Below are 57671 nucleotides of genomic sequence, written 5' to 3'. Positions count from 1 at the left end.
CAGGACCACCTCGGCTAGAGTAGATCTGATTAAACTCACCTAAATTAACATCATAACTTGCACCTACATAAATTTGGTTATACTGGAATGCTATGGTCGGTGCAATATATCCGCTGGTACGGTAAGAAGCACCTAAATCGATTCTAAATAATTTTCCTTTGTTTTGATTGACATATAATTTTAATAGACCTCCTAATACGATTTCAGAATAAGGTCCTTGGAATTGTGCAATGGCGTGAGCCTGAACGTCGAATGCATTCGTTAATTGAATATTAGCTTGTGCATTTAATGCAGTTCTCATTGGCAATCTTGGATCACCCAAGTCAATAACTTTGGCAGCTGGCTGTGTTAAGTGGAATAACCCTGCACCCAGATTAACAAATGTTCTGGAAGAATCAGACTGGTATCTGTAATTAGCACCAACTCCTGTTTCTAAGTAAGTCCAACGCTGAGTAGGAAAGTTTTCGCCTGCTCCCAAACCTGGATCGAACTTAAAACCATCCCATTGGTTCTGCCATGTCAGATCATTTTCATTGAATCCTTCACTGGCAACTCCTAACATTAGTCCTGCCGAAAGTACATTACTTGGGTTGATCAGGTAATTATAACTACCACTTAGATTTAAGTCAGTTAGGTTCAATTTCGAATCACCTGCTTGGTCATAATTAAATATTCCACCAATACCATAAAAGTACTTATCCGATTTTTTCGGCAAATATTTCATGTCGTAACTACCTGAAAAGGTAGTATAAGGAACAGGAACAGATCGCCATTGGTCTCGTAATGAACCGATAGCTCTCACATCTCCTTTAAATATTCCAGTTAAAGCAGGATTTATATTCAGGGGGGAATTATAAAATTGCGAATAATGTATATCCTGACTTTTGGCTTCGAAATTTATTAAAATAATTAATAAAGTGACGAAACCTGCTAAATAAATTTGCTGCTTCAAAACAGGTTGATTTAGTTATTAAAAGTTGTACTAATATATAATTTACACACTTTCAACACAATACCTAAAATACTGTATATCAGGTGGTTTAGTTTACAATGTAGTGCAAAAACCATACTAGTTTTTTTACGCCATTGTATTTTCATTCTGCTTCAACAAAGATAGTTTTTTGTTTAAGATTTTCATTTTTTTCTTCCTTAAATCAAAATTTCTTCTTGCTGTTCAAAGGAAGCCCAATTTCTTAAATATTGTCTTATTTTGAAGTGATTTTAGAATTTAGAATATCTTATGTCTTTATAAACAACAAGTATGAAATTGCTAGAAAAATCTCAAATAAGATCTTGGGATCTCGATACTATTGACCATCAAAATATTAGCTCATTCGACTTGATGCTGAGGGCTGCAAGTGTTTTTAGTAATTGGTTCCAATCTTTATTCTTTGATAAAACTCGTACGATACACGTATTCTGTGGTATGGGCAATAATGGCGGGGATGGCTTTTGTATAGCAAGTTTGCTAGCCAAGGCTGGGTATGAGGTCAATGTCTATCTATTTCAATTTAATAACCGTTTTTCTGATGATAATCTATCACGTCAAAAAGAAGTCGAATCTTTTGATAAATTCGAAAAATTCACTCCTTTTCCTTTAGAGCAAAAAGATTTAATTATAGATGCTTTGCTAGGAAGCGGAATTAATGGCCCATTAAAAGGTGAATACTTAAAACTAGTTTCATGGTTGAATGCTTTACCAAATAAGATTATTTCCATTGATATACCTTCAGGAATGGATCCTGACCAACCTACATCAGGATCTTTTGTTCATGCAGATCATGTCTTAAGCTTTGAAATTCCTAAGATTTCCTTTTTTCTAAATGAGAATTCGGATTATATAAAAAATTGGGATTATCGCTCCATTCATCTGAACCCTGGCTTTGTGGAGGATCTAAAGGTCATGAATTACCTCATTGATTACGATTTGGTGAAGTCTATACTTCGGCAGCGGAAGGCTACTGAAAACAAGAAGGATTTTGGGTTTGCTCAATTTTGTGGTGGAAGCCCCGGTATGCTAGGTTCAGTGATCTTGGCGTCGAAGGCTGCCATGAGATGCGGACTAGGAAGGCTAGCTGTTTCTACCCCATCGATTTATCATAGCAGTTTATTTTCATCATGTCCCGAGGCCATGGCACAAGCCGATCTGCCTAAGAATGTAAGTAATTTAGTAGATTTCCAGCTTGTGAATGAGCACGTCGATGCGATTGCAATCGGTCCTGGATTAAGTTCAGCGAAAGAATCAGTAAGGTATATTGATGAGTTTTTAAAAGCGAATAAGAAACCTGCAGTCCTCGATGCTGATGCATTAAATATTATTTCTAGAAATAAATGGCAGCCTAGAATAGGCGCGTATTCTATTATCAGTCCACATAAAGAAGAATTTGAACGATTATTCGGAACATGTGATTCGCATTATTCAAGGATTCAAAAACAAATAGAAAAATCTAAGGAATTAAATATTTTTATCATTCTAAAGGGAGCGCATACAACTATTTCATCACCTGATGGTTCTTGCTATTATAACAATACAGGCAATGTGGGAATGGGAACTGCTGGCTCTGGAGATGTCCTAACAGGAATGTTATTATCATTTCTTGCACAAGGTTACACACCCTTAGAAACATGTATTCTCGCGGTGTATCTTCATGGTTCCGCCGGAGATTCTGCAGCTTTTAAGTATGGGAATATTGCCCTTATTGCTTCTGATATCATTGAATTTATTCCATCCGTAATTAAAAATATAAATGGCAAATAAAAAACTTAGTATTATTAGTGGTGCAGGAATTAGTGTTGCAAGTGGTCTGAAAACATTTAGAGGTGAAGATGGTCTATGGGAAGGCTATGATATTATGAAGGTGGCCTCCATAGAAGGTTGGTATGACGATCCAGCACTTGTCCTTGATTTCTACAATAAAAGGCGAAGCCAGCTTAAATCTGTTGAACCTAATGAAGCTCATAAGCTATGTGCTAAATTAGAAGAAAACTTCGACGTTACTGTCGTTACTCAGAATGTAGATAACTTACATGAACGTGGCGGAAGTACAGATATCATCCATCTTCATGGCGAACTGAATAAAATTAGGTCTTCTAAGAATAAGAAACACACTGTTCATTTCGAAGGGATTCAAAAACTCGGTGATTTATGCCCAGATGGTTCCCAGATGCGTCCAGATATTGTATGGTTTGGTGAAGAGGTGCCTTTGCTTGATAAAGCAGCTGAAATTGTTCAGGTTTCAGAGGTTATTATAATTGTTGGTACGTCGATGCAAGTCTATCCTGCTGCTGGACTAATTTCCTATGCACCAGAACATGCTGAAATATATTATATCGATCCAGATCCACAAATGAATTTTGAATTATCTCGGCTTAAGAATTTGAGAGTTATCCAAAAAACGGCAGTAGAAGGTATGGAAATTGTCTACCAGCATTTGGTTAAATGAGATAAATAATAAAAGGCCATCTCGAATAACGAGACAGCCTTTATTTCATGAGTAATCGTGGTATATAAATTTTAAGAACCACACATCACGCAACCATCTTCCATGGTACATGACTGTCCTTCTAAAAATTGTTCTTCTATAGTTTTCGAAGATTCAGTTGTAAAACTAGCTGCATTTGCTGCATGATCTACTTCTGCTACAACTGGTTCAGCTACAACATTTTCAACTGTTTCCTGACCTTCTTCTTCTTTGATGTAATTTCTCTGATGCTTCGCTCCAAGTGTAAACTTAATTGGGTCTACTGCTGCTTTAGATCTCAGGTAATACATTCCTGTTTTTAATCCTTTTTGCCATGCATAAAAATGCATTGAGGATAATTTTCCAAAGTTTGGATTCTCTACAAATAGATTCAAACTCTGAGATTGACAAATAAAAGCACCTCTATCAGCAGCCATATCAATAATGGTCTTCATACTGATCTCCCATACAGTCTTGTATAAATCTTTCAATTCACTAGGTATGATGTCAATGTTCTGGATAGAACCATTCGCAGCCATTAGCGCTTCTTTCATATCATTATTCCAAAGCCCTAATTTGATTAAGTCTCTCAATAAGTGCTTGTTCACGATGATATACTCACCTGAAAGTGTTCTTCTTGTGTAAATGTTAGAAGTATATGGTTCGAAACATTCGTTATTTCCAAGAATTTGACTTGTAGATGCAGTAGGCATCGGAGCGACTAGCAATGAATTTCTAAGACCTGACTTCTTAATATCTTTTCTAAGTTTAGCCCAGTCCCATCTATCAGATGCGGTTACTCCCCACATATCATGTTGCAATTCACCTTTACTTGCTGGCGAACCTTCATATGATTGGTATGTTCCTTCTTTTGCTGCGATTGCATTAGATTCTGTAAGTGCTGCAAAATAGATGGTTTCAAAAATATCTTTGTTTAATTGCTTAGCTTCTTTACTATCAAAAGGAAATCTCATTTTGATAAAAGCATCCGCTAAACCTTGTACACCTATTCCTATCGGACGGTGTCTCATATTAGAGTTTTCAGCTTCAGGAATAGGATAGTAATTGATATCAATAACCTTATTCAAGTTTCTTGTGACTACTCTTGTAATTTCGTATAGTTTCTCGAAATTGAAAGTTGCATCTTCATTCACATATTTTGGTAATGCTAATGATGCAAGATTACAAACTGCCACTTCATCCTTAGAGGTGTACTCTAGAATCTCTGTACAAAGGTTACTTGATTTTATAGTACCAAGGTTTTTCTGATTTGATTTTCTATTCGCGGCATCTTTATATAAGATATACGGTGTTCCTGTTTCAATTTGAGATTCTAAGATCGCAAACCACAACTCTTGAGCTGGTATCGTTTTTCTAGCTTTTCCTTCTGCTTCATACTGGTGATACAATGCTTCAAACTCACCACTGTGCTTATCAAATAATCCTGGACACTCATTAGGACAGAACAATGACCACTGGCCACCTTCTTTCACTCTTTCCATGAATAAATCTGGAATCCACATTGCGTAAAATAAGTCTCTAGCTCTTAATTCTTCCTTACCATGATTTTTCTTTAGATCAAGAAAATCAAATACATCTGCGTGCCATGGCTCGATATAAACAGCAAATGCTCCTTTTCTCTTTCCACCACCTTGATCTACATATCTTGCTGTATCGTTATAAACTTTTAACATCGGGATAATACCATTAGAAGTTCCTCCAGTTCCTTTAATATATGATCCTTTTGCTCTTACATTGTGAATGCTAAGTCCTATCCCACCTGCTGATTGAGATATTTTAGCACATCTTGATAAAGTTTCGAAAATTCCTTCTATGCTATCATCTGTCGTTGAAAGTAAAAAGCAACTAGACAATTGCGGTTTAGGAGTTCCTGCATTAAATAAAGTAGGAGTTGCGTGGATAAACCATTTTTCAGACATCAAGTTATAAGTCTGAATAGCTGATTCGATATCATCTCCGTGAATACCTACAGCAGCTCTCATTAACAAATGCTGAGGTCTTTCTACAACTTCACCATCCATTCTTAATAAATAAGAACGCTCTAGCGTTTTAAATCCAAAGAAGTCAAAACTGTAATCTCTATCATAAATGATAGCGGAGTTCAATTTCGCTTTATTTTTTCGGATAACTTCGATCGTTTCATCAGAAATCAAGCCTGCTTTATCTTGAGTCTTCGGATCGATGTAATTATAAAGAGCTTCCATCGTATTCGAGAAAGACTTATCTGTTCCTTTGTGAAGGTTAGAAACTGCAATTCTTGCAGCTAGTAATGCATATTCTGGATGCATTGTTGCCATCGTTGCAGCTGTTTCAGCCGCAAGATTATCTAATTTCGCTGTAGTTACACCGTCGTATAATCCTTGGATAACTTTCTTTGCGATTTCTATAGGATCTATGTAATTTTGATCTAATCCATAACACAGCTTTTTTACTCTAGCCGTGATTTTATCGAAGGAAACATCTTCCTTTCTGCCATTTCGTTTTATAACTTGCATAGTTGTTCTACTTAAGTGGAGTGTGGTTTAATTAAATATATAGCTTGCTTTCCAGGTCTCAATCGTATATTAAAGATGCGGACTAGAAGTCCTCATCTAATGTGAATACTTGTTTACTACGGTCTTCTCCTACCCCAGATTTTCTGTAGTCACCAACTCGCTTCTCGAAGAAGTTCGTCTTTCCTTGTAATGAAATCATTTCCATCCATGGGAAAGGATTTTCTGCATTGTAGACTTTAGGATTTCCTAAAGACATTAGTAATCGATCAGCTACAAATTCAATGTACTCACACATTAAGTCTGAATTCATTCCGATAAGCCCTACTGGTAAAGCATCTGATACGAATTCTTTTTCGATATCAACTGCATCAACTATAATTTTTTGTACTGTTTCTTTTGAAAGTTTGTTCTTGATATGGTTGTTGTAAAGTAAACATGCGAAATCACAATGCATTCCTTCATCTCTAGATATCAACTCATTAGAGAATGATAATCCCGGCATTAAACCTCTTTTCTTCAACCAAAAGATAGAACAGAATGAACCTGAGAAGAAAATTCCTTCCACTGCTGCAAATGCAATTAATCGTTCCGCAAAAGATGCGTCCTCGATCCAATTCAATGCCCAGTCAGCTTTCTTTTTTACACAATCTAATGTCTCTATTGCATTAAAAAGGTAGTCCTTTTCAGTAGTATCTTTTATATAAGTATCTATTAATAACGAATAAGTCTCAGAATGGATATTTTCCATCATGATCTGAAATCCATAGAAAAACTTAGCTTCAGTATACTGAACTTCGCTAACCATGTTATCTGCTAAATTTTCATTAACGATTCCATCACTAGCTGCAAAGAATGCAAGTATATGTTTTATGAAATGTTTTTCGTTGTCGTTTAACTTCGTTTCCCAGTCTGTTAAATCTTGGTGAAGGTCAATTTCTTCTGCTGTCCAGAAACTTGCTTCGGATTTTTTGTAATAGTCCCAAATATCGTTGTGCTGTATAGGAAACAGAACAAATCTATTGGGGTTTTCTGTTAAAAGTGGCTCGTTTACGTTACTCATAAGAATTATTTTGCATTTAGTTGGTTCTTAATAAAAGCCTTGAGAAATATTACAAATATCTATATATCAAAAATATTATAATTTGTTTGAAATCACACTATTATAGCTGTTAAATTATTATATATAAATTAACTTAATGTGTATCTCTTTGATTATAAATTTAAAACAACTAGATGAATGTTAGAATTAAACGATATAGCTGTCAATGATAATTCTCAAGTATAGTGCAAATTAACACAAATTGAATGAATAAAAATTCTAATATGTCTGTTTAGTTTTCCACACGATGTTGGTAATATGTGTAACATATTAATATATAGCATTATATAATAATGTATAATTATAATATATGTTAATAACTTTTAATATGTATTAAATACGTGGTGATTAGAATAGCTTCTTTCTGCGGAAAAACCAAATTAGAAGTAGCGCCAAAAAAATGGATGTGAAGACGATAATATAAAATGAATATTCACTGTTATCGAATGGAACTTTAACATTCATTCCGTAAAAACTCGCCACTAAAGTTGGAACCATTAACACAATTGTTGCAATTGTTAATCTCTGGATAAAAACATTTAGATTATTAGATACGATAGATGCATATGCCTCCATCGTACCACTTAAGATATTCGTATGAACATTTGCCATCTCCAGGGCTTGACTATTGTCAATGATCAAGTCTTCAAACAAGTCATCGTGCTGCTCCATTCCCTTGATCTCAAGAAAATCAGTTCGCTTCATTTTCATTTTGAGCAATTCATTCGAACTGAGGGTGTTCACGAAATAAACTAGACTTTTCTCTATCCGTAAGAGTTGCTTTAATTCTTCATTTCTACTACTGTCATAGAGTTCTCGCTCGATTAAATTCCGTTTTAGATTTAGTTTTTTCAGACAACTGAGAAATTCGAATACATTTTGTTCCAAGATCTTAAGAATAAACATCTTCTCATCACTTGAATTAAAGTTCTTCACTCTGTTCTGAATAAAGCGATCGAGCAAGTTATTCTCGAAACCCGTAATGGTAATGAGGTGATCAGCTGTGATGATGATCCCTATCGGGACGGTTATGTAGATTCCTTCACTCTCTTTCGGGTCTTCATTAATATATGGAGTATTTACCACTATTAACTTCACGCCATCCTCTTTTTCATATCGAGAGCGCTCATCAATATCTATTGAATCCGTTAAGAAGTCGAAGGGTATATTGTGTTTTTCGGAGATTTCTATCAGATCATTACGATCGAAGGGCGGTGAAACTGCTATCCAGCAATTTTGTTCTGCCTCGTCCATAGAAATCAACTCTTTCTCTGCAGTTTTGAAGTACCTTATCATACCTGTCAATTTCCATTTTACGTAAGTAATTTTTTCTGTGGCTAATGTACAATTAAATAAATTATTCTTGTAGCTGGTCGATGTAATTATTATAAATCGAAGATGAACCGGACCTAAGATAGCCATCTTTAATGATTTCAGCCATTTGTTCAAAGTTAAATTCTAATAATCGTTTCTTATCGTAAAGTGCCAGTTCGCCACCATAATGATATCCAGCTTTGGTACGCTGTGCATGTAATGCCCTGATAATATAGGCCGATCCAAATTTTTCATACTGCCATACATGAACTAATTCATGGATAAAAACTGGATCTGAAATTCCACGATGAAAGTGTATAGAATGAAAACTCACAAAAGCGATGTGAAATTTCTTAGCGATTGAATTCTGACCATTAACCCGAATATGATCCCAGTGGATACTATCTAGGAAAATAGGTCTTGCTATTTCCATCTCCCTTATAGTCAGTCCTCTTAATTTCCAATTGATAATTTCATGAAGAATCTGAAGTAATTCTGGTATTCCCAGTAAGTCGAAAAACAGTAACAGCCATTCCAGCAAGAAAAATGGCCTTCTATATGTATCTCTTATAAAGAGAAACTGAACGAACCTCCTTAACCGCTCAGGATATGATTTTATAAAATAGATGATAAATCTAGAAATGGATTTAAATTTCTCATTCAAATCTCAATATTTTTACGGGTTCTAACTTAGCAATGATGTAGGTAGGAAGTATAAGGAATATCAAAATAACAATAAAGGCTGCCACATTTAAAAACAAAATCGTCCATAGCTCAATATTAATCGGTGCAACACTCAGGTAATAATTAGTTTCATCCAATTTTATAAATCCAGTCACCTTCTGCAAATAACAGATTCCAAGTCCTAAGATATTACCTATTAATAAACCATACCCAATGATGTACCCTGAATAATACAAGAAGATTTTTCGGATATTCCAGTTAGACATTCCTAACGCTTTAAGCGTTCCGATCATTTTCGAACGCTCGATAATCAGAATCAGAATACTTGTGATCATATTGATTAATGCTACTAAAATCATAAGAATTAGTATGACACTTCCATTGAAATCCTGAAGATCCAACCACTCGAATATATTAGGAAATTTGTCTCTAATCGTTTCTGAGAACAATCGAGTAGGAAGAATCTCCACCGTTATATATTCACTAATCGTCGCTACATTCTCTATATCGTCTAAGATTATTTCATAACCAGCTACTTGGTTTGAATCCCACATTAGTAATTCTTGCACTTTGGATAGGTCTGCAATTACAAATTTCTTATCATATTCTTCAAGCCCTGTGCGATAGGTCCCAACAACTTTAGTCTTTCTTTTTAGTTGCTGATTATTTTTTATAATATTTAAAATGACCTCATCCCCTACTCCAACCTTAAGCCGCTCTGCAATCCTCGTGGAAATTAAGATCTCATTCGGTGCACTAATTTTACTTCCCTCCATAATATAGGGTTCTAGCTGAGCCCAATCATAATCTTCACCAAGTCCTCTTATAATAACACCATCAAATTCTTCATTCGAATTAATAATTGCAGGCACCATGGCAAAAGGATAAATACTCTTAATATTTACATCTATCTCTTGAAAAGAAAACTTACCAGGAATAATTCTGCCCATAAATTCCATTGGCCGTTGATAATGGATTTTCTTCAATGTATCCAAATCCAATAAGAAATCTTGGTTCTTGAGAATAGGTGTTGCCTCTATACTTCTATTAATATTATAGTCCGTAATATGAATATGGCCCCAGAAACCAAAAATTTTATCAGAAATATCTTTTTTGAAACCAGAGATCATGGAGAAGGCGACAATCATCACTGTTAAGGACAAAGCAACCGCTACCACTGCGATCCTTATGATCCACTTCGTAAAACTTTTATTAGAAGAAAACGCAACTTTTGCTGCTATAAAACGGGATGTATTCATTTAGCGTAATATTACACTATTTTTTATATTGAAAATAATACTTTTGCAAACTAATTTTAATACAAGATGAATTTTATAGATGAATTAAGATGGAGAGGCATGTTACACAACATGACTCCAGAAGTAGAAAAGTTACTAAGTGAGCAAAAAGTAGTCGGTTATATTGGATTCGATCCGACGGCACCATCCATGACTATCGGTAATTATGTGCAGATCATGCTGCTCACCCTTTTCCAAAAACATGGTCATACTCCGATCGTGCTGATGGGAGGAGCTACTGGACGTATCGGTGATCCTTCAGGAAAAAGTGAAGAAAGGCAGCTAAAGACTTATGAAGAGCTCGATCGAAATCTTTCTTTCCAAGTTAAGCAAATGGAAAAATTCTTAGATTTTCAAGAAAAAGAAAATCACGCTATTCTACGAAACAACTTGGACTTCTATAAGGAAATGAATGTTTTAGATTTTCTAAGAGATGTCGGAAAGAACCTGACGGTTAACTACATGATGTCAAAGGATTCTGTGAAAAACAGACTAGAACATGGGCTTTCTTTTACAGAGTTTAGTTACCAGTTACTGCAAGCTAATGACTTCTTGTATTTATTTAGAAATGACAATTGTGTTGTTCAAATGGGAGGTTCAGACCAGTGGGGAAATATTACCTCAGGTACTGAATTTATCCGTAGAAACACAACTGATGGAAAAGCACATGCTGTCACAACTCCACTTCTAACAAAAGCTGATGGATCGAAATTCGGAAAATCTACCGAAGGAAATATATGGTTAGATCCAGAATTAACGTCGCCTTATACCTTCTACCAGTTTTGGTTAAATGCTTCTAACGATGATATCGGGAAATACATGAGGTACTTCACATTCAAGTCGAAGGAAGAAGTCGAAGAAATAGAAGCTAAATATGCGGATCAACCTAATGAAATTACTCGTATTCTTGCAGAGGAATTAACGAGGAGAGTTCACAGTGACGAAGATTATGAAGCAGTTCTAAACGTTTCCGAATTACTTTTCAATAAGAAAGTTGGAGAAGAATATGTTCAGAATCTTAATCTAAAATCTCTACAAAGTATTGCGAAAGAAATTCCGTCATACCAAGTATCTCAGCAGGAAATAGATAAAGGCATTACACTCGATGAATTGCTTACTGAAAAAGCAAGTATCTTTTCATCTAAAAGTGAACTTAGACGAGCAGTGAAGGCGAATGCAGTAGCGATTAATAAGAAAAAAGCTGAATCTTTCGATGCTTTAATCACAGGTGAGGACGCATTACATGCTAAGTATATTCTAGGTGAAAATGGAAAGAAAAAGCAATTCATAATCGAAATCGTATAATGAGTCTTCGCAAACTTTATTATTCTTTTCCGCCTAATTTGCGACTAACTATTCGAAAACTTGTTTTTGGAATAACAGACTTATTTCATCAGGAGAAATATGATAATGGCCTACCTGTTCCACCTCGTTCCTTAATATATACCGGAGGCGGAGATTTCAAAGAGACTGGAAATCGATTCGTATCGTATTTTAAGGCGCATGGATTAGAAAAGGAAGATCGTGTCTTGGATATCGGTTCTGGAATCGGAAGGATGGCACTCCCACTTACCATGTTTCTAGATGGCAAATATGTTGGTCTGGACATCATGCACCAAGGAGTAGACTGGTGCAATGAGCATATTTCTGATAAATATCCCAACTTCAGGTTTATTTATCTTGATCTGAAAAATGATCTATATCGAATGACTGGAGAGAATGCGGCAACTTTAAAGTTTCCGCTTCCTGAATCAAATTTTAACTTTTCCTTTCTGATATCCGTTTTCACCCATATGCAACCTGCAGAAGTGGAACAATACCTGAAAGAAATTCATAGATGCTTAACGCCCGGTGGAAAGTGCTTTGCTACCTTCTTCATTTATGAGTCAGAAGAAACATTGGCCAAAAATCATTTCGAACCATTCATCGTTCAAGATGAGGATCATGCACTAATGGATGAAAAAGTAAAGGCCGCAAACGTGGCTTATCATTTCTCATATCTTAAAAAGCTATTCCAAGAAATTGGTTTCGAATTAAAACATTACTCGAAAGGTAAATGGAAGGATGATAAAAGCGAGGAAGATTTTCAAGATTTTGTAGTTTTAGAGAAAATATAGCCTTATGGCCAAGGACGAAGAATTAAGCTACATTCTAAATCATTTAGGAGAAGATAGATCGAAGTATTATAATGCCGTTTCACCACCGATCATCCAGTCGAGCAATTTTGTGTTTAATTCTTTTGCCGAATTTAAAGAAGCCATTACTAACGAAAGTTCGAGCCATATCTACACCAGAGGCAACAATCCAACGGTTGAGATCTTAAGAAAGAAAATTGCTGCGCTAGAGAAAACGGAAGATTGCTTAGCCTTTGCTAGTGGATCTGGCGCCATCGCATCTACCGTGTTAGCATTTTTGTCTCATGGTGATCATATCATTTGTGTAGAAAATCCTTATGGCTGGACGAAAATTCTAGTAACCGTAGTCCTTCCTAGATTCGGCATAACTTATGATTTCGTTGATGGATCGAAAATGTCAGAAATAGAAAATGCTATAAAACCTAATACAAGGATGCTGCTATTAGAAAGTCCAAATACAGCAACATTCGCACTTCAGGATCTAGAAGCTTGTGCCAGATTAGCTAAGAAACACAATATCCTTACGGCGATAGATAATAGTTACTGCTCCCCTATTTATCAGAACCCAGCGGAATTTGGCATCGACTTAATTCTACATTCTGGAACTAAATATATTAATGGACACAGTGATGTGATGTGTGGTTTTGTCTGTGGATCTAAGGAACACATCGATCACATCTTCCATTTTGCGACCATGACTCTAGGTAATATCTTGCCTCCAGCAGAAGCGGCATTGGTCTTAAGAGGCATTCGAACTTTAGATCTTAGGATAAGACGATCTCATGCATCTTCTGAAAAAGTAATTGACTTCTTGAAGGGACATGAAATGGTGGAGAAGGTTTTATATCCATGGGATGATGAATTCCCACAAGCAGCTTTGGCAAGAAAACAAATGTCGGGCGCAGGTGGCTTATTTTCAATTCTTTTAGCAACAACTGATCGTAAGCAAATCGAAACTTTCTGTTATGCAATGAAAGCATTCCTTTTTGCTGTTTCCTGGGGCGGACATGAATCTCTAGTCCTTCCGTTTTGTAGTAAGTTAGATATCGACGAACGACCGAATCCCGGAGTACCCGTTAATTTAGTTCGATTTTACATTGGCTTAGAAGATCCAGATTTCTTGATTTCTGATATTAAACAGGCTCTCGAGGAAATAAAATAGTAGACGCTTACAGCTTAGACTTAATATCTGCCGGAGAATAATTCACTGACTTTAATACTTTTCCATCATTGATCCGATAGACTAAGAATTCACCGTTACTCTGCTTAATTTCTGATTCCATTCCCTTATGCTCGCGGTAATACTCCTGAGTCTTTTCTGCTTCTTCTAAGGTTTTGCAGGTTTTACTCATATTAGAGCGCTGAACTTCAGAAAAAATATCGTCAAACTTTTCTCCAAGACCAAATTCTAAAATAGCACCTGAAAGAACATATTGAATATCAGCTAATGCATCCGCAACTTCTACAAGATCATTATCCTCTATCGCCTCTTTTAATTCATTTAACTCTTCTTGAAGCAAGTTGATTCTTAGCTCACATCGCTTAGGAGCAGGAATAATCGGTTCTTTTTCGATAGGTAGATTAAATGTTTTATGAAATTCTGCTACACTCTGCAACGCCTTAGGTTCTTTCATTTTATTTTAATATTTTTTCATTGAGATGCTAAAAAACAAAATTGTACTTTTAAATCCTATAATATCATTCGATTTATGTCAAAAATAACAAGAAAGAAATTTCTAAAATCAGCAGGTATCCTTGGAACAATGGGGCTTGCGGCAGCATCTTGCGGTAACATCCAAGAATCAAAACACAAAAACTTTCAAGAGAAACCCGACTATGAATGGAAAATGGTTACCACTTGGCCTCCTAATTTTCCAGTTCTAGGAGAAGGATGCAATTTACTAGCTGATTGGATTTATAAAATGTCTGCAGGTCGAATGAAAATTACTACATTCGGAAGCGGTGAATTGGTTCCAGGTCTTGAGTGTTTCGATGCGGTAAGCATGGGGGCTGTAGAAATGGGACATGGTGCAGGATATTATTGGGTAGGTAAATTTGCAGCATCCCAATTTTTCACAACCGTTCCTTTCGGAATGAACACTCAAGAGTTCAATGCTTGGATGTACGGTGGGAATGGAATGAAATTATGGAGAGAAGTCTATGAACAGTACAACTTAGTTCCAATGCCAGCCGGCAATACTGGTTTTCAGATGGGTGGCTGGTTTAATAAAGAAATCAATAGTATTAGTGATCTGCAGGGCTTAAAAATGCGAATCCCAGGACTTGGGGGAAAAGTGCTGGCAAAAGCTGGAGGAACACCAGTCGTTTCCGCTGGGAGTGAGATTTATACCAACTTAGAAAGAGGGGTGATAGATGCGACGGAATGGATCGGCCCCTACCACGATTACCTGATGGGATTTCATGAAATTGCTAAGTATTATTATACACCCGGATGGCATGAGCCACAGGCCTGTCTTGAACTGATCATCAATAAGAAGAAATTCGATGCTTTACCAGAAGACTTGCAAGAAATCATAGAAACTGCTGCAGCAAGATCTAACATATGGATGGTTTCCCAATTCGTAGCGAAGAACAATGAATACCTCCAGAAAATCAAGGCAGAGAGCTCTGTAGAGTTTAAAATCTATCCAGATGAGGTGCTAGCTGCGTTAAAAGGATACACAGCAGAAGCCATAGAAGAAATTATCGCTAATGATGCGGATAGCAAGAAAGTTTATGAAGATCAATTAAAATTCAGAAAAGGCGTCAGTCAATGGTCGCAAATTTCAGAGAAAATGTATTTTGATAAACTGATTTAGCGGTAACAATTTTCGATATTGGAATTTGTATTGGTGATTTTCTAATTGAGAAGATCAACTTTACAATCTTAAATGAAGAAAAGTATGTCATTAGCGCGGCACTGAAGATTTATTTTCAGTTGTATTGAGTCAGAATTGCTTAAAAGCGAAATCCATTAATCCCAATGGCACTGGAAATTCATTTCCAGCATTTGCTTCTATTATCTTATAGAAAATTAAATTAAATAACAAAAAGAAATACCTATTTGGGATCAAGATGAAAACCTTGTGGTTCGTTAATGAAATATTTGTGAAGACACCTAATGAACCTACGAGGCTTCCAGTAAATTGAAAATCAATTTCATTCATTCATATTTAAAGGAAATGTTAATACTTAGTATTAGCATTTCATAGGTTTTTTTGATTTTATACCAACTGGAAGTTGGTTTTCAATTTCTCGAGTATCAGAATTAATTTTGCCCATAATAAAACCTGACTGAGCCTACATTTCCTTAAAACTATGCATCATAAAAAGCAAAGGCACGCAAAGTAAATTTGCGTGCCTTTATTTAATTATTCTAATTTCTAGTAACCAGGATTCTGTGGAAAACTAGCATTTCCACCATCTACCAAATCTATCTGAGATTGTGGTATCGGTCTGTAGTTGTGCTTTTCAGCAATTCCGTCCATTCCTGTAGGATTGTATTTCTTCACACGTTCGACTAGATTACCCCAACGTTTAAGATCTGTCCATCTGTGACCTTCTCCCAATAATTCCCGAGCTCGCTCATCATAAATGAAATCCATTGTAGCATCGGCTGCAGTGATTTCCATTTCTGCTTCATGTCCAGGATAAGCAGCTCTTCTTCTAATAGGATTGATAAAATTAACCGCTTCATCAGCTTTATTTTGCTTAATTAATGCTTCTGCAACAGTTAAGTAAACATCTCCTAATCTAACAACATTGAAATCTCGTCCTCCTTGAACTTCATTGATACTGGCTCTTAAAGGATCTAAGAATTTAGAAAGTACTCCGAATTGCTTTAGCTGATACATACTAGGAGTATAAACTTGATAAGGTCTCTTAGCCCTCTCTTCGAAAGACATTTCATATCCCGGCATAAAAATAGCTGTATCCCCAACTTCAAAAGTTACTTCAGCTTTAGAATCATCTAAAGATGTAGAGAAGGTGCCACTTCTAGTTGCATTAAAAACTTGTCTGAAACTCTTTTCGTAACGAGCATCGTCCACTCTATTTGCAAAAACGGTATTGTAAGTATAGTCAGTAGGTTTTAATCGCTTCCATGGCCTTCCCACTTCTAAAACTCTACTCATTCCTGGTTGTGTATCATATTCCATTAAGTAGTAAAGGTGCCATCTGTTTCCATATCCTCCAGCTGTTAATAAATCATATGAAAACTGTATAGCAAATACCGCTTCACTGTTCTCGTCATTTCCTAACTCGAATAATTCTGAATAATCGCTTACTAATGCTCTGTCATAATTATTAATTACATTTTTACCATATTTTTCAGCTTGTGCAAAGTCATCTGTAGTACCGAAACTTCTAGTTGCACGTGTAATATGAACTTTACACAACATAGCTTCTACGGCCATTTTATTATACCTACCCCAAGGGCTACTAGTTGGCAAATCAGCCAAAGCTTCATTATAATCTTTGATTATCTGAGTATACACTTCTTCCTCCGTAGATCTTGTCACCGCGGTTATAGGACCTCCCGTTTCTTCCAGTCGTAGATCTAATCCGCCATAATGTTGTACCAATACAAAGTAATACTGAGCTCTTAATGCTTTCACTTCTGCAATTCTTGTCTTCAAAGTTTCTGCATCAATACCTTCAATATTAGGCCCTCTACCTATTACCGCGTTACAAGTATTAATTCCACGATAAAATTCTCTCCATAATGTATTAACCCAATTATCTCGACCATCAAGATCAGAAGCATATAGATCATATCTCTTATAACTTCCATCAGCACCATGAGAATAAGTATCTGTTCCCATTTGTGTCATAGTCATTCCCATTTCCTGCGCATAGTATGATCGTAAATAAGAATATGCACCTTTTACTGCATCTTCGAAACCAACGGGAGAATTGATGTAATCGTTACCGATATCGGTAATTACTTCCTCCGTCAATGTATCTTCACATGACTGTGTACCGCACAAGAGTACAAGTAGAATAATCAGTGGCTTAAAGCGACTCATTTTATGAAATAAATTTTGTTTGTTATTTTTCATTATTGTACTTTTTAAAATTGAACATTTAAACCAAAAGTTGCAGTCCATGCAGCTGGTGTAACGTTTCCGTCCAAGCTCGCATCAATATCTGTTTCTGGATCTGATCCCGCATATTTATAAATAAACGATGAGAATATAAACGGTTGTTGGATACTAGAATACAGTCTTAATCTACTAATTCCAGCACGATCTAATGCAGATTGATTAACATTATATCCTAAATTGATATTCCTAACTTTCACAAAAGAACCATCAAAAATATTTAGAGAAGAATTCCATTTTGGAAATTCTTGATTTTGATTCGGCTTAGGAAATTCATTTGTAGGATTGGTTGGAGTCCAGTAATCTACTACAATATTATTATACCTACCAAATAAGGTATTGTTGCTAGTGTGATAATTACTTCTGATTTTCTGACCAATTCTAGCATATACAAATGCAGAAAAATCAAAGTTTTTATACCTTAATCTGTTAGTGATTCCACCTGAAAACTTAGGTACTCCTGATCCTTGAATAACTCTATCATCAGCATTGATGGCACCATCATTATTCTGATCCACAATTCTGATTTCTCCAGGAACACCGCCGTAACTAGCCGCTAAATCAGATTCATTACTTTGCCAGATGCCTTGCTTTTCATAATCAAAAATTACTGAAAGAGGCTCACCGATAAACCACCCATTTCCTATGTCATCTTCCGTTCCACCATAAAGCTCTACGATTTCTTCCTTGTTCGTGAAAAAGGTAAAATCTGTACTCCAGCTAAAATCAGATTTGCTGATGTTAACAGTGCTGATGGTTCCTTCAAAACCTTGATTCCTAGTTTTACCTATGTTTGTGGTTACTTGAGTGAAACCAATCGAGCTTGGAAGATTTCTTGATAGCAAAAGATCTTTTGTGTTTGTCATGTAATACTCTAGTGATCCATAAATTCTCCCTTGAAATAAACTTACATCAAGTCCAACATTAGCTGTGGTCGATGTTTCCCATTTAAGTTCAGGATTTCCGATTGTATTAGGAGCATATCCAAATGCACTTGCATCTCCAAAATTGTAAGCAGTCTGTGTAAGTAAACCTTGAGTTTGATACGGTCTAATGGCTTGATTTCCGATCGAACCGTAGGAAACCCTTAATTTCATCAAGTCGATGGCATCTATACTTTTAATAAAATCCTCTTCAGCCATATTCCAAGCTAATGCGATTCCTGGGAAATATCCCCATTTAGTATTTGCTCCAAAACGCGAAGAACCATCTCCTCTCAGTGTTGCAGTTAATAAATACTTGTCATTAATGCTGTAGTTAATTCTTCCCATGTATGAAAGAATCGTCCATTGTGAAAGATTCGAACCTACTGAATTTATGATCGACGCAGTTCCTAAATTATAGAACTGCTGCGTTTCTGACGCGACACCTGAAACTGAAATTGCACTGGTTTCAAAGTTATCTTTTTGAAGTGATTGTACAGCAGTCAAATTTAATTTGTGAGAACCCAAAAATGATTTGTCATACGATAGAATATTTTCAACAGTATAATTAAACGCCGTGGAGTTCCCAGTAGAGGCTGCGGGTGGTGCTAACCTTCTTGCATTAGTAAAAGTGCCTTGAAAATTATCATATTTCTCAATCCTGAAATCAGGTCCAAAATTGAATCGATATTTCAAATTACTAAGGATGTTCCACTCTGCATATAATCCAGCGAACATTCTATTGCTCCTTCTCTTATTTACAATGGCACCATCCACAATTTCAGAGAAAGGATTAGACCTTAAACCATCTTCGGTAGGTAAGAAAATCAAAGTTGTTCCATCATCCTCATAAGGCTTTCCTAATGGATTTTCTCTATAAGCGCCTCCAAGTGGATTAAATGATTCACCATTTCTCACTGAAAAGTTCATAAAACTTGATAGCCCAATCTTGATGTTTTTAGTAATGTTATGGTCAAGATTTAACCTCAATACATTTCTATTATAATCTTGATTTGGAATAATTCCGTTTTGCTTGTAGTAGTTTAATGACATATAAAATTGTGATTGGTCATTTCCTCCAGCAAAACCTATCTGATGACTCTGCGTATTTCCATTTTTAAGTAAACCACTGACGTAATCTGTGCTTCTTCCTAAGGCAATACTTTCTAATTCTACCGCAGTAAAGATAGCCTCATCTGCAGGAATCGTTCCATCATTCTGTCTATATGCCTCCCTTTTAGTATCTGCAAACTGCTGACCGTCCATAAGCTTGATAATATCATGTGCTTGAGAAACTCCATAGTATGCATCATAAAAAACTTGAGGCTTTCCTTTCGTTCCTCTTTTGGAAGTAATTAGAACCACTCCATTTGCACCTCTTGCACCATAAATCGCAGTTGCAGAAGCATCCTTTAAAACCTCCATAGAAGCAACATCATTAGGGTTGATGTCTCCAGTTCCAGTTGCTAACGGTATTCCGTCTAATACATATAAAGGATCATTAGAAGCATTAAAGGATCGGCGTCCTCGAATGACGACTCTAGGTTGTGTGCCTGGCTTACTACCAGCTTGCATCACATCAACCCCTGCTATTCTTCCTTGAAGAGCTTGTTGAGTGTTTTCGATAGGTAAATCCGTAATGTCTTTGGATTTAATTGTACTAATGGCTCCAGTAGATTGGCTTTTTCTAACCGTACCATATCCCACCACGATAACTTCATCTAGTGCGGCAGCATCTGTTACCATGGTAACATCAATGGTAGTTTGAGTTCCGACCGGAACTTCTTGAGTCACATATCCTAGGTAAGAGTAAACTAATACTGCACTTGTAGGCGCATCTAAAGAATAGACACCTAAAGCATCAGTGGTGGTACCGACATTGGTCCCTTTGATTAAAATTGCGACACCTGGAAGTTCGATTCCATCATCACCTTTCACAGTACCAGTCACTTGAGCGTAAGACTGTAAACTAAAAAAAAGTAGCATAAAAAACGGCAAAATCTTAGGTAGTGAGAGCTGCCAAAGCCGTGTGGGTGATAAACCCGACGAATTTAAAAAGTTTGATTTTTCCATAAGGTATTTTAATTAAAAAAATAATAATTTATAAGCCAACTATAAAATTAGATTTCATTTGTTAATGAAATCTTAATGAAAGATATAACTTATTAACAACATATAATCGATAATACCATTTATTTAACAGATAATAAAATATCATTTGCAATATTACAACTTGCACGCAATTTGCTCTCTACTCTTAGTTTATACACAGTATATTATATCTAAAAAGACTTTGATGTTTGCCAATCATGCGATTTTAAATCTACGTTCGAGCATAAAATCAATGTGATTTGTTATATAATAGAATAATTTTATGGTAAATTGATTATACTTAGAACTTGATTTCAATGGCTTAAAAACTTTTTGTTCTAAATAATCTTTCTTTCCTGTTCAAAAGTAAGTGAGCAAGAGGAGTTTTACCTTAATTTTTGATTCATATATTCACAAATTCGTAATTGCCTGCCAATTATAAGCACAAATTAAAATACCTAATTAAATTATAAAATTTTCTACTAGCAAGAAAAAAAATTAAGAAAAGTCATTTTCAGAACAGCCAAATCAGCGAAATGAAATAAATACTTGCATATTGAAAATTTACTGCACGTGTTCTGAAAATGGAAATATCTCATCCATAATTTTTATCTCATTTCTTTATCATCAACAATAATAACAAGTCCTACAACATTAGAATTCCAGGCCACAACAGTACCACTAAAACTAAAATAATTTGCAAGATCAAAAAAGGTATAACTCCTTTATATATATCCAATGTGCTGACTTCTGATGGTGCTACACTTTTTAGATAAAAGAGCGCAAAACCAAATGGCGGAGTTAGAAAGGATGTTTGTAAATTCAAAGCTATTAAAATCCCGATCCAAATTAAATTCATATCTAATTCGATGAAAACTGGTGTAACTACCGGAACAATAATGAAAATAATTTCAATGAAATCAATGAAGAATCCTGCAATGAAAATAACTAACATCACGATCAGGAGAAATCCAGTTGGCCCAATCGAAGAACCTTGAATCAAATCCACTAAAAAGCGATCGCCTTCGAGTCCTCTGAAAACAAGAGAAAACGTAGTTGCACCGAGTAGAATCATAAAAACCATACTGGTCAGATGAGTGGTTTCTTGGGCTACATCTTTCAGCACATCAAAAGTTAATTTGCGCTGAATCAAAGCTAGAATAATAGCACCTAGGGCACCTACTGCCGCTGCCTCAGTCGGACTTGCGATTCCATAAAAGATAGATCCGAGTACCGCCGTTATTAATAATAGAGGCATTACAAATGCCTTAACCGTTTTGATATAAAAATCTTCTGACTTGTATTTGTCGATCTCTTCTTGTGGAACGGGAGGCGCGATATCAGGTCTCAGTCTGGCTACAACTAGCACATAGATTATGTACGCACCGACTAATATCATTCCTGGAATAATAGCTGCTGCAAATAGTTTACCCACTGATACATTCAAGACACTTCCTAGCAATACCAGGACAACTGAAGGTGGAATAATCTGCCCGAGTGTTCCAGACGACGCAATCACGCCCGTTGCAAGCGAAGGTTTATACTTTCTTTTCAGCATAGTGGGCAGACTAATCAGGCCCATGGTGATAACTGTCGCTCCCACGATTCCCGTAGACGCAGCAAGCAAGGCTCCCACAATGATTACAGAGATCGCTAATCCGCCATTAATCTTACCAAATAGTATGGACATGGATTCCAGCAAATTAGCCGCGAGCCCAGATTTTTCAAGCATGAGCCCCATGAACACGAACAGTGGAACTGCCAGCAGGACATAGTTTTGCATGATGCCCATAATTCGAAATGGTAGCAACATGAAGAAATCCGGAACCGTTAAAGCGCCCACTAGAATCGAAAGTCCTGCCAAGGTAAACGCTACCGGATATCCAGCTAGAATCAAAACAAAAACAAGTACAAACAACAAAATCGCTATCCATTCCATACTTTTCTTTTTAAGCCTTTAATTTTTTCAATACTATCTATGATCGCTTGAAAAAGCAAAAGTGTGAAACCAATAGTAATAATAAATTTGATAATGTATCTAGCTGGAAGTCCATTAGGATCCGGAGATCCTTCTAGGTATGAAAGTGAAACCATTCCATATTTATATGAGGAGTATATTACAACTAGACACCATGGAATAAGAAATAATATATTTCCAAGTATATTGACCCAAGCCTTTTTCTGAACGGAAAAATTCTGGTAGAATAAGTCTACTCTAACGTGCTTATCGTTCTTAAACGTGTAGGATGCGCCTATTAAAAATATAGCAGCGAAAATATGCCACTCTAATTCTATAATCCACTTCTCGGTGCTGTTAAAGAAATACCTCAGCAGTACATCTACACAAATCAGCACGACGAGAACGATATTCAAAAGCGATATCCAGGAGCCAATTTTATTTATCATTTCATTTCAAATATAATAATCTATCCTAAATTGTGTTAAGTTGCGTTAAATATTTCAAATTATAGAATTTTTGAAATAGCTTAATTCGTTTATAATAAAAAGTTAAATATGAAAAATGGAATTTTAATAGTGTTGGCTATTCTTTCGTTTGCAAAAATAGGAAGTGCCCAACTCTTCATCGACGGAAAAGAATTAAGACAAGAAACTACACAATACATAGAGATAGAATTTTTCAGTGTTGTAGGTTCTGCAGATGTTAAAATGTTTATCGACTATGGTCAAAATGTTGGATTCATGGATAGAAAGAACAGGATCGTATCTGACAAAAAAGGTAAGGCTCTAATCTTTAATTCACCAGTCCACGGATTGAATTGGTTATATGAAAACGGCTATGAAGTCCTGAACGTCTATAATCCTAAATCTGGTGGCACCACCGTTAATACGGATTTAATTTATCTGATTCAAAAAAGGAAGATGTAATAATCTCCTTCAGAAAATAATTGTTAGAAGGCTTTTACTTTTTATAAGTAAAGGCCTTTTTTAATGCTCATAAGTTAATATTGACCGATACAAGGACAGCAAACTTACTACCTCTAAAACTACACTCTTAGCCCTCAACCTACCCTTCTCTTAGATGTAATCAATTAATCCCCAATCTTACCTCCGCTCTAAAATTGACATAAAAAAAAGGCTGCCTATTTCTAGCCAGCCTTCCTTATTTCTTCGATTATATTATTATCTAGGAATCAAATTAAACTCAACTCTTCTGTTTAATGTTTTTCCTCTTAATGTATTATTATCTGCGATAGGTCTAGATTCTCCAAATCCAGCAAAATTCATTCTCGAAGAAGATACTCCTTGAGTGATTAAGTAATCATAACAAGATTTAGCTCTTCTTTCAGAAAGTGCTTGGTTCGTTGCTGCTCCACCTACATTATCTGTGTGACCACTGATCGATAAGTTGTAAGATGGGTACCTGTTCATTATTCCAGCAATCTGAGAAAGAATCGTAAATGATTCAGATTTCAATGTTGCTTTTCCTGTATCGAACTGTACTGCTCTCATCGCAAGATCTAGAACATCTTGATCCGCTTGTGAAATCTCAGGACAACCATTGTTAGAAACTGGTCCAGCAGATTCTGGACATCTATCTCTGCTGTCATCTATTCCATCGTTATCTGTATCAGGACAACCGCCGTAAGCATTTATTCCCGCTTTATTAGGACACTTATCCAAGTAATCTGGAATTCCATCATTATCTACATCAGGACATCCATCAGAATTTGCTGGTCCTGCAGCATTCGGGCATTTATCTACATCATCCGGAACACCATCATTATCTGCATCCACGATAGGACAACCATTATTTACAGGAGAACCTGCAATGTTAGGGCATTTATCTGCATTATCTGGAACACCATCATTATCCGTATCTGTTTCAGGGCAACCGTTATTAGCAACCGTTCCTGCCATATTAGGACAATCATCATCGTTATCAGAAACGCCGTCACCATCAGAATCCGGACAACCTCTCAGTGATTTCGGTCCAGCTAAAAGCGGACATGCATCTTCGAAGTCAGCAATTCCATCACTATCTGAATCCGGACAACCTTGTAATTCCTTAGGTCCTGCTATCTGAGGACAAAGATCTACGTCATCAATAATTCCATCTCCATCTGCATCGTCCTTAAGCATCGTCTTGCCAGGTGCTTTTTTAATTCCTCCTTGGCCTAATACATATGTGAATCCGATACCGTGATGTAAGTTATTTCTATCTTCAGCTAATGCTAATCTATATTCAGACTGCCAGCTAAAAAATGCTCTTTCGTTGATTTTGAATTTAACTCCTAATCCAAGAGGGATCTGAATATTAGCGCTCCCTTCTGTTTCGCTTACAAAACCGATACCTCCTAATCCATAAGGAATGATTTTTTTGTCGTCGTCTAAGAAATCGTAATGGATTGTGGCATCAAGGCCAATTATTCTTTTTCTCAATGAAGTGATATTCTCATGACTCTGAACAGAACCAATTTTCAAAGGTATACTTAAGTTTATTTTATTAGCCAAATATCGTGAATAGGCAAATTCAAATCCGTTATTGTAACTTTTAAAATCTCCAAAACTCCCGCCGTTCTGGGATTGGTAATCCATGAATACTGCACGAAAAGATAGTGCATTTGGATTGTCAGCTGTTTGTGCTTGAATATTTATACTGTTAAATAAAGTGCACAAAAGCACGCAAAAAATCAATTTTCTCATAATATAGTATATACCTTAAGTTGTATGCTTAACAAAGTTAAAATTATTTATTAGAAAAATATTATATATGTAAATTAAATTGTCATTATATATAATATATTAAAATATGGTTTATAGCCGCTTAATTATGGAATTACCAACTTACGAAGTGTCGCGCGTGAGAACACTTATAATAAATTCTAAATTAAATGATAGGGATGTCGGCTATGAGAAATACTATTTAGAGACGAAGTAACCTGTTTCGTAATTTTTCTCTACTTTATCGTAGTCAAAATATTTGCCGTTCATACTGATATAAATCCCCGGCGGCAGTACTTGACAAAAAGCAAGCGTACTTCCTAGATTAAAGAAACCATCTGAAGAACCACCAAAAGCGTATGGAATCATCGCTCCCGTAATCACAACTGTTTTGCCTTCTAAGCCATGCTCCGCTAAATAATGAGCTGTCTTCACCATCGTATCTGTACCATGAGTTAGCAAAATCCGATTAGCACTCGAAGCAATACACTCCTCTAGGATATACGCGCGGTCCTTATCTGTCATCTCGAGACTATCTACCATCATCAGCGTCTTGATCTGATAATCTAAGGTACACCTGCCACGTTCCAACATATCATCAAGGTGGGTGTTCTTAAAATATAACTTACCTGTGATGTAATTGTACTCTTTATCGAATGTTCCCCCGGTAATAAACAATTGTAACTTTTCTTTCATCTATATAACTTTATCAGCACAATAGGACGAGGCGAATGCATCTGGTTTTGCTTTGAATTCGAACCCCATCCCCTTAATATATCCCATCGCTTCATTAAATGCGGCATGTGACTTGAAACCAGGATCTGAATTGATATCAGCATGGACTTCTAATTTCACATGGTGTTTTTCAAGTGTTGGTTGAAGAAGATATGCAATTTGAACAGATTTACTAACTTCTGAAATCATTCTCTCTTTTAATCCAAATGGCTGGGCTGTCTTTTCTTTATGAATGTACATAAATCCGCCTTGGCGTCTTCGGACAAATACAATGACAGTGGCGAATTCTGTAACCCCAGAAGTAACTTGAGAGTCTGTGCCGATGCATATTCGAGTGTGATATCCTAACTCTTTCTCTCGTCTAAGCGTGTCATCTACAACCTTAACAATGTCATTATCTAGTATGGCGCCTTTTAGTGTTTTCCAAATCATTAAATAATCTTCTGCCTAAATTTACTTAATCGTATTCACATTTGTGTATTAATTGTATTTTAAATTAAAAGGCTAATTTTGTATGCTAACGATTAGAATTATGATCTTAAGATTCTCTTACTTTTTGATAATGTGTTGTTTTTTATGTCAATGTAAATCATCTAAACCCATGAATGAGGAAAGTCATCAATTCACAAATAATCTAATTAACGAAACTTCCCCATACTTGCTTCAGCATGCACATAATCCCGTTAACTGGAATGCCTGGAATAATGAAACCCTAGAACTGGCCAAGAAAGAGAACAAATTATTGATCATAAGTATTGGATATTCTTCCTGCCACTGGTGCCACGTCATGGAACACGAATCATTCGAAGACACCACGGTTGCAGAATTGATGAATACTCACTTTATTCCAATAAAAGTAGACCGAGAAGAAAGACCTGACGTCGATGATGTGTATATGACGGCTTGTAATTTAATCAATGGGAGTGGTGGCTGGCCTCTGAATGCGATTGCCCTACCCGATGGCCGACCGATCTGGGCAGGTACTTATTTTCCAAAAGACCAATGGATCAAAATTCTAAATCAATTTATAACTCATAAAAACAATGATTACGACAGATTAGTAGAATCAGCAGAAAAACTGGTCTCTGGAATTCAATCTGTTGACCAAATCATAGATGTAAAAGAGGATGTTACCTTTCAAGAAGAAGAATTAAAAAGTATAGGTGATCGTTTCCTGAACAATGTTGATTTTGTAAATGGAGGGAAAGAAGGGAGTCAAAAATTTCCTCTTCCGAATCACTATGAATTCCTATTAAAATACGCTTATAAATATCCAGAAACTAAGGCGCTAGAAGCAGTTACTCTTACACTTGATAGAATGATGAGTGGCGGTATTTATGATCAAATCGAAGGTGGTTTTTCTAGATATACCGTAGATAATATATGGAAAGTACCTCATTTCGAGAAAATGTTATATGATAATGCTCAGTTGGTTTCTCTTTATTCGAAGGCATACCAATTTACCTCGGATGACAATTATGCACGAGTAGTCAAAGAAACCTTAAGTTTCATGAAGGAAAATTGGCTGGATTCTTCTGGCGGTTATTATTCATCATACGATGCCGACAGTGAAGGTGAAGAGGGGAAATTCTATATTTGGAAAAAGGAGGAATTCGCAAGCATCATTCCCGCAGAAGAATTTGAAGAATTTGCTGATTATTTTAATATATCGGATGAAGGTAATTGGGAGGAGCATAACATCTTATTTCTAGATCCGGAACGTAAAAAAGAATCCGCAGAATTTCTGAAGAAGAAAGAAAATTGGAAGCAACTCATTCTTAATGAACGAAGGAATAGAGTTTATCCAGGACTAGATGATAAAATATTATGTTCATGGAATGCGCTTTTGCTTAATGGATATATTGATGCTTACAAGGCCTTTGGTGATGAGACGTATCGGGAGGAAGCAATTTCCATATGGAATTTCATTGAAAAGAATTTGCTTAAAGACGGAGAACGGTTAGATCGAAATTATAAAAACGGCACGTCGACGATTAATGCATTTTTGGATGATTATGCCTTCGTGATAAAAGGGCTTATTCATCTATATGAAATCACTTTTGATGAACAATATCTAACTAAGGCTGATAAGATTACAAGCTATGCGAAGAAGCATTTTCTTAATGAGACTAGCAATATGCTTAATTACACCTCAGATCTCGACCCTCCTTTAATTGCGAATAAAGCCGAGTTAATGGATGGGGTTATTCCAGGCTCTAATTCTGTGATGGCTAATAATTTTCATAACCTAGGACTTCTACTTTATAATAAAGAATACTTAGAGATATCGGAACAGATGTTGACCAATATGAAGTTGAGCATAGAACAAGCTTCGCAGCCCAATTTCTACTCTAACTGGTGCAATTTATTTTTCAGCATGGTCTATGAGCCATACGAAGTTGCAATTCTTGGTCCCGAAAGTGATCAGATCAGCAAAGAAATGATGTCCCATTTTCATCCGAATGCACTTTACTTAGGTGGAACAACGGAAGGGAGCTTGCAATTACTAGAAGATAAATTACAAGAAGGAGAAGACTTCATCTATGTATGTGTAAATAAATCTTGCAAGATCCCAGTTCAGGATGCCGTATCAGCGATGAAGCTTTTAGATTAGAAAGAAAATCTTCTATATTCTAGTGAATCTTTGGTTTTCGCACAGGAAAACCTTTGCAGAAAAAATAGACGTTAGTGCTTCATCATGTGTTGCTGCAATAATAGATGAGCCTTGATCTATTGCTAGATCTCTAAGCAACTTAAAAATTTCGATTCCCATGGTTTTGTTGAGATTCCCTGTGGGTTCATCCGCTAGAATTATCTGAGGTTTATGAACAAGAGCTCTAGCAACTGCTAACCTTTGCTTCTCCCCACCCGAGAGCTCGAAACCCCTCTTATCCGTTTTATGTCCGAGGCCTACTTTATCTAGAATTACACGAATGGCCTCTTCATTTTTTATATTAATGGATCTCAGAAAATAATTCAAATTCTCAAAAACCGTCAACTTCTCAAAAATTTTAAAATCTTGAAAAACCAATCCCAGTTTACGTCTAAGAAATTGTAATTCTGAACGCTTAATACTTGTTAAGTCGTAACCTAAAACCCGACTATAGTTCCCTTGAATTTCAAGAGCGCCATAAACGGATTTTAGGAAACTTGATTTTCCACTACCTGATGCTCCGAGAATGAAAACCAATTCAGCGTTATGCAGATTTAGCGTTACATCACGAAGTATCGTTGTTTCTCCTCTTAAGACATCAATTTTCTGAAAACTTAGGAGTTCTTTAAGTTCCGACATTCAGTCCGATTATTTTACTCTTCGTTTAGAATTTTCCCCTTCATGATTAGGAATTCCTCTTCTGTCAGAAAACCATCTTCCATCATCTTAGCTACCGCTTGCAACTGAGACAAAGGATCTTTAGGTGTTTCTGAAGGGGCTTCCTTAGGTGCTTTTGTAGCTTTAGGCGCAGTAGAAACTTCTTCCACGAACTCTTCTGAACTTACCACAACTGTCTGGGTTTTTGTAGTACTTGCTTCCTCTTCTTGCTCTTTCTTTATTTCTTTCGCAATTTCTTTCCCCTTCTCAAACTTCTCATCATAGAACTTTTTCAATCTTCCTGGATCGAAATCAAGAAATGTTCCTCCCGTCTCAAAGTGTTTCTTGAACACTTCTCCCAATGCATAAGTAGATGCTCCAGACAGAACTGCCATTGTAATTCCTCCGATAATACTACCGACACCTGGTATAAACTTAACCGCACGAGCTCCTAGTCTCGCAAGTCCACTTCCTGTTAAAGCAGTAATCGAAGCTTTTCCTGCCGTTTCAGAAAAATCAATATCATGCAGCTTTGCAATTTGTCTAACCATATCCAATTGAATTGCGGAAACAGCAAAGAAATCAGCAATCGGAACTGGAATTAATCCTGCACCCATTGCCCATATCATATGGTTTCTAATAATCGTATCAGCTTTCTCTTTATTTCCTTTATTTTCGGACATAATCATTTTTTTATAAATGTATTTAATCATTTTATTAATGTTATTTCATGATTATAAATTGAAATTCCTATAATTTAGTTTCTAATGAACGTACTTAAAGACGAATTTATTAATATTATAGATTAAAGAACAAAATTAATCCATATTGAGACATATTCCTGGACTTTATATCGCGCATGACACTAAAGGACGAGGCATGTACACTGCTGAGCCTATATATAAAGATGATATAATAGAAAGTTGCCCTGTAATTCTTATCCCTGAAACTGAAAAAGATCGTATTCACAAAAGCACACTTCACGATTATTACTTTGTATGGCCGGCTGGCGGAATCGCTATTGCATTAGGATATGGTTCCTTATACAATCATAACAAAGATCCTAATGCTGAAATTATCTTCGACCTAGATGAACATGAAATTGTGATTCAAGCGATAAAAGATATAGAACCAGGAGATGAAGTACTTATTGATTATACTGGTGGTGTAAGAGACCACGAACTTTGGTTCTAGGCCTAAAAAAAAGTCGAAACCTAAGGCATCGACTTTTTATTTTTTCTTCAAAGTATAGATTATACTTAGTATTAGCTTAAATCTAAAACACAATTTTGTGCATCAGCGTATTCTGAAGCAACATAATCATCTGCTTTTTCATCATTTAACCATACTTGGTTATCTGCTAAATATCTGTATTCATACTTTTTACCTTCTTTAAGCTCTTGTCTAGACTTAAGTATTCCTTTGTTATTTTTAAGTACAGGAGCTTTTTCCCAATCCCAATTGTTGAAGTCACCAAGTACTCTTACTTCCTTCGCTCCATTAACCCATTCTTTTGGAATTTCGAAAGTAACTTTATAAGTTTTTTTAGATTTGACGTAAGATTTTGTTAAAGACATAGTTTTTGATTTTTTTATATTTAATGCAAAAATAAGCAATTAGAAACTGTTAACGTGCAATAATTTTAAAAATTGTAGTATCTAGAAAATCAGCACGTTATGTCGTGAAAAATTAAATATTTCATTGCATTTAGCTACCCAAAATTTATATGGGCATAACTGCAATTAACGCTATTTAATATCAATTTTAGCTGATAGATTTACTTAATAAATGTTATGTTAAAACCAAATATTTTTTCATAATTATTTGAAGCCTCAAGCAATTTTCCGCATATTTTCACAAAATTCATTGATAATCTTATACTTAACTCAAAGTTAAAATTTGATTTCTTTATCGATTCTAATCAAAAAAAGAATTATCTAAACCATAATCAAAGAATATTTCCAACTGCATAAATTTCTCACCTTAGAGTACATTCGGAAAAATCTCAAAGCTGAGATTTCTCATCATTAATTCACCAATGTCTATCCGATTTCCTGTATTTCCCTTGTTATTAATTCTTTTATCGATACAATGCTCTATTTCGTCGTATAAAAGATTACCTGGTGCAACCTTTAATAATTCTTTTTCGTCTGTGAAATGAAATTGAATAACAAATAAATAAAATGAAAAATTACTTCTTACTACTTTTCTCGATTTTAATATCACTACAAGTAAATGCACAACAAGCAACGATAAAAGGTTCGATTGTAGATAGCGAAAATAAAGCACAAGAATTCGCCAATGTGTTATTGTTAAATCCAGCAGACTCGTCTTTAATAAAAGGAGTCGTTTCTAACTTCGATGGGAATTATGAATTTGAAAAAGTAGCTTATGGCGATTACTTAGTTTCCACATCTCTTATTGGTTTTAATGACGCATACTCACCGATTATTAAGGTTAATGCACCTGTGGTTACTGTAGCTTCTCTAACGCTTACGGAAGGTGTCGCACTTTCAGAAGTAATGGTGACCGCGAAGAAGCCCTTCATCGAAATGAAGGCAGATCGGATCGTAGTGAATGTAGAGAACAGCTCGATTAACTCTGGAAATTCCGCTTTAGAAGTCCTTCAGAAATCTCCAGGAGTAACTGTTGATAAAGATAATAATATCAGTCTTCGAGGAAAGCAAGGCGTCTTAGTCATGATCAATGGAAAAAATCAATACATGTCTGGTGATGAACTTTCCCGATTGCTAGAATCCATGCCGGCAGATAATATTAAAAACATAGAAATCATCACTAACCCATCAGCTAAGTACGATGCAGAAGGGAATTCTGGAATTATCAATATCGTGATGAGAAAAAATGAGAACTATGGTTATAATGGTTCAGTAAATGTCGGAGCAAGACAAGGACAAAAATTTACCTACAACGGAGGATTAGACTTAAATTATCGATCAGCTAAAATGAATATCTATGGCTCAGGCTCCTTTTACGACTGGTCTGGATTTCAAGACATCCACTTAGTAAGAGAAATTCCATATGAAGGCAAATCTACTACCTTCGATCAGGTATCAAATATGAATTTTAGCGGAATCAGCACAAATGTTAAGTTGGGTATGGATTACTACCTCACCGATAATACCACATTAGGAGTTCTATACAAGTTAAATAATGGTGGCAGTTTATGGACCAATGATAATATGACTTCTATAAGTGGAGGTAATGCGCCAGACTTTTCATCACTTATGGTAGACACAGACCAAGATAGTTATCGAGGACAAAACTCATTTAATTTCAATGTCGCTCATAATTTCGATGATAAAGGCACCAAAGTCACTTTTGATGTTGATTACTCACAATACGATGGTGGAAGTGATAATATTTATATTAATAATTACCTGAATGATGCAGGAAACTCTGTAAGAGATCAATATTCGTTGAAAAATGATCAAAGAACAGACATTTCAATTTTCGCCTCTAGATTGGATTTCACGAAAACACTTGCTAAGGAATATCAGCTAGAATTAGGAGCAAAGTACAGTATGGTTCGTACAGACAATGATACAAAATTCAGTGCATTTGAAAACCAAGAATGGGTCAATCAAGTAGACCGAACGAATAATTTCATATATGATGAAAGTGTAATTGCAGCTTATGCGAATATTGCAAAATCTTTCGGCAAAGTCAATGTTCAAGCAGGCTTAAGAATGGAACATACAAATAGCAATGGAAATTCTATAACCTTAGATCAAAGTGTTCCTAGAACATACACCGATTTATTTCCTAGTGTAAGCTTATCTCATAAATTAGGTGAAAAGCACGATCTAAGCTATAGTTATTCTAAAAGACTAAACAGACCTAATTACCAGGCATTGAACCCATTTGTAGAATACTTAGATGACTATACTTTTGAGAAAGGGAATCCTTTTCTTAATCCACAATACTCTGATGCAATAGGAGTCAACTATGGATATGGAGGATTCCTATTTGTTTCTGCTAATTATAGTTATACGAAAGATGCCATAACAGAAGTCATAGAACAGAATAGCGAACTAAGCCAGACTTTCCAGACTAATGTCAATTTAGATAATTATAATTCAGGAAGTCTGACGGTTTCATCCGGAATTCCTTGGAAAGAATTTGGAATGACTAGAATTAATTTAACCAGCTTTTACAATGGATTTAAATCAGTCATTCCATCTGGAACATTGAATAATCAGAGTCTAGGCTATAACATTTACCTAGGAAATGAGTTTAACCTTCCACTTGATATCACAATGGAGTTAAATGCAAATTATCAGTCTGGATTAACTTATGGATTATTTGAAATCTCACCGCAGTACGGCATAGATATGGGATTTTCTAAAGATGTTCTTAAAGGAAAAGGAAGCATAAAAATTGGACTTGATGACATTTTCTATACTCGACAAAATAAAGTTCAGATTAGACAAGATGATATTATCTTAAATATTGATCAGATGAGAGATTCAAGAAGAGTAAAAGCTAGTTTTAAGTATAACTTTGGAAGTGAAAAAGTAAAAGGAGCTCGGAGAAGAACTACTGCTACAGAGGACGAATCTTCACGGATTAGTAATGATAACTAAGAAATTTTTATAAAGTTAAAAAGTAGAAGCTGGCTGAGATCTGAGAAGATTTCAATCAGCTTTCTTTTTTTGTATTCTTCTTGCGCAAACCCTATCTATTAGCACACTTTCGGTCAAGAATTAAAACTAAAATTCTAAGGGTCTTTTATATAAGAACTTACATATTTACAAAAAGTATAATTCATTGATTTGCAATAGGATAACTCATTAATCCTCAGAAATTAATAAAAGCTTTATCAGAATACTAGTTTTATTTGAAACTTTAGTTATTTTTGCGCTTTATTTCAAACAAGCAAAGTAAATGGCTAGAAGAAAATCTAAGAAGGAACAAGAAGAAACGTTAGTAGATATTGTTGATGTAAGAGATCAAGCGGTAAGTTTTTATGATAAGCATCAAAAAACAATTATTGGCGTTGCAGTTGCAGTAGCTATATTAATAGGTGCCTATCTAGCATATCAAATATTTTATAAAGCTCCAAGACAGAAAGCAGCACAAAGTGCAATGTACATGGCGGAGTATCAATTTAGTAGAGATTCATTTGCACTAGCACTGGAAAATCCAGGACAAGGAAGTGAAGGATTTCTTGATATCATGGAAAGCTACGGAGGAACTAACCAAGCGAATACAGCTAAATATTATGCTGGAATATGCTACTTAAATATCGGAAGATATGAGGATGCAGTGAAGATGTTGAAATCTTTTAATGCTCCAACTGATTTAACTAAAGCTACAAAATTTGGTGCATTAGGTGATGCCTATTCTGAATTAAAGGATATGGCGAATGCTGAAGCATCATATAAGAAAGCTGCAGAAGCATCAGATGTAAGTTCAGTAGCACCATATTACATGAAAAAATTAGCTATGCTTTATGAATATGAAGGCAAAGCAGATCAAGCTGCAAAGCTATACAAACAGATAACTGAAAAGTTTCCAACAACTGATTGGAGCAACGAAGCGAAAAGGTTTGTTGTAGATTAAAGATAAAAGCTTCCAACGCTTAAATAAAAAAGGTTTAGTTTTGCACTAAACCTTTTTTTATGTCAAGTAAGAACAAAAATTTATCAAAAACGTCAGGAGACATTCCATCTGGGAAAGGATACAAGATAGGAATAGTTGTTTCTGAGTGGAATGAAAAAATCACAAATGCACTTTACGATGGATGTTTAGAGACACTTATCACTTATGGTGTGGATGTGAATGATATCAAAACAATTCATGTTCCAGGTACTTTTGAATTACCTGTAGGGGCGAAGATGCTTCTCGGAGAAGACAATTACAATGCTATCATTTGTATCGGATGTGTCATCAAAGGCGAAACAAAACATGATGAGTACATCAGCAATGCAGTTGCTAATGGATTAGTTAATCTCGGAGTACTTTCTGGGAAACCCATCATTTTCGGTGTATTAACACCTAACACTTCTGAACAAGCCGAAGATAGAGCTGGCGGAAAGCATGGTAATAAGGGCGTAGAAGCAGCTGTAACCGCTCTAAAAATGGCCGATATCAAAAGATCACTCAAAGGCTTCAAAGTTAAAATAGGATTCTAATGAAATTATCAGTCATTCATGCTGGTCTTTTCAAGTTAGATGGAGGCGCAATGTTCGGAGTTGTTCCTAAGAAACTATGGAGTAAGCTCACACCAGCAGATGAGAATAACATGTGTACGTGGGCGATGCGTTGCTTGTTAATAGAAACTGGAGATCGGAAGATCTTGGTGGATACTGGAATGGGAGATAAGCAAGATGAAAAATTCAGAAAACATTTCGAACCACATGGACCATTCACCATCGAAGAATCACTTCAAAAACATGGTGTAAGTTCCTATGATATTACAGATGTATTTCTCACACATTTTCATTTTGATCATGTAGGAGGAGCTTTGAAAAGAGACGGAAATGATATTATTCCTTCTTACGAAAATGCTACCTACTGGACGAATGAAAAACATCATCAGTGGGCGCTGAATCCTAATGATAGAGAACGAGCTTCCTTTCTGAAAGAGAATATCGAGGGGCTTAGCAATCATAAGGTATTAGAATATATAGATGTCCGTCAAGACATTTCATGGATTAAAAATATCGAGGTAAAGTTCTTTTATGGCCATACAGAAGCGATGATGGCCCCTATAATCACCTTACAAAATGGTCAGAAAATAGCATATGTAGCGGACCTCTTACCGTCCTCATATCATATAAGAATGCCATATGTAATGAGTTATGATATAAGACCTTTGGAGACCTTGAAAGAGAAAAAAGAATTTCTGGAATATGCAGTAACTAATAATATTTATGTTATTTTTGAACACGATCCGATCTATGAATGTGGGAAGGTGGCAAAAGATGAGAAAGAAAGATACTTTTTTAGTGAACTTAAAATGTTATCGGACGTGTTATAAAATTATACTTAATAAAGATTCTCGGATAATGATCTTGTTGAGCTTTGATAAGTAAACATAAAGTGCGAAAGCACAACTAAACCGAGTTAAACAGTTATTAGCCACTCATCAATGTTTCGCTTTTTAATTTTTACCTCACATTTTTTAATCTTTTTATATTTTTATAATGAATATTTTTGTAGCAAAACTTTCTTACGATACTTCGGAAGCTACTCTTCTTGACACGTTTGAAAAATTCGGTGAAGTCGAATCTGTTAAAATAATTATGGACAGAGAGCAAGGCAGATCTAAAGGTTTTGGTTTTGTAGAAATGCCGAACGATGATGAGGCGTACGAAGCCATTAACGCACTTAATGAATCTACTTTAGATGGTAGAGAAATTGTAGTTAAAAAATCTAAGCCAAAAGATTCCGGATTCGGTGGTAACCGAAGAGGCGGAGGAGGTGGTGGCGGAGGCTACAATCGCGGTGGCGGTGGCGGTGGCTACGACAGAGACAGAGGAAATAGATATTAATCTATTCAACATATAATAAGGGTTGATTCGCATGAATCACCCTTTTTTTTACTTTGTCATTTTATCGAGAAACTCTATAATCATTTCATCCAAGGTTCCTGAGCCTTTAAGATCTCCTATCATTCCATATAATGCTGCAGATCTATTAGTATTCGTATCGCTTTTCTGAACGGCCAATTTCTGAAGTTTCCCAAATGTTTTTTCAGGAAGTATTTTCTTAAGACCTTTTGCAGCTCCTACTTGCAGTGAATTTTTCAATTTATTAAAGTCTTTCTTTTTTGCAATCTTATAGGCTTTATCAAAGTCAATTTTAAAATCCTCAAATACTTCCGCATGGATCGGAGATATAGACAAGTGCAATGCTGAAGGATCTTGCTGCCTATCCATTTGCCATGATAACTCATGCATTTCATCTCCTAATTCATAAATATTGAAACCATCTGCTTGTATTGAAAAGATGCACATATCCGAACTTCCTACAACTGATATTCCTTCGTAAGATGAAAGAAAATCTTGGTAGGCTTTCGCCGTACTCATCATTTTCTGCACAAGAGACTCATAACCTGCTTGTCCTAAAAGTTGAAGTACTGTCCATGCTACTGCAATAGCACCTCCAGGTCGCGTCCCCATAATTGACGGTGATGCATATATTCCTCCAGGCCAACCCGTATAAATATAAAACTGAGACTTCCTTAGCTCATTATCATTATACAATACAACAGAGCTCCCTTTAGATGCGAATCCATACTTATGAATATCAGCACTAAGAGAAGTTACACCAGGTACGCCTAAATCGAAATTAGGAAAAGTTCTATCTTTTATAAATGGTAATACAAATCCTCCTACGCATGCATCAACATGAAACGGAATTTTATGCTTTAAAGCAACTTGACCTATTTCAGGAATTGGATCTACTACACCCTGCGGATAAGAAGGAGCCGACGCGACAAGGAGCACCGTATTCTCATTAATCAGTCCTTCATAGGATTCTGGATTAACTCTATAATCACTTCCGACAGGTAAAATATGAAGCTTAACACCGAAATAATCACAAGCCTTATTAAAAGCTGGATGTGCCGATAATGGCATTATAACTTCTGGTGCCGTTATATTTCTATATTTTTTAGCATATTCTTTAGCAGCTTTAATGGCCATCAGAATCGATTCCGTTCCTCCACTTGTCATTACTCCTCCAGCGTTATCGCCAGCATTGAACAATGACTTACACATGCTTATCACTTCAGACTGCATTATACTTAAACTCGGAAAAGCAGATGGATTTAGTGCATTCTCTGAAAAATAGGATAAATATGCCTTCGATAAGGTCTCTGTAATTTCTGGCGAAGCATAATAAACATAACTGAATGCCCTACCCTGCTTCCATCTTAAATCATCACTTTTAAGCGTTTCCAATTTGCTTAATAAAGTATTAGCATCTGATCTTTCTTTAGGAAAATCCATTTTTTTTAATTTGACAACCAACTTTCTAATAAATAACTCAAACTTATCCCTAGATAATTACCAACCGCATAGCCCACAAGACCGGTCGCCATTCCTGCGAAAACGATTTGCCTATTCTTCATCACGCTGGCAATCTGGCCGATAAACGCTGGCCCATATAAGGCAGCTGTAGAAGTAATCAAGGTGGTATCTCTATCTATCTTAAATATTCTAGAAAGTCCTAGATGAATAAGTACAGTAAAGATAAAACATCCACCAGTAAATAATATCACATTCCCTCCCGTATTGATTAATTCCGCAAAATCCGATCGCATTCCTATTGCGACACAGAAAACAAGCAACATGTAATCTCCTGCTTCGAATGATCCTTCTAATGTTCGTATCGGTTTATAAAAAGATGCGCCCACACTGAGTGAGGTAAGCACTAATATAATAAATGTTGTATTACTTAAACCTCCAAAAAACAAAAATGCTAATCCTACAGTAATTCCGACAACAGCCAGAGACAGCAAGACCGCAATAGCTCTTGCTTTGTGATTAACTGCAACGGAAGCAAAAGTTTCATTAGATTTTGATTCATCATATTTATAATCTGGAAGAAACGTTCCGAATAATTTATGCGCGAATGAAGTAATAAATAACAAATACAACCCGCCCCAAAGAATTTCTGCTGCATTTAATATGACAAAGGTTTCTTCTGACACTCCTAAAGCTAATCCCACCGCTTGCATATTAGCAGTTCCTCCTGTGAAAACACCTGTTAACATTCCACTTTGGTGCCAGACTTCATCCAATTTATCATTGAAGATAAATGCAAAAAATCCAGTGCTCAGCATTGCAGCAATTATGGCGAAAATAAAAGAGAGAACTGTAGGACCTGCATGCTTGAACCAAGCTTTAATCTCCGCGGAAAAAAGCAAGAGCGGAATGGCGATCATGATACTAATTTCAGAAAAGTTCTTATTGATCGCTTCACTTAATGGAACTAAGCTGAACATCGAAGTCAATATGCCGACCACATAAGCTAAAACAACGGGGCTGAGCAAGTTTCCAACTTTACTTCCTTTCAGATACTTATTAAGTATCCACGGCACAAAACAGATGATTAGAATCTGAGGTATATATATCATATCGGTGTGAAAGGTAAAAAAAAATTACTTATCCCAAGGAGCAAAATTGATGTTGATAAATTTTGCATAGGAATGTCTTTTAAAATAGAACTTTAAATTTCCATTTTGACTTAAAGTAAATGCGTTACAAATGAAGGAATTTATTTATCAATCTTATAACTTTTCTTTTTAACGATTAAAACTTAACCTATATCCCTTTTGATTCGCATTAACCTCCCCATTAGAATAAGCTTTGAAACCATTGACAAAGGTTTTAAGTACTTTATTGTGAAATGTTTTCCCTTCTAAAGGTGACCAACCACACTTGAACCTCACATTTTCTTTAGATACCGTCCACTCAGAATCCATATCTACTAGAACTAAGTCAGCATAATACCCTTCTCTCACATAACCTCTATCTTGGATTTCAAAACATACTGCAGGTGCATGAGACATTTTCTCTACCACCTTTTCCAATCCGATCACGCCTTGCTGATAAAAATCTAACATCATATTCAGAGAATGCTGAACTAATGGCAACCCAGATGGCGCCTTCATATAGAGTCCTTGCTTTTCTTCTAAAGTATGAGGTGCATGATCCGTAGCAATAATGTCTAATCGATCATCTAGTAATGCTTCCATTAATGCCTTCTTATGACGAGCTTCTTTTACCGCTGGATTACATTTCACTTTAGAACCAAGAGTTTCATAATCATCCGCATCAAAATACAAGTGGTGAACGCATACCTCAGATGTTATTCTTTTCTCTGCGAGCGGTATTTCGTTAGTAAAGAGATCTAATTCCTCAGCAGTAGAGATATGAAGAATATGTAATCTCGTATCGTATTTCTTTGCCATTCTAACAGCAAGTGACGAGGACTTATAACAAGCTTCTACACTTCTGATTTCAGGATGTGCTGAAAAAGGGATCTTATCTCCATATTTTCTGACATATTCTTCCGTATTTCTGCGGATGGTCATTTCGTCTTCACAATGTGTAGCGATAAGCATAGGCACTTTGCTAAACAAATTCTCTAATGTTTTCTCATCATCTACTAGCATATTTCCAGTCGATGAACCCATGAATATCTTAACACCACAAACGGTTTTCTCATTTGTTTTCAAGACATGCTCAATATTCTCGTTTGACGCACCCATGAAAAAGGAGTAGTTCGCAGGTGAAACTTGAGAAGCTTTAGCATACTTTTTTTCTAATTCCTCTTGCGTTAAAGCGGCTGGTTTAGTATTCGGCATTTCCATAAAAGTAGTAGTCCCACCAGCAACTGCAGCTCTTGACTCACTTTCTATATCTGCCTTATGTGTAAGTCCTGGTTCTCTAAAATGGACTTGGTCATCTATTACACCTGGCAAAAGATAATTACCTTTTCCATCTACCTCTTGAGCCTCTCTGGATTCTATGATGCCACCGATTTTTTCTATTCGATCATTGACAATAAGCAGGTCACCTTCTATTTGTTGACCTTCATTGATTATTCTAACATTCTTGATTAACTTCTTCATATGGCCTAAAATTAATACTTTTGCGAAAACGAACCAACCAAAATGAATTACAGAAAAAAGAAAGTCGGTGTATTAGGTGGCGGCCAATTGGGACGAATGATGTACGAAACCGTGTTAAAATGGGACTTAGACCTTCATTTCATGGATCAGAGCAGGGACTTTCCAGTTGGTAAAGTTTGTCCAAATTTTGAAATTGGAGATTTTAGCAATTATGATGATGTAATTCGATTTGGAGAAGGAAAAGACATTGTAACCATTGAAATAGAGGCAGTTAACCTAGAAGCCTTGCGAGAGTTGAGAAAAAGAGGCGTAATTATACATCCATCGCCTGATGCTCTAAAAATTATCAATGATAAGGGATTACAAAAAATGTTTTACGAGTCTTATGAAATTCCGAGTGCTGCTTTCCAACTATTCCAAAACATTGACGAAGTCAAAAAAGCCATCCAAGAAGGAGGACTCTCCTACCCTTTTGTTCAGAAAGTACGAACGGGAGGCTATGATGGGAAAGGCGTTTCAGTTATAAAAAGCAAGGATGATCTACCTAAATTATTGGAAGGTCCTTGCTTGACAGAAGATCTTGTGCCAATCGATAAAGAAATAGGAGTTATCATTGCTAGAAATGAATCCGGAGAAATGAAGGCCTATGATCCAGTGGAAATGGTTTTCGATGAAGAGGCGAACTTAGTCGACTACTTATTTGCGCCAGCTCACCTTTCATCGACATTGACAGAAGAAGCTATCAAAATCGCTAAAAACTTAATTACAAAATTTGACATTTGTGGGTTATTAGCAGTAGAATTCTTTCTAACCAAAGATGGAAAACTAATGGTCAATGAAGTTGCACCAAGATGCCATAATTCAGGACATCATTCCATAGAAGCTTGTGAAACGTCTCAATTTGAGCAACATATTCGAGGCGTGATGAATATGCCACTCGGCAATACACACTTAAAGTCTAAAGCGGTTATGGTCAATTTGCTTGGAGAAGCAAATGCTACGGGCGAAGTCAGATACCAAGGAATGCATGAATGTCTCGAAAAAGGTAATGTGAATCTCCATTTTTATGGCAAGTCCGAAACCAAACCATTCAGAAAGATGGGACACGCAACCATCTTAGAAAAAGATATCAACACAGCTATAGAAAAAGCTAAATTTGTAAAAGAAAACTTAATTGTAACAACATGAATAAGCCAAGAGTAGGAATTATAATGGGGTCAGATTCCGACCTACCTGTGATGAAAGCCGCTGCAGATATCCTTAATTATTTTAAAATCGAATTTGAACTGACAGTCGTTTCAGCACATCGAACTCCTGAAAGGATGTTTGATTATGCGCAAGGAGCTCACAAAAGAGGAATCCAAGTTATTATAGCTGGAGCTGGAGGAGCAGCACATCTGCCTGGTATGGTTGCAAGTCTTAGTCCATTACCAGTAATAGGAGTTCCTGTAAAATCTTCTAATTCAATAGATGGTTGGGATTCGATATTATCCATTTTACAAATGCCGAATGGTGTTCCTGTAGCAACAGTTGCATTAAATGCATCTAAAAATGCAGGAATATTAGCAGCGCAGATATTGGGTGCTAGTGATGAAAAAGTACTTGAACGAGTATTGACTTATAAAAAAGAATTAAAGGAAGAAGTCGATCAAAAAATTGAAAACTTAAAGCAAAAGGGCTTTTAAGACCGTCCTATGTATGACACTTTATCTTAATGGTTTCTATTCATTTCGATAAACTGGAAACAGTTTGGAAACCAATCTAGTTATGTAAATATGAAATTACTCAACTTTATCTTCTTATTTCTTTGTGTCAATACATTTGCGTTTTCACAATCAATAGATCAGTCGTTTTTCGAAAATACAGATCAATTTTTCAAGGAATATACAGCTGACGGCTTGGTTAATTATTTGGCTATCAAACAAGGTGAAGACTTAGAATCACTCATTGCGATAATTGAGCAGGCCTCTTACGCTGAATTAGATCCAGACACTAAAAAGGCATACTTAATCAATGCTTACAACCTCCTTGTTATTCATGAAACCATTAAAGGATATCCGACCTCATCCGTTCAGGATATTCCAGGCTTCTTTGACCGTAAAAAAATCAAAATTGCAGGGAGAGAAATGACGTTGAATGATATGGAAAAGAAAGAAATTCTGAAAGAATTCGATGATCCAAGACTACACTTTGTCCTCGTTTGTGGTGCACTAGGTTGCCCACCCATAACTAATTTCGCTTACCAAGGTTCAGACATTGACAATCAAATAAATAGTCAAACTAAAAAAGCATTAAACAATCCTGAATTCATAAAAGTCGAAGACGATAAACTTCAGCTTTCTCAAATTTTCAAATGGTATGCAGAAGATTTTGGTAACAGTAAGTCTGCTATTATCTCATTCATTAATAACTATAGTCAGCAAAAGTATGCAGAGAATATTTCCGTAAACTACTACAATTACGACTGGACTTTAAATGCGGCATCCACTTCGTTCAACGCAAGTTCTGCAACTCCAGCAAATGCAGGAAGATACATTGTTTCCTCTACGATACCTCAAGGGCAGATAGAATTAAAAATATTTAACAATCTATACTCTGAAGTCATCGGTGATAACAGAGCCACTTTCATGACTTCCTCTGCAAGTTTTTTGTATGGAATCAATAGAAGGTTCAATTTTGGTTTCAATACCAGGTACAGAAGAGTCTTGAATAATGTCCGACCTTCTTCCCCATTTGACGTGATTTCAGATATTGCTTCTGGTTCTTTCAGACAAGGCGTGACGGCATTTGGTCCACAGATCCGATATGCCCCCAAGCCTGACTGGCCTAATTTTTCAATTCAAAGCAGTTTTGTTTTCCCGATTGGCAAGGATCTTTCAGGAGGAAATGGGGAACAATATATCGACTGGGCAGGTCCTAGTTTCTACAATCAATTTTTCAATGACTTATCGCTAGGTACTCGGTTTTCATTATTTACAGATATCGGACTGAACTGGGAAGACATCGGAAAATTATCCAATGGAAGAATTAATCAAGTGTCGACTCCTCTAACCGCTATTCTTAGTTTTAGTCCCACCGCTAATTCTATTCTATATGCGTTAGGAGGATTCACACCATATTACAGATTGCCTTTTGATTACTTCATCCAAGGTGGTTTCGGTGGAAAGTATCAGTTTACGAAAAATGTAGAATTAGAATTGCTTTATACGGGCTTCACGAATAAGTATTTAATCGCCAATGGAGGTGGAGCAGCTACCTATAACATTGGTTTTAGATTTAATATTTAAGACTAAGTTTTCATTTTAAATCGTAACTTTCCCATGTATATGAAGGGATATGGTTTTATGTTGTTATGCTTTTTCCTAGGGACTAATTTTTGTATTGGTCAAAGGATAGAAGGGCTTAAGAAAATGGATATGGATTATATTCATTTGTTTACTTCTTTTGATGACCAAGAAGCTTCCACGATATCAGAATTAGAACTTGATCTTCAGCGCATTAAGAACATTCCGGGCATAGGTCGAGCCGATTTAATGTTCGATTCCATATCTCAAGACTATGTTTTTACAATTAAGGAAGTTACCACGCTCCTTCCTATTGTCAATTTCGGAGGAATCACAGACAATTATTGGTATAAACTTGGCTTGTCTGATTACAATCTTTTCGGCCAAGGGAAAAACGTAAGCATTCACTATCAAAACAATAATGGGAGACATTCTGGTCAGCTATATTATCGAGATCCGTACCTAATTGGAAATCGGTGGGGATATTCTCTGGATCTAAATACTTGGTCGTCAGAAGAGCCCTTATTCTTCGAGGAAGGAATCGTCAATTATGATTTCAATTATAAAAATATAGGCGGAAGCGTAATCCGAAATTTTGGGATTCATCGCATGTTGGAATTGGGTGCGAATTACTTTGTTGAATCATACGAAAAAAGTGAGCGCCAACCTCTAGAAATGCCACCTGGACCAGTTTCATTAATCCAGCCTAAGTTGTTGATCAATACGAGTTATGAATCGAATTTCGTGGATTACCATTTCTTTTTCTTGTCGGGTTCTCACTGGAAAGCCACGATGCAAAATGTGTATAATCTGGACGAAAAAGATCTTTTTCATATCCTTCAGCTTCAGTATAAGAATTATATCAAATTTGGAAAGATTGGGAATTTAGCAATGAGACTTCGTTTTGCACTTTCGACCAATAACTATTCTCCGTTTGCACCATTTGTGATTGATAGTTATGTGAACATTAGGGGTGTAGGGAATCGGATAGATAGAGGAACAGGGCAAGCTATTTTCAATATTGAATATCGACATACGCTTTTATCTAGATATCCTTTCGGAATACAGGTTGTTGTTTTTTCAGATCTTGGATCTTGGCGTAATCCCGGTGGAGAATTGAGTGAATTAGTTGATATTGAATCAGTTCGACATTTTGTAGGTGGCGGTTTCCGATTTGTATATCAGCAGATTTTCGGAGCTACTTTTAGAATTGATTATGGTGTGGATATTTATGATTTAAGCCAGCGAGGATTTGTGATAGGTTTAGGTCAATATTTTTAGGACCTTGGGTTTTAATCCGAGAATGATTCACTTAAAAATGCAACACTTTCTTGCCTCACGCTAATGCTCTGCTTAAAAAGCGTCACATTAACCTACTATTTTTAACGGACCTTGGGTTTTAACCCGAGAATGATTCACTTAAAAATGCAACACTTTCTTTCCTTGCGCCAATGCTCTGCTTAAAAAGCGTCACATTAACCTACTATTTTTAACGGACCTTGGGTTTTAACCCGAGAATGATTCACTTAAAAATGCAACACTTTCTTGCCTCACGCTAATGCTCTGCTTAAAAAGCGTCACATTAACCTACTACTTTTAATGGACTTCGGGTTTTAATCCGAGAATGATTTACTCAAAATGCAACACTTTATTGCATCACAGTAATGCTCTGCTTAAAAAGCGTCACATTATCCTACTACTTTTAATGGACCTTGGGTTTTAATCCTAGAATGATTTACTCAAAATGCAACACTTTCTTCCATCACGCCAATGCTCTGCTTAAAAAGCGTCACATTAACTACTGTTATTGGACCTCGGAAAAATGCAACACCTTCTTGCCTAGCTTAAAAGCCCAGCAAGAAGTGTCGCAATAAAATTTTACTCCTGAATGGTAATACTTATAATTTTATCACCTTGTTTGATACTATTCACAACATCTTGATCGTCCTCAGATTTTACTTTTCCGAAAACGGTGTGCTTATCATCTAACCATGGAGTAACCACATGGGTAATGAAAAACTGGCTTCCATTTGTTGCAGGACCTGCATTAGCCATTGAAAGAATTCCAGGATCATCGTGACTCAAATCTGGATGAAATTCGTCTTCGAAGTTATATCCTGGACCACCTGCTCCAGTTCCCGCTGGACACCCTCCTTGGATCATAAAATCAGGAATAACTCTATGAAAGTTTAATCCATCATAATATCCTTTCTTTGCCAATGTCGCAAAATTCGCTACCGTTTTCGGCGCTTTACTTGCAAACAAGTTAACATGAATATCTCCTTGAGAAGTTTTTATTGTTGCCTCAATGTCTTTATCGTAGCTTGCTGTTTTAATCGCAGTAAGCATTTCTTGAGGGTTAATTTTGTCTAATGCACTCATTATTTTAATTTTTTGCAAATGTATAAAAGCAATTTCAATTTATCGATTCGTGGGAGTTAATTTTGGATAATGCACCTTTATGCTTATCAGTCAATGTGTATGATTAATAATTAACCAAAAATTCGAGTTAGTGCTCATACGTGAATTGATTATAAACCTATTCCCAGTTTCCAACTTTACGTCTCAGCATCATCATTTCCTCTTGCATCTGCTCTATTCTCTCCAGCAAATTAAAAACCACATCGATCCCTTCTACATTAATATGCAGCTCATGATGAATTCTGGTAATTTTTTCTAGCGTAATTAATCCGTCCCTATGAATAGTGACAAAATTGTCTTGGTAATCTGCTTGAACCAGTTCATTTTCTAGTAATTCTTCAAAAAAACTTTGAGATAAATCATAATGATTACAGAGTTCAACAACGGAGATGTATATTTTCTCTTCCATAATTATCGCTGCTTTTTAAGTTCTTGAAATAATTCCTTCTCTTTTGCACTTAGGCTAGTTGGTATTCTCACCTTATAGGTCAATATTAAATCACCAAAGGTCCCGTCTTTCTTGTATACTGGAAAACCTTTAGCTTTCAATCTAACTTGGGTCCCATTTTCAGTTCCCGCTTTAATTTTCAATTTCACCTTCCCATCAAATGTCTCCACAATATGCTCGCCACCTAATACAGCATCGTAAAGATCTACATCAACAGTCTTAAGCAAATTATCTCCATCGCGCTGGAATCCCGATTTATTTTTAATAACAAAGGTGATATTTAAGTCCCCCTTTGGGCCGCCATTAGCACCTTCTCCTCCGTAACCTTTAATCTTTATGGTTTGACCATCTTTAACACCTGCTGGAATAGTTAATCGGATATTTTTTCCATTCACTGTCAGCGTTCGCTTATGTGTTTCGTATACGTCACGTAGATCTAATGAAAGTGAAGCATTGAAGTCTTGGCCTCGAAATCTGACTTGTTGTCGTCCACCGAATCCACTTCCGCCACCTTGTCCACCAAACATAGAACTAAAGAAATCAGAAAAATCATCATCTCCGAAACTTGACCTGCCTTGGCTGCCCGCTCGCGATGAATATTGTGCTTGTTCTTTTTTTGCTTTTTCGAAAGCCTCAGCATGCTGCCAATCTTTACCATACTCATCGTATTTCTTTCGATTCTCCGCATTTCCTAATACCTCGTTGGCTTCATTAATCTCTTTAAATTTGATTTCTGCGGCCTTGTCATTCGGATTAAGATCGGGATGGTATTTTCTGGCTAATTTCCGATAAGCCTTCTTGATGGCTTTCTCATCTGCACCTTTGCTTACACCCAAAACTTTATAGTAATCAATGTAATCCATGTTTTATTTTTATAGTTATATAACAATAAAATAAATTTAAACCGAAAGTGTTTGATAAAAAGAGTAAAATATCTTTATTAGGGGCTAATAATTAAATGTTGTCCTATTCGCAAAGTAGATTTTGCGCTTACTTTTCTATTATTCATTCGGACTATATCACTGACTCTCATTCCATTTTTACGAGCAATTCCCCATAGGGTATCACCGCTTCTAACTACATATATTTTTTGAGCTCGTTTATCATATCCATCAGCAAGTTCCTTCGTTTTCAGAATTTCATAATCACCCTTGCTGTAAGAACTATGACTATATGGATCCGTTAATCCCTTCGTCACCCATAAAGAATCCGCGTATACTTTAGGCTCTACAAAGTCCATTAAATAATCAGGATTGATGCAAATTCCTTTATGACGAATCTCCATATGAAGATGACTTCCACGCGCATTTCCCGTTGCACCTCCGAGTCCTATGTACTGTCCTTTATCTACAAAATCATTAGTCTTTACTCCATATTCAGATAGATGCGCATATACCGTTTCGATATCGTTTTCATGACGAACGATGACCGTTTTTCCATGCCCCCTAGAATAACCAACAAAGCGAACTTGACCTGAAAAAATAGTTCTTACCGTGTCCCCAACTACTAAGTCAATATCTATCCCTCGATGTGGACCTCTCCGTCTTCGCCCAAATCTAGAAGTTACAACCATATTTCCATTCACAGGAGGGCTATACTTTAAATCATCAAATTGTAGCAAGAATGGCTTTTCTACTTTTACACTCTTAAATGGATTCACTTCCAGGGTATCCCAGTAATCAGTGTAAAGTGGTTCTATGTATTGAGGATTATTCTTCTTTTGCAAGATATCATATTCGCGAGCTGTTATTATTTCCTTTGTTTCAGAAATTAGATATGCAGCACTGCCATCGAGCATAATTTTCTCATAGGTCAGTGTATCCACTAAAGGCGTAACTTCCTCTTGAGCGTAAGCATGCGTGATTAGCATACTTATTAGTATTATTGTAAAAATATTCTTTATTCTCATTTTATAAGGGTGAGCAAATTTAATAAAATCTAATTAATCGAAGTGAATGTTATATTTACACATTAAATGATCCTAGAAATAGTATACGAAGACGAGCACATCATTGCCATCAATAAGCCACATGGATTATTAGTCCACCGAACTAAAATTGCCAATGATGCGACTGAATTTGCTCTACAAATACTCAGAGACCAGATAGGTCAGAAAGTTTTCCCTGCACACCGCATTGACAGAAAAACTTCTGGGGTGTTACTATTTTCTAAGTCTAAACTCGTAGACTCTGAAATTCAACATCTGTTTAGAAACCATTTACCTATAAAAACTTACAAAGCCATCGTTAGAGGATATGCTCCTAGTGAAGGAACCATAGATTATGCAATAGGTGAAGGAGATAAAAAACAAGATGCATTAACCAAGTTTACTTTAGAAAAACACTTTGAAATTAATGTACCACTCGGGAAGCATCCTACCTCCAGGTATAGCTTAATATCCGTTATGCCTACAACGGGGCGTTTTCATCAAATCAGAAAGCATATGTCCCATATTTTCCATCCCATCATAGGAGATCGACCACACGGATGCAGTAAACAAAACAGGTTTTGGAAATCGGAATTTCAAATGGAAACCATGATGCTTCATGCTGAGAAGCTTCAGATTGAATACCCTAAAGGAAACTTTATCAATATAAAAGCTGATCCGAGTCCTGAGTTTTTGAGGGTTTTAACTATATTGAAATCAAAATTATAAAAATGGAATTAAATATTGCCGTGTTAATAGATGGAGATAATATTCCATCTGCTTATGTGAAAGAAATGATGGAGGAAATAGCAAAATATGGAAATCCTACCATTAAAAGAATTTATGGAGACTGGACAAGACCTGGCCTTTCTAAGTGGAAAAACATCCTTTTAGAAAATGCCATTACACCGATCCAGCAATATGGTTATACCAGAGGTAAGAATGCTACTGATTCTGCCATGATCATCGATGCGATGGATATCCTTTATTCCGGAAAAGTAACTGGGTTCTGCTTAGTTTCGAGTGACAGTGATTTCACTCGCTTAGCAACAAGACTCAGAGAAGCAGGAATGCAAGTGATAGGAATCGGTGAAAAGAAAACGCCAAATCCATTTATCGTAGCCTGCGATAAATTTATATACATCGAAATTCTAAAAGGCAAGGAAGATGAGGATGAAGTTTCCTCGGCTAAAAAACCTGCTGCAACAAACAATGTGGATAAAATAACGCCAAGCATTATTAAATTTATTTCGACTACCATTGCCGACATTGCTGATGATGATGGTTGGGCATTCTTAGGAGATGTTGGTAGTTTGTTACAAAAAAAGATGCCGAATTTTGATTCAAGAAACTATGGTTTTCATAAATTAACTCCTCTTATAGAATCCATCGATAAATATGAAGTTGAACGAAGGGAAAATGCAGGAAGGTTCAAGTTGGTATATGTCAGACTAAAAAAGAAAAAACGAAACAATAAATAAACTGAAAGACGCGCATATGAATAAGCACTTTATATGGATACTAGCCGTATTCATAATGATTTCTTGTAACAAAGAAGAAAAACTTGATATTCCAGTTGATGATGGAGCTCATATAACTCTAATCGGAGGTAACTTGGGATCTAGGATGATGAACTATGGCCACTTCGAAACGGAAATGCAACTGGCTTATCCTGAGAAAAAACTGATCATTCGAAATATGTGCGATGGAGGAGATACTCCTGGTTTTCGCCCACATTCCTCTAGAAAATCGCCTTGGGCATTTCCTGGAGCAGAAGCATTTTATGATGAAGAAACGAAAGGTTCAGGAAGTCGAGGTGACTTTATGACGCCAGATGAATGGCTAACCCATCTTAATACAGATTACATCTTAGCATTTTTCGGCTTTACAGAATCGTACGCTGGATATGCTGGACTGTCCAATTATAAAGATGAACTTCGGGCTTTTATTGATCATACATTGGCACAGAAATATAATGGTAACAGCCCGGCCAAGCTTATATTAATTTCACCGACACATTTCGAAGACCTTAGTGCTAAAATGGACTTACCAGACGGTGTAGAAACAAATAAGAATTTAGAAATGTATACTAAAGCTATGGCCGAAGTGGCTTTAGAAAAAGGTGTCCCATTTCTTAATATTTATGACGTTACTAAAACATGGAATGACTACACTGTAGACGGTCTACAATTAAGTGATAGCGGATATGAGAAGCTTGGTGAATACTTAGTCGATCATATTTTCACTGGCCAAAAGAACAATTCAAAAAATAAGGAGCTTGTTCATGATTATGTTCAAGAAAAAAATTGGATGTGGCATAACGACATTAAAGTACCTAATGGCGTGCACGTTTACGGTAGAAGATACGAGCCTTTCGGGCCTGATAACTACCCAAATGAAATAGATAAAATTAGGGCAATGACTTCACTTCGGGACTCTGCTATATGGAGTGCATTAGAAGGTATCGAAACAGACCTTGAACAAAAAGATGAGAGCACACCAGTTCTACCTCCAGTTGAAACCAATTATAAGCCTAAGAACATTGAAGATCAAGCTTATAAATATGGTGACGATGCATTAGCGACCATTACCGTTGCAGAAGGTTATAAAATAGAATTATTTGCCTCTGAAAAAGAATTTCCTGACTTAGCGAATCCTGTACAAGTAAGCTTCGATGATAAAGGAAGATTATGGGTTGCAGTTATGCCATCATATCCTCACTACAAACCAGGTGACAAAAAGCCTAATGATAAGATCCTAATCTTTGAAGATACGGATAACGATGGCAAGGCTGATAAGCAAACTGTTTTTGCGGATAAGTTACATCTTCCGATTGGTTTCGAAATCGCTCCTGAAGGCGTGTATATTTCTCAAGGAACTAACCTGAAATTACTGATAGATACTGATGGTGACGATCATGCTGATAAAGAAGAAATTCTACTAAGCGGATTTGACGATCACGATACACACCATGCTATAAGTGCATTTACAGCTGACCCTTCTGGAGCCATCTATATGGGAGAAGGAGTCTTTCTTCATACTAGTGTAGAAACACCTTATGGAACGATTCGAGGAACGAATGGAGGATTCTTCAGATATGATCCAGCAAAGAAAAAACTAGAAAGAACGGCTAACCTTCCGATTCCTAATCCTTGGGGAATTGCATTTGATGATTGGGGACAGAATTTTTTCATTCATACTTCGGGACCTGATTTCAGTTGGATGATGCCATCTACTGTGAAACCACGTTACGGATTCTCAACTCCATTAACTGAAAAATTGATCAAGGGAGAACACAGAGTGAGACCAACTTCGGGTATTGAATTTGTGAGTAGTCGACATTTCCCAGATGATGTTCAAGGTGATCTTTTAGTTAACAACACTATAGGATTTCTTGGAACGAAGCAACATAGAATGCTGGAAAATGGAACAGGATATGGTACGGAATGGGTTCAAGATTTAATTAGAAGTACAGATGGAAACTTCAGACCTGTAGATTTAGAATTTGCACCGGATGGTTCTTTATATATAGCAGACTGGCACAACATCTTAATAGGACACATGCAACATAATGCAAGAGATCCACTGAGAGATCATGCACATGGCAGAATATACAGAGTTACCTACCCTTCTCGACCTTTAGTAGAACCTGCTAAAGTGTATGGAGCAAGTATAGAAGAATTATTAGAGAACTTAAAATTACCAGAATATAGAACCAGATATAGATCTAAAAGAGTGCTAAGAGGTAAGGATTCTGGAAAAGTGATGTCCGCATTATCTACATGGATAGATGGTTTAGATCAATCTTCTCCTGAATATGAAAGATTACTATTAGAAGGTCTTTGGGTGAGCTGGGGAGCGAACAGTGTAGATGAAGAATTATTGAAAAAACTATTAAAAGCTCAGAACTTTAGAGTAAGAACTGCAGCAGTAAGAGTGCTTAGATATAATACAGATAAGGTCAGTGATTACCTTGATCTTTTCAAGGCCGCAGCCAATGACGAGAACAGTCGGGTGCGTCTAGAAACGATGGTCGCTGCTTCGTGGTTAAGTCCTAAAGAGGGAAATAGTGTATTCAATGAAATCGCATTGCATCCTCTTGATGATTGGATGAAGAAATCATACCAATATGGTCTTGCCCACTTGAACAACAGAGACGTTTCGGATGATCCAGATCCAGTAATTGACTCATCTTTGAAAGATGAAGAGTTAGCTTCATATATCAGAGGAAAGGAAATTTATGAAAGAGAAAGTTACTGTCAGACTTGTCACCAGTCGGATGGAAATGGACTCGTTAGTTCTGGTTATCCTCCATTGAAAAATTCTGAATGGGTTACAGAAAGCGCTGAAGTTCTAGCAAGAATAGTGCTCCACGGAATATATGGACCGATAACTGTGAATGGTCAGGAATTTCCAGGTCAAGTTCCTATGCCTCCATACCAAGAAATCTTAAATGATCAAGAAATTGCGGACGTCCTTACATTTGTGAGAAATTCTTTCGGGAATAAAGCATCTGTTGTAAGTCCTGACTTGATCAAACGATTGAGAAATGATGGCAAAGAAGGATACTATACTGCTGAAGAATTATTAAAATCCTACGATATTCAATAAGTCAATTTTATATAAAGTAGATTAAAATTGGATTCTTATTCATATCAACCAATTATTCAAAGTCAAAATCTTAATTAATCTCTTTATTTATCTTCAAGGCAAGTAAAGAATTTAGTTAAGATTTTGGTTCTGAATATCAATCAAATACAAGGTTCTTGTTATAACTTTTAGATGTCGTCTAAATATTAATTTTGTGTAAAAAGGCATAATTTTTAAAAAAGGATGCGTTGCTGAGACTATAAATCCAAGTAAAGTCTGTAATATTGCAACTTTTTAAATGCTAAAATTTTAATCTTATCTCAGTTACACTAAAAAAAGATCTGTACGATTATCAAGCGAAATCTATTTCTGAGATATTCAATTATATTGATTCTCATAAAGAAGAAAATAATAATCTACTTTTTCAACTACCAACTGGTGGTGGGAAGACCGTTATTTTTTCTGAAATAACTCGCCGATTCGTAGAAAATAGAAATCAGAAAGTTCTCATACTTACGCACAGAATTGAATTGTCAAGACAGACGAGTAGGATGTTAACCGAATTTGGTGTGGAAAATCTTGTCATTGAAAGTAGCGTAAAAACACTTCCGAAAGACAACCCATATTTTTGCTTTGTTGCCATGGTGGAAACCTTGAACAACAGACTTAATGATAAAGATATGGTGATGAGTGACATAGGATTAGTCATTATTGATGAAGCTCACTACAATAGTTTCACGAAACTCTTCAAGTTTTTCAAAAAAACAACCATTCTAGGTGTTACCGCAACTCCGCTTAGTAGTAATATTAAGTTACCAATGAATGAGAACTATGATGATCTGATCGTCGGTCCTCAAATAAATGATTTAATAAGTCAACAGTTTCTTGCTTCAGCGAAAATATCCGTCTATAATGTAGGTCTTGGATCTCTTAAAATCGGAATGAATGGAGATTATACCGTAAGTTCATCTGACCGATTATATGCAGATTTTAATATGCGTTCGCTATTGCTCAGAGCATATAAAGAGAAAGCTTTAGGAAGTAAAACACTAATTTTCAATAACGGTATCAAGACTTCTCAGCAAGTCTATCTCACTTTTAAGGAAGCTGGTTATGATATACGTCACCTAGATAATAAAAATAGTGCTAAAGAACGGAAAGAAATTCTGAAGTGGTTTAAGAAAACTCCTGATGCCATTCTTACTTCTGTAAGTATATTGACCACTGGATTTGATGAACCGACTATAGATACCATCATCATGAATAGAGCGACTAAGTCACTGACGCTTTACTTCCAAATGATCGGTAGAGGTTCTAGGATAACTGGTGATAAGAAAGATTTCACGATCATTGATCTAGGGAATAACGTGGCCAGATTCGGTCCATGGAACGCTCCTGTAGATTGGCAGAAAATATTCCAATCTCCAGATTTGTTCTACCAGAATTTAGTGATGGATGAAGATATCGAGAGACAATTCCGGTATGTGATGCCAGATGAACTCAGAGAACAATTTAAAAACTCTGAAGAGGTTGATTTTGATATCTATGCGGAATATGATAAGAATGTTGCGAAGCACGGGAAACCTACTGAAGTCCTCGCTTTATCACTAGATCAGCATACAGAAATCATAAAGGAAAATGCTCCAGATCTAATGACAGCATTGAGTTTAGCTAGATTACTAGAACATGATATTTCTCAAAGAATTAAACACTATTCTTACTGTATCACTAAAAGTACACTAAACTATCGCAGATGGTTAAGAGATGATTATGTCTCTAAATTGAGAGCACGGTTAATGAAAGAATATTAAACACAATATATGTTAGCGAGGTATTTACTATTCATTGTTGTATTATTTGCCTTATTTTCATGTAAAAATGAAAGCGCTGAAAATATTGAAACTCCTGTTACCATTGCAGAAGCATCTGTGGATGATATCTTAGCAGATTCATTAAATGCTTTTTTCAATACCCAATACTTTCTCGAAGATTCTTCCTACTTAGCAGGTGATTCCATTCCTTACCAATTCTACAAAATCGATCTAAATTCAGATGGTGAAGATGAAATCTTTGTCCGTTTATTGCATTCTTATTTTTGTGGAGACCAAGGTTGTACTTTCCTAATTCTTGATATGAACCTCACCGTTATCAATAAATTTAATTTTATGAGTGCGCCCATCGTCGTTTCGCATCAAATGAAAAACGGATGGAATGTTTTACTGACGCATTCTAATGGAGAGTTAAAGGAAATCGTGAATAAAAACGATCGATATCCATCTAATCCAGCAATGGTTCCTGCTAGTTCTATAATGATCCACAAAGATGATGTTACCATCTTCGAAGATGATTTGAATCCAAGTAAGACTTATTTCTTTTAATTTTTAGGTCAATTTTACAATTTTAGCAAGATCGTGGAATGCACTGACAAATAGTTAACGCACAAGCCATTGTGTAATGCCTAACTTTTCATAATTTTCAATGTTTTCTCGTCCTTTTCAAAAGTTTACATTTAATATGGAACATGCGTCCATTTGAATGGAAAAATATTCCATAAATTGTATATTTGGATTATTCGTAAGCAATTATAGTTTTAACACCAATGAATATTAGATTAGGAATTTTTGTGATTTTGCTTTTGCATTTCTCATGCAGTGGTCCAGAAATCTCAGAAGAAGTGGCAAGTGCTTATGAAGACTTACCTAAGCACATTGATTTCAATCAGCATATTAAACCAATACTTTCAGATAAGTGCTTCATCTGTCACGGACCAGATAATGCGAAAATAAAAGCTGGTCTACAATTACATACTGCGGAGAAAGGATATGCAGAACTCAAGGATTCCCCTGGAAAATATGCCATCGTTCCAGGAAATATCAGAAAGAGTGAATTAATCACAAGAATCCTATCTGATGATGCGGAGCTTATAATGCCCGATCCCGAATCGAATCTAACATTGACCAATAAAGAAAAAGCACTTCTTATCAAGTGGATCAAAGATGGAGCAGAATATCAAGATCACTGGGCATTTATTCCACCTAAAAAATACAAAATTCCTGAAGTTCAGCATAATTCTGATGTCGTAAACCCGATTGATAATTTTGTGATTGAAAGGCTTGAGTCTGAGAACTTAGAACCAGCAGCTAGAGCTGATAAAGAATTAATGCTTCGACGACTATCATTAGATATTACAGGACTGCCTCCTACTTTAGCAGAAATAGAAGAGTTCGTTAATGATGAGCATCCTGACGCCTATGAAAAACAAGTAGATCGCCTTCTGTCTTCGGATCATTATGGAGAACAAATGGCAACGGGGTGGTTAGATCTTTCGCGATTTGCTGATACACACGGCTATAGTGTCGATCGGTACAGAGATATGTCTCCATGGAGAGACTGGGTGATTAAAGCATTCAATGAAAACAAGCCTTATGATACATTTGTAACCTGGCAATTAGCCGGAGATCTATTAGAGAATCCAAGTAAGGAAATGCGGATCGCAACAGCTTTTAATCGATTGCATCCACAGAATATGGAAGGAGGCATTGTGAATGAAGAATTTATCATTGAATATGCCGTGGATAGAGCCAGCACTGTAGGCTTGGCGTTTATGGGATTAACCGTTGGTTGCGCTCGATGTCATGATCATAAGTACGATCCAATCTCGCACAAGAATTTCTATGAAATGACAAGTTTCTTCAATAATTTAAATGAGTCTGGTCAGATTTCATGGAATAGCGCAATGCCTGTTCCTACGATGTTGCTTACTACTGAAGAAGAGGATGAAATGATCGCTTACATAGAAAGTTTGGTAGAGGACGCAGAGGAAAAGAGCGTAAAAAGTGCTGAACAAGTTTTAGAGTCTAAATTTTCCAACTGGCTTGAATCTAAGTCTTATATGAAAACATTGACCGTTCTTCCTACCGACTCGCTGGCTGCTTATTTTAAGCTGGATGATGGAAATCTGAAGGATCACTTGCATCCAGATCATGAAGGCATTATGAAGAGGGAATCAGGTACGGGGCAGCTTACGCTCATAGCAGATGGA

At 36.2% G+C, this 57671-nt stretch carries 48 protein-coding genes (2 of these 48 only partly in view); 24 read left to right on the top strand and 24 right to left on the bottom strand.

Annotated features, from left to right (window positions below; all coding sequences use genetic code 11):
• Positions 1–952 carry the 5' portion of a PorP/SprF family type IX secretion system membrane protein gene (locus L2586_RS12675; protein WP_235293276.1) on the bottom strand. The gene continues 68 nt to the left of window position 1, outside the view, so the window shows 952 of its 1020 coding nt (coding positions 1–952); its start codon is at positions 950–952; the stop codon falls past the left edge of the window.
• Positions 953–1261: 309 nt separating this feature from the next.
• Here L2586_RS12675 and L2586_RS12670 point away from each other — a divergent pair, with 309 nt between their 5' ends.
• Entirely contained in the window at positions 1262–2758 is a 1497-nt protein-coding gene (locus L2586_RS12670) for an NAD(P)H-hydrate dehydratase (RefSeq protein WP_235293275.1), read from the top strand.
• A complete protein-coding gene (locus L2586_RS12665; RefSeq protein WP_235293274.1) occupies positions 2748–3443 on the top strand; it encodes an SIR2 family NAD-dependent protein deacylase in 696 nt (231 codons plus the stop codon). Before L2586_RS12670 ends, L2586_RS12665 begins: the two co-directional genes overlap by 11 nt.
• Before the next feature lie 71 nt (positions 3444–3514).
• Here the strand turns inward: L2586_RS12665 and L2586_RS12660 are convergent, their stop codons facing one another.
• The 5 genes from L2586_RS12660 to L2586_RS12640 all read right to left on the bottom strand — a co-directional run bounded on the left by L2586_RS12660 (position 3515) and on the right by L2586_RS12640 (position 10333).
• On the bottom strand, positions 3515–5977 hold the full coding sequence (locus L2586_RS12660) for a ribonucleoside-diphosphate reductase subunit alpha (RefSeq protein WP_235293273.1): 2463 nt from the start codon (positions 5975–5977) through the stop codon (positions 3515–3517).
• A gap of 82 nt (positions 5978–6059) precedes the next feature.
• Positions 6060–7037, bottom strand: a complete 978-nt coding sequence (locus tag L2586_RS12655; protein WP_235293272.1) for a ribonucleotide-diphosphate reductase subunit beta — start codon at positions 7035–7037, stop codon at positions 6060–6062.
• 387 nt (positions 7038–7424) lie between these two features.
• The gene (locus tag L2586_RS12650) at positions 7425–8372 is read right to left on the bottom strand and encodes a magnesium transporter CorA family protein (RefSeq protein ID WP_235293271.1); all 948 of its coding nucleotides are present in this window, start codon (positions 8370–8372) and stop codon (positions 7425–7427) included.
• A 61-nt stretch (positions 8373–8433) separates the two neighbouring features.
• Positions 8434–9054 (bottom strand): hypothetical protein, encoded by a 621-nt coding sequence (locus L2586_RS12645; protein WP_235293270.1) that lies wholly within the window; start codon positions 9052–9054, stop codon positions 8434–8436.
• Positions 9047–10333 (bottom strand): ABC transporter permease, encoded by a 1287-nt coding sequence (locus L2586_RS12640; protein WP_235293269.1) that lies wholly within the window; start codon positions 10331–10333, stop codon positions 9047–9049. Before L2586_RS12640 ends, L2586_RS12645 begins: the two co-directional genes overlap by 8 nt.
• Positions 10334–10399: 66 nt before the next feature.
• Between L2586_RS12640 and tyrS the strand changes: the two genes are divergently transcribed.
• The 3 genes from tyrS to L2586_RS12625 are packed head-to-tail and all read left to right on the top strand — an operon-like array spanning position 10400 to position 13669.
• Positions 10400–11677 (top strand): tyrosine--tRNA ligase, encoded by a 1278-nt coding sequence (tyrS, locus tag L2586_RS12635; protein ID WP_235293268.1) that lies wholly within the window; start codon positions 10400–10402, stop codon positions 11675–11677.
• Positions 11677–12489, top strand: a complete 813-nt coding sequence (locus L2586_RS12630; RefSeq protein WP_235293267.1) for a class I SAM-dependent methyltransferase — start codon at positions 11677–11679, stop codon at positions 12487–12489. The genes tyrS and L2586_RS12630 overlap by 1 nt, the downstream gene beginning before the upstream one ends.
• 4 nt (positions 12490–12493) lie before the next feature.
• A complete protein-coding gene (locus L2586_RS12625; RefSeq protein ID WP_235293266.1) occupies positions 12494–13669 on the top strand; it encodes a trans-sulfuration enzyme family protein in 1176 nt (391 codons plus the stop codon).
• Positions 13670–13676: 7 nt separating this feature from the next.
• Here L2586_RS12625 and L2586_RS12620 read toward each other — a convergent pair whose 3' ends face one another.
• Positions 13677–14141: a nucleoside triphosphate pyrophosphohydrolase family protein gene (locus L2586_RS12620; RefSeq protein WP_235293265.1), complete on the bottom strand. Its 465-nt coding sequence runs from the start codon at positions 14139–14141 to the stop codon at positions 13677–13679.
• Positions 14142–14216: 75 nt separating this feature from the next.
• On the opposite strand from L2586_RS12620, the gene L2586_RS12615 reads away from it, so the two are divergent.
• On the top strand, positions 14217–15326 hold the full coding sequence (locus L2586_RS12615; RefSeq protein ID WP_235293264.1) for a TRAP transporter substrate-binding protein: 1110 nt from the start codon (positions 14217–14219) through the stop codon (positions 15324–15326).
• A 564-nt stretch (positions 15327–15890) separates the two neighbouring features.
• On the opposite strand, the gene L2586_RS12610 is transcribed toward L2586_RS12615, so the two are convergent.
• The 4 genes from L2586_RS12610 to L2586_RS12595 form a co-directional block, all read right to left on the bottom strand.
• A complete protein-coding gene (locus L2586_RS12610) occupies positions 15891–17567 on the bottom strand; it encodes a RagB/SusD family nutrient uptake outer membrane protein (protein WP_235293263.1) in 1677 nt (558 codons plus the stop codon).
• Between the two features lie 11 nt (positions 17568–17578).
• Positions 17579–20518 (bottom strand): SusC/RagA family TonB-linked outer membrane protein, encoded by a 2940-nt coding sequence (locus L2586_RS12605; protein WP_235293262.1) that lies wholly within the window; start codon positions 20516–20518, stop codon positions 17579–17581.
• A gap of 751 nt (positions 20519–21269) precedes the next feature.
• Positions 21270–22562: a TRAP transporter large permease gene (locus tag L2586_RS12600; RefSeq protein WP_262914152.1), complete on the bottom strand. Its 1293-nt coding sequence runs from the start codon at positions 22560–22562 to the stop codon at positions 21270–21272.
• Positions 22550–23029: a TRAP transporter small permease subunit gene (locus tag L2586_RS12595; protein ID WP_235293260.1), complete on the bottom strand. Its 480-nt coding sequence runs from the start codon at positions 23027–23029 to the stop codon at positions 22550–22552. Before L2586_RS12595 ends, L2586_RS12600 begins: the two co-directional genes overlap by 13 nt.
• A gap of 108 nt (positions 23030–23137) precedes the next feature.
• On the opposite strand from L2586_RS12595, the gene L2586_RS12590 reads away from it, so the two are divergent.
• Complete coding sequence (locus L2586_RS12590) at positions 23138–23509, top strand: hypothetical protein (protein ID WP_235293259.1); 372 nt, start codon at positions 23138–23140, stop codon at positions 23507–23509.
• 255 nt (positions 23510–23764) lie between these two features.
• Here the strand turns inward: L2586_RS12590 and L2586_RS12585 are convergent, their stop codons facing one another.
• The 3 genes from L2586_RS12585 to L2586_RS12575 form a co-directional block, all read right to left on the bottom strand.
• A complete protein-coding gene (locus L2586_RS12585; RefSeq protein ID WP_235293258.1) occupies positions 23765–25288 on the bottom strand; it encodes an OmpA family protein in 1524 nt (507 codons plus the stop codon).
• Between the two features lie 216 nt (positions 25289–25504).
• A complete protein-coding gene (locus L2586_RS12580) occupies positions 25505–26002 on the bottom strand; it encodes an asparaginase domain-containing protein (RefSeq protein ID WP_348535539.1) in 498 nt (165 codons plus the stop codon).
• Entirely contained in the window at positions 26003–26473 is a 471-nt protein-coding gene (locus L2586_RS12575) for a ribonuclease H-like YkuK family protein (RefSeq protein WP_235293256.1), read from the bottom strand.
• A gap of 169 nt (positions 26474–26642) precedes the next feature.
• Between L2586_RS12575 and L2586_RS12570 the strand changes: the two genes are divergently transcribed.
• Positions 26643–28655 carry a thioredoxin domain-containing protein gene (locus tag L2586_RS12570; protein WP_235293255.1) on the top strand — a complete coding sequence of 671 codons (2013 nt, stop codon included), beginning with the start codon at positions 26643–26645 and terminating at the stop codon, positions 28653–28655.
• Between the two features lie 12 nt (positions 28656–28667).
• On the opposite strand, the gene L2586_RS12565 is transcribed toward L2586_RS12570, so the two are convergent.
• Together L2586_RS12565 and L2586_RS12560 are read right to left on the bottom strand one after the other, a co-directional pair.
• Positions 28668–29333, bottom strand: coding sequence for a cell division ATP-binding protein FtsE (locus tag L2586_RS12565; RefSeq protein WP_235293254.1), 666 nt, complete (start codon positions 29331–29333; stop codon positions 28668–28670).
• Positions 29334–29347: 14 nt separating this feature from the next.
• The gene (locus L2586_RS12560) at positions 29348–30034 is read right to left on the bottom strand and encodes a YcjF family protein (RefSeq protein WP_235293253.1); all 687 of its coding nucleotides are present in this window, start codon (positions 30032–30034) and stop codon (positions 29348–29350) included.
• A 145-nt stretch (positions 30035–30179) separates the two neighbouring features.
• Between L2586_RS12560 and L2586_RS12555 the strand changes: the two genes are divergently transcribed.
• The gene (locus L2586_RS12555; protein WP_235293252.1) at positions 30180–30545 is read left to right on the top strand and encodes an SET domain-containing protein-lysine N-methyltransferase; all 366 of its coding nucleotides are present in this window, start codon (positions 30180–30182) and stop codon (positions 30543–30545) included.
• Between the two features lie 71 nt (positions 30546–30616).
• Here the strand turns inward: L2586_RS12555 and L2586_RS12550 are convergent, their stop codons facing one another.
• Positions 30617–30928 carry an isoamylase early set domain-containing protein gene (locus L2586_RS12550; RefSeq protein WP_235293251.1) on the bottom strand — a complete coding sequence of 104 codons (312 nt, stop codon included), beginning with the start codon at positions 30926–30928 and terminating at the stop codon, positions 30617–30619.
• 606 nt (positions 30929–31534) lie between these two features.
• On the opposite strand from L2586_RS12550, the gene L2586_RS12545 reads away from it, so the two are divergent.
• The 5 genes from L2586_RS12545 (at position 31535) to L2586_RS12525 (ending at position 36868) form a co-directional block, all read left to right on the top strand.
• The gene (locus L2586_RS12545; RefSeq protein WP_235293250.1) at positions 31535–33955 is read left to right on the top strand and encodes a TonB-dependent receptor domain-containing protein; all 2421 of its coding nucleotides are present in this window, start codon (positions 31535–31537) and stop codon (positions 33953–33955) included.
• Positions 33956–34256: 301 nt separating this feature from the next.
• Positions 34257–34934 (top strand): tetratricopeptide repeat protein, encoded by a 678-nt coding sequence (locus L2586_RS12540; protein WP_235293249.1) that lies wholly within the window; start codon positions 34257–34259, stop codon positions 34932–34934.
• Between the two features lie 59 nt (positions 34935–34993).
• On the top strand, positions 34994–35506 hold the full coding sequence (gene ribH, locus L2586_RS12535; RefSeq protein WP_235293248.1) for a 6,7-dimethyl-8-ribityllumazine synthase: 513 nt from the start codon (positions 34994–34996) through the stop codon (positions 35504–35506).
• Positions 35506–36354 (top strand): MBL fold metallo-hydrolase, encoded by an 849-nt coding sequence (locus tag L2586_RS12530; protein ID WP_235293247.1) that lies wholly within the window; start codon positions 35506–35508, stop codon positions 36352–36354. The genes ribH and L2586_RS12530 overlap by 1 nt, the downstream gene beginning before the upstream one ends.
• Positions 36355–36520: 166 nt before the next feature.
• Complete coding sequence (locus L2586_RS12525; protein WP_235293246.1) at positions 36521–36868, top strand: RNA recognition motif domain-containing protein; 348 nt, start codon at positions 36521–36523, stop codon at positions 36866–36868.
• Positions 36869–36916: 48 nt separating this feature from the next.
• On the opposite strand, the gene L2586_RS12520 is transcribed toward L2586_RS12525, so the two are convergent.
• The 3 genes from L2586_RS12520 to L2586_RS12510 all read right to left on the bottom strand — a co-directional run bounded on the left by L2586_RS12520 (position 36917) and on the right by L2586_RS12510 (position 40959).
• Positions 36917–38329, bottom strand: a complete 1413-nt coding sequence (locus L2586_RS12520) for a pyridoxal phosphate-dependent decarboxylase family protein (protein ID WP_235293245.1) — start codon at positions 38327–38329, stop codon at positions 36917–36919.
• A gap of 5 nt (positions 38330–38334) precedes the next feature.
• A complete protein-coding gene (locus tag L2586_RS12515) occupies positions 38335–39459 on the bottom strand; it encodes a DUF819 family protein (RefSeq protein WP_235293244.1) in 1125 nt (374 codons plus the stop codon).
• A gap of 168 nt (positions 39460–39627) precedes the next feature.
• On the bottom strand, positions 39628–40959 hold the full coding sequence (locus L2586_RS12510) for a dihydroorotase (protein WP_235293243.1): 1332 nt from the start codon (positions 40957–40959) through the stop codon (positions 39628–39630).
• A 42-nt stretch (positions 40960–41001) separates the two neighbouring features.
• Between L2586_RS12510 and L2586_RS12505 the strand changes: the two genes are divergently transcribed.
• The 4 genes from L2586_RS12505 (at position 41002) to L2586_RS12490 (ending at position 45524) form a co-directional block, all read left to right on the top strand.
• Complete coding sequence (locus tag L2586_RS12505) at positions 41002–42147, top strand: 5-(carboxyamino)imidazole ribonucleotide synthase (protein WP_235293242.1); 1146 nt, start codon at positions 41002–41004, stop codon at positions 42145–42147.
• The gene (gene purE / locus L2586_RS12500) at positions 42144–42644 is read left to right on the top strand and encodes a 5-(carboxyamino)imidazole ribonucleotide mutase (RefSeq protein ID WP_235293241.1); all 501 of its coding nucleotides are present in this window, start codon (positions 42144–42146) and stop codon (positions 42642–42644) included. Before L2586_RS12505 ends, purE begins: the two co-directional genes overlap by 4 nt.
• A 90-nt stretch (positions 42645–42734) precedes the next feature.
• A complete protein-coding gene (locus tag L2586_RS12495) occupies positions 42735–44246 on the top strand; it encodes a DUF547 domain-containing protein (RefSeq protein ID WP_235293240.1) in 1512 nt (503 codons plus the stop codon).
• 39 nt (positions 44247–44285) lie between these two features.
• Positions 44286–45524, top strand: a complete 1239-nt coding sequence (locus tag L2586_RS12490; protein WP_235293239.1) for a BamA/TamA family outer membrane protein — start codon at positions 44286–44288, stop codon at positions 45522–45524.
• A 597-nt stretch (positions 45525–46121) separates the two neighbouring features.
• On the opposite strand, the gene L2586_RS12485 is transcribed toward L2586_RS12490, so the two are convergent.
• From L2586_RS12485 to L2586_RS12470, 4 genes are all read right to left on the bottom strand, one after another.
• Positions 46122–46592, bottom strand: a complete 471-nt coding sequence (locus tag L2586_RS12485) for a peptidylprolyl isomerase (RefSeq protein WP_348535543.1) — start codon at positions 46590–46592, stop codon at positions 46122–46124.
• A 190-nt stretch (positions 46593–46782) separates the two neighbouring features.
• Positions 46783–47073 carry a chaperone modulator CbpM gene (locus L2586_RS12480; RefSeq protein WP_235293238.1) on the bottom strand — a complete coding sequence of 97 codons (291 nt, stop codon included), beginning with the start codon at positions 47071–47073 and terminating at the stop codon, positions 46783–46785.
• A gap of 2 nt (positions 47074–47075) precedes the next feature.
• Positions 47076–47975 carry a DnaJ C-terminal domain-containing protein gene (locus L2586_RS12475; RefSeq protein ID WP_235293237.1) on the bottom strand — a complete coding sequence of 300 codons (900 nt, stop codon included), beginning with the start codon at positions 47973–47975 and terminating at the stop codon, positions 47076–47078.
• A gap of 77 nt (positions 47976–48052) precedes the next feature.
• Positions 48053–48982, bottom strand: coding sequence for a M23 family metallopeptidase (locus tag L2586_RS12470; RefSeq protein ID WP_235293236.1), 930 nt, complete (start codon positions 48980–48982; stop codon positions 48053–48055).
• Positions 48983–49087: 105 nt separating this feature from the next.
• Here L2586_RS12470 and L2586_RS12465 point away from each other — a divergent pair, with 105 nt between their 5' ends.
• From L2586_RS12465 to L2586_RS12440, 6 genes are all read left to right on the top strand, one after another.
• Positions 49088–49768 (top strand): pseudouridine synthase, encoded by a 681-nt coding sequence (locus tag L2586_RS12465; RefSeq protein WP_235293235.1) that lies wholly within the window; start codon positions 49088–49090, stop codon positions 49766–49768.
• 2 nt (positions 49769–49770) lie between these two features.
• Positions 49771–50520: an NYN domain-containing protein gene (locus tag L2586_RS12460; protein ID WP_235293234.1), complete on the top strand. Its 750-nt coding sequence runs from the start codon at positions 49771–49773 to the stop codon at positions 50518–50520.
• 16 nt (positions 50521–50536) lie between these two features.
• Positions 50537–53650: a PVC-type heme-binding CxxCH protein gene (locus tag L2586_RS12455; RefSeq protein ID WP_235293233.1), complete on the top strand. Its 3114-nt coding sequence runs from the start codon at positions 50537–50539 to the stop codon at positions 53648–53650.
• Positions 53651–53946: 296 nt separating this feature from the next.
• A complete protein-coding gene (locus L2586_RS12450; protein ID WP_317218956.1) occupies positions 53947–55440 on the top strand; it encodes a DEAD/DEAH box helicase in 1494 nt (497 codons plus the stop codon).
• Between the two features lie 9 nt (positions 55441–55449).
• The gene (locus L2586_RS12445; RefSeq protein WP_235293232.1) at positions 55450–56007 is read left to right on the top strand and encodes a hypothetical protein; all 558 of its coding nucleotides are present in this window, start codon (positions 55450–55452) and stop codon (positions 56005–56007) included.
• Between the two features lie 221 nt (positions 56008–56228).
• Positions 56229–57671, top strand: partial view of a DUF1553 domain-containing protein gene (locus L2586_RS12440; RefSeq protein WP_235293231.1) — the 5' end (the start) only. It continues 1773 nt past the right edge of the window; only the first 1443 of its 3216 coding nucleotides appear in the window; its start codon is at positions 56229–56231; its stop codon lies beyond the right edge, outside the window.

The sequence above is a fragment of the Portibacter lacus genome (assembly GCF_021533215.1).
GTDB classification, from domain to species: domain Bacteria; phylum Bacteroidota; class Bacteroidia; order Chitinophagales; family Saprospiraceae; genus Portibacter; species Portibacter lacus.
This window is presented reverse-complemented; position numbering and strand designations above follow the sequence as displayed.

Bases quoted from the DNA above. Each gene is read 5' to 3' on its own strand.
- L2586_RS12545 (WP_235293250.1), top strand. From the start codon at position 31,535: ATGAAAAATTACTTCTTACTACTTTTCTCGATTTTAATATCACTACAA.
- L2586_RS12485 (WP_348535543.1), bottom strand. From the start codon at position 46,592: ATGCTTACTGCGATTAAAACAGCAAGCTACGATAAAGACATTGAGGCA.
- L2586_RS12565 (WP_235293254.1), bottom strand. From the start codon at position 29,333: ATGTCGGAACTTAAAGAACTCCTAAGTTTTCAGAAAATTGATGTCTTA.
- L2586_RS12525 (WP_235293246.1), top strand. From the start codon at position 36,521: ATGAATATTTTTGTAGCAAAACTTTCTTACGATACTTCGGAAGCTACT.
- L2586_RS12455 (WP_235293233.1), top strand. From the start codon at position 50,537: ATGAATAAGCACTTTATATGGATACTAGCCGTATTCATAATGATTTCT.
- L2586_RS12570 (WP_235293255.1), top strand. From the start codon at position 26,643: ATGAATGAGGAAAGTCATCAATTCACAAATAATCTAATTAACGAAACT.
- L2586_RS12620 (WP_235293265.1), bottom strand. From the start codon at position 14,141: ATGAAAGAACCTAAGGCGTTGCAGAGTGTAGCAGAATTTCATAAAACA.
- L2586_RS12665 (WP_235293274.1), top strand. From the start codon at position 2,748: ATGGCAAATAAAAAACTTAGTATTATTAGTGGTGCAGGAATTAGTGTT.
- L2586_RS12460 (WP_235293234.1), top strand. From the start codon at position 49,771: ATGGAATTAAATATTGCCGTGTTAATAGATGGAGATAATATTCCATCT.
- L2586_RS12630 (WP_235293267.1), top strand. From the start codon at position 11,677: ATGAGTCTTCGCAAACTTTATTATTCTTTTCCGCCTAATTTGCGACTA.
- L2586_RS12560 (WP_235293253.1), bottom strand. From the start codon at position 30,034: ATGTCCGAAAATAAAGGAAATAAAGAGAAAGCTGATACGATTATTAGA.
- L2586_RS12475 (WP_235293237.1), bottom strand. From the start codon at position 47,975: ATGGATTACATTGATTACTATAAAGTTTTGGGTGTAAGCAAAGGTGCA.
- L2586_RS12640 (WP_235293269.1), bottom strand. From the start codon at position 10,333: ATGAATACATCCCGTTTTATAGCAGCAAAAGTTGCGTTTTCTTCTAAT.
- L2586_RS12490 (WP_235293239.1), top strand. From the start codon at position 44,286: ATGAAGGGATATGGTTTTATGTTGTTATGCTTTTTCCTAGGGACTAAT.
- L2586_RS12530 (WP_235293247.1), top strand. From the start codon at position 35,506: ATGAAATTATCAGTCATTCATGCTGGTCTTTTCAAGTTAGATGGAGGC.
- purE (WP_235293241.1), top strand. From the start codon at position 42,144: ATGAATAAGCCAAGAGTAGGAATTATAATGGGGTCAGATTCCGACCTA.
- L2586_RS12650 (WP_235293271.1), bottom strand. From the start codon at position 8,372: ATGATAAGGTACTTCAAAACTGCAGAGAAAGAGTTGATTTCTATGGAC.
- L2586_RS12590 (WP_235293259.1), top strand. From the start codon at position 23,138: ATGAAAAATGGAATTTTAATAGTGTTGGCTATTCTTTCGTTTGCAAAA.
- L2586_RS12510 (WP_235293243.1), bottom strand. From the start codon at position 40,959: ATGAAGAAGTTAATCAAGAATGTTAGAATAATCAATGAAGGTCAACAA.
- L2586_RS12520 (WP_235293245.1), bottom strand. From the start codon at position 38,329: ATGGATTTTCCTAAAGAAAGATCAGATGCTAATACTTTATTAAGCAAA.
- L2586_RS12580 (WP_348535539.1), bottom strand. From the start codon at position 26,002: ATGAAAGAAAAGTTACAATTGTTTATTACCGGGGGAACATTCGATAAA.
- L2586_RS12610 (WP_235293263.1), bottom strand. From the start codon at position 17,567: ATGAAAAATAACAAACAAAATTTATTTCATAAAATGAGTCGCTTTAAG.
- L2586_RS12470 (WP_235293236.1), bottom strand. From the start codon at position 48,982: ATGCTAATCACGCATGCTTACGCTCAAGAGGAAGTTACGCCTTTAGTG.
- L2586_RS12515 (WP_235293244.1), bottom strand. From the start codon at position 39,459: ATGATATATATACCTCAGATTCTAATCATCTGTTTTGTGCCGTGGATA.
- L2586_RS12495 (WP_235293240.1), top strand. From the start codon at position 42,735: ATGAAATTACTCAACTTTATCTTCTTATTTCTTTGTGTCAATACATTT.
- ribH (WP_235293248.1), top strand. From the start codon at position 34,994: ATGTCAAGTAAGAACAAAAATTTATCAAAAACGTCAGGAGACATTCCA.
- L2586_RS12540 (WP_235293249.1), top strand. From the start codon at position 34,257: ATGGCTAGAAGAAAATCTAAGAAGGAACAAGAAGAAACGTTAGTAGAT.
- L2586_RS12585 (WP_235293258.1), bottom strand. From the start codon at position 25,288: ATGAGAAAATTGATTTTTTGCGTGCTTTTGTGCACTTTATTTAACAGT.
- L2586_RS12480 (WP_235293238.1), bottom strand. From the start codon at position 47,073: ATGGAAGAGAAAATATACATCTCCGTTGTTGAACTCTGTAATCATTAT.
- L2586_RS12615 (WP_235293264.1), top strand. From the start codon at position 14,217: ATGTCAAAAATAACAAGAAAGAAATTTCTAAAATCAGCAGGTATCCTT.
- L2586_RS12625 (WP_235293266.1), top strand. From the start codon at position 12,494: ATGGCCAAGGACGAAGAATTAAGCTACATTCTAAATCATTTAGGAGAA.
- L2586_RS12600 (WP_262914152.1), bottom strand. From the start codon at position 22,562: ATGGAATGGATAGCGATTTTGTTGTTTGTACTTGTTTTTGTTTTGATT.
- L2586_RS12670 (WP_235293275.1), top strand. From the start codon at position 1,262: ATGAAATTGCTAGAAAAATCTCAAATAAGATCTTGGGATCTCGATACT.
- L2586_RS12605 (WP_235293262.1), bottom strand. From the start codon at position 20,518: ATGCTACTTTTTTTTAGTTTACAGTCTTACGCTCAAGTGACTGGTACT.
- tyrS (WP_235293268.1), top strand. From the start codon at position 10,400: ATGAATTTTATAGATGAATTAAGATGGAGAGGCATGTTACACAACATG.
- L2586_RS12660 (WP_235293273.1), bottom strand. From the start codon at position 5,977: ATGCAAGTTATAAAACGAAATGGCAGAAAGGAAGATGTTTCCTTCGAT.
- L2586_RS12505 (WP_235293242.1), top strand. From the start codon at position 41,002: ATGAATTACAGAAAAAAGAAAGTCGGTGTATTAGGTGGCGGCCAATTG.
- L2586_RS12550 (WP_235293251.1), bottom strand. From the start codon at position 30,928: ATGTCTTTAACAAAATCTTACGTCAAATCTAAAAAAACTTATAAAGTT.
- L2586_RS12465 (WP_235293235.1), top strand. From the start codon at position 49,088: ATGATCCTAGAAATAGTATACGAAGACGAGCACATCATTGCCATCAAT.
- L2586_RS12595 (WP_235293260.1), bottom strand. From the start codon at position 23,029: ATGATAAATAAAATTGGCTCCTGGATATCGCTTTTGAATATCGTTCTC.
- L2586_RS12445 (WP_235293232.1), top strand. From the start codon at position 55,450: ATGTTAGCGAGGTATTTACTATTCATTGTTGTATTATTTGCCTTATTT.
- L2586_RS12655 (WP_235293272.1), bottom strand. From the start codon at position 7,037: ATGAGTAACGTAAACGAGCCACTTTTAACAGAAAACCCCAATAGATTT.
- L2586_RS12575 (WP_235293256.1), bottom strand. From the start codon at position 26,473: ATGATTTGGAAAACACTAAAAGGCGCCATACTAGATAATGACATTGTT.